This is a genomic window from Amycolatopsis sp. NPDC114484, from assembly GCF_055633755.1.
The window spans coordinates 1-57,671 of sequence record NZ_JBVKDQ010000010.1 but is presented as its reverse complement, the minus strand read 5'-3'; the positions used below and the strand labels follow the sequence as shown (position 1 = coordinate 57,671).

Sequence of the window (57,671 nt, the reverse complement as noted above, 5' to 3'; positions counted from 1 at the left end):
TGGAGGCGGTCGCTTCGGCGTGCGTGGTGTACCGGAAGGCGCTGGAGGAGGGGGATCCGTCGCCGTGGCTGGGCGGGAGGCCGGTGAAGCCGGTGTTTCGCCGGAAGGCTTAGCGGTCCTGGACAGAGTCTGTGAGGGCCCCCCTGGGGGAATCAGAGTCCCTCAGGGTTCCCCTCACAGACCGCCGACCGTCGCCCGCGCTGCTGGCAGCAGCTGCGACGGTTAATGGGCTATCGCAATGGCGACACCTCGCCCAGTTTTGCGAGGTCGTGCGGCTCCAGCAGGATCGACCAACCCAGCATCTGTCCCGAGGTCGCGTCGACGGTGACCGTCAGCACGTTCCCTCTGGGCGCCTTGCTTCCCCGTGGAATCTTCGCGTAATATCCGACAAATTCCCCCGTCATCTGAATCAGATAAACCGGTTCGTTAGCCTTGGGCTGAGTTCCGTCAATGGGCGCGAGCGACCTGCGGTCCGTTTTAACATATTCAATTCCGGCAGGATTGTTCTCATTATTTGCGGCAGCCAGCCTCTTTGCTATCGCCAGCAGTGCGGCGGAAGCAGGAGGTTGTGCATTGCTTTCGGCAGGCATCTACCGGCCCGCGACCCGGTCCACCCAGTACCCCGTGACCGGCACAACCGCCAGCGCCACCGCGAAGCCGCCGATCGTGTCGGTCGGGTAATGCGCCCCCAGCCCGACCTCCGCCCACGCCATCAGGAAACCAGCCACCAACGCAAGCCCCATCATCCAAGCCACCGCGGCAAACCGACTCAACCGTCCAGCCAGCACATAAGCGCCAGTCAAAGCCAAAGCAGTAGCGAAAGCAGTGTGACCGCTGGGAAACGACAGATAACTCCCATGGATAGTCCGCCCGGTCAACGGCTTCAGCACCGAGGTCACCACGACCGTGAGACTGCAGCCGACCACCGCCAACACCGCCGTTCGAGGACGGTGTGCCAGCAGGCAGCCGCCGATTACCAGGAGCAGGATCAGCACCGCGCCCAGTGGTTCGCCGCAGAAGTCGATCGCCGTCGCGAAGTACCACCATGGGTCGGGGATGAGGTCCGGGCCGGGCAGGAGCGGGGCGTCGAACGCGCTCGGCACCGAGTGTCCGGCGAAGCGGACACCCAGCGCGATCAACGTCAGGAGCCCGAGCACGGCAAGGACCAGCGACGGCGTGCGCAGAACGATCGGAAGCGCCCGGGGCGAGGTCTTCAGTCGGTCGCGCACAACTTCCTTCATACCGCGGCGATCGCTTCCTCGTAGCCGTCGAGCAGCCGTTTCAGCCCGACTTCCGGGGTGAAGTCCGCGTCGTACCGTTGCCGCGCGGCCTCGCCCATCTTCCGGTTCAGCTCGGTGTCGGCAACCTCAAGGAGCGAAGAAGCGAGCGCCGCCGCGTCGCCGGGAGGGTGCAGCAAGCCGGTGACACCGTCGGTGATCAGCTCTTCGAACGCCCCGTGCGCGGGCGCGACCGTCGGCACCCCCGCGGCCATCGCCTCCACCACCACGAGCCCGAACGCCTCCAGCCACGTCGAGGGCACCACAACCGCCGTCGCTCGGGCGATCAGTTCCTGGCACGAAGCCCGGTCCTGAAGGCCGACGTACGACACGTTGTCCCGCCCAGCAGCCCACGCCGCGACGTCGTCGGACAGCGGGCCGGTCCCGGCGATCAGCAACGGAAGTTTGCCGGAGTACTGCTCCCACGCCGCTTTGAGCAGCGGAACGCCTTTCTCCTCGGTAAGCCGTCCGAGGAACAGGAGGTGCTCGCCGTCGCCGACGCGCCGCCGCCCCTCGTCCGGGACGAAGTTGTGCTTCACGGTCATCCGCGCGGCCGGCAGTCCCGCGTTCACGAGAAGCCGGCGCTGGGCGTCCGAGATGCAGAAGAACCGGGTCACACCGGTCCGCCAGCGGTGCCGGTTGACCAGCAGATTCACCGCCATTGGGACGGTCGCCGCGGCCGAATCGCGGTAGCAGCCATGCCGGACGGCGGGGACGGGCAGGCCGCCGACGCAGTCGGTGCAGATCCGGCCGTCGCGGTAGAGCGTGCCGGGTGGGCAGACGAGACCGTAGTTGTGCAGCGTCGCGACCACCGGCACGCGCGCGTCAGCGCACGCGGCCAGTACCGACGGCGACAGCAGCGGAAACGTGTTGTGGACGTGCACGACGTCCGGCCGCTCCCGGCGCAGCCGCTCCCGTAACTCCGTCCGCGACGAACGGTTCCACGGCACCTGCAGCGGCACCAGCGCCTTGCGCGCCAACGGCATCGAGGCGATGTCGTCGCTGTGCCGCTCGAACGTCTGGACGTCGATCCCGGCCGAGGTCAGCAGCGCGACCTCGGCGTCGACCACGTTGTTCTCGCCGCTCGGCTGTTCCGACCGATAGCGGTTGTGCACCACCAGAACCTTCACGCCAGCTTCTCCCTCGCTGGAGCCTCGCCCACGGCCAGCAACGACGCGGCCACCGCCAGATGCAGCAGGTACGGCGACGCGTCGCCGAGCCCGGCTTCGGTATAGGACGCGGAAATGACGTAAGCGATCAGGAAAATCGCGCTCGCCCGAGCCACCGACGGCGGCCGCAGCACCGCGATCGCGACCAGCACGAGCAGCATCGCGGCGACGATCCCGATCCCGACGAAGCCCTGCTCGTGATAGATCGCGAGCCAGCTGTTGTCGATCGGCAGGCCGTCGTAGGACTTGTCGGTGAGACCGACGCCGAAGATGTACTCGAATCCGGTCCGCGGCGCGGACAGCAGCGCGTCCCACACCTTCGCGCGGCCGGTCAGGCTGGAGAAATCGTCGGTGCTCTGTCCGCGCAGGAACCACGTCTGCAGCAGGCCGCCCAGCACCACCGCGGCGAACCCGGCCACGAGCACGATCCCGGCGAACACCTTCCGCGCCCGCGCGCTGACCAGCCCCAGCGACAGCAGCGCGACGATCAGCCCGGCGACGAGCCCGAGCGTCGCGGTGCGGGTGTGCGTGAGCAGCAACAACCCGAGCGACGGCACGACGACGATCAACGCGCTCTTGGCGTCCGTCCGTTTGCCGAGCCACATCAGCACCGCGAGCCCGGCGATCACCGCCGCGTACTGGCCGACCTGCGGCGGCGTCAGCGGCCACACCGCGCCGGAAAGCCGGCCGCCGTAGATGTCCGGCATCGCCTTGCCCGGCGAGATCGCCAGGCCGAGCACGACCGACACCAGCACCGCGCCGAACATCCGGATGTGTGCCCGCACGAAGGTGAACGACCCGTCCCACCAGCCGCTGAGCAACCAGAGCGTCGCGACGAACACCGTGAACCGGAAACACCGGAACAGCGAGCCGTAGCCGGATTCCAGGTGCACGCTGGCCACGATGCTCGTGAGCAGCAGGAAGGTCAGGAGCAGCAGGTACGCACTCGGCTTGATCCGGATCCGCAGGTTCAGCACCAAAGCGAGCAGGAACGCGGTCATCAACGCGCCCATGGTGACCAGCTGGATCACCGTGCGCGGCAACGGGATCACCGTCTGCGCGCCGGTCGAGCCGAGCGTGTTGAGGATGAGCAACGCCCAGGCCGCGCCGACCGCTTTCGGCACCGACTTCGTTTCGGCGGGCAGCGCGGCGGTCAGTTCGGCCATGTCAGCTGCCTCCCTTGGGCTGGTAGCTCGAATTCGCGTCCTGGTGATACGGCGCGCTCTGCCATTCGCCGATGCCGACGATGTTGCTCATTTCCTTGGCGACGAACGTCCACGGTCCGGCGTAAGCGTTGTCGTGCCAGGAATTGTCCTGCTGGAACGTGATCGCCTGCTGGATCACCGCGCCCTGGTACGGCGACCAATTCGGGTAACTGCCGAAATTCGACAGCACGCCCATCCGGCCGCACACCTCCTCGCAGCCGAGCGCCTTCGAGTTGAGCGTGAACTGGTTGTGCTGCACCACGACCCTTTGCGTCTTCCACCGGCAGTCGCTGTACAGCGGTTTCTGCGAGATCGCCGGCGCGGAACAGGTCGACACGTTCGGTACGAGCTTCGTGCACGAGCCGCTGGAGGTGTTGGCCGGGCTGTTGCAGAACCGGTCGGCGTTCTCCCACAGGATGACGCCGTTCCAGTTGTCCTGCAGCAGGTTTCCAGAAATTTCGAGATTGCTCGTGCGGGCCTTCAACCGCGGTTCGCCGCCGGATTCGGAAAGGTAGATCGTCGCGGACGGGAACGGGTCGCCGCGGTCGGCGTGCGCACGGCCGTCGAGCAGGTTGTTTCGGCGGAACGTGTTGTTGCGGATCACCGCGTTGTAGCTGGTCTCGTAAATGATCGCGGCGCTGTCGTTGTTCTCGATCAGATTGCCCTCGATCAGGAAATCGTTGTTGTTCGTGTCGGCCCACAGCCCGGTGCCGCGGTTGTCGTGCACCCAGTTTCCGACGACGTCCGCGCCGTCCACCGCCCAGAACTTCATACCGCCGGTGCAGCCGCACTCCGGGACCTTGGACTCCCAGTTTCCGGTGTTGTTGCCGGTGATCTCAGTGCCGCGCAGCACGAGCCCGGTCACTACGGCGTTGCCGGAGTAGGCGTTCATCCCGTATTGGCCGTTGCGCCGCAGGCAGCTGTCGAGGATCTGCTGCTTCGGTCCGGCCATCAGCCCGGCCCCGTCGTTGTCCTGCACGGTCAGGTGCTGGATGACCCAGCCGGGAGCCGAATCGTGGTTGACCACGCCCTCGTCGCGCGGCGCGGTGAAGCCCTGCACGGTGAACGATTCGAGCCGGACGTCCTTGCCCGGACCGGCGAAGGCGTAGCGGTTGTGCTTGCGCCCGTCGAACACCGCGCCGGGCGCGCCGAGGTAGACGTCGCCGTCCTTGGGCTGGACCTGGGCGTATTCGTCGTCGCTGAGCCGGTGCGTGCCGGGCGCGAGCCAGAACGTGGTGCCCGCCGGGGAGTTCTTCGTCTTGGTCGAGAGGTCGTCCACCACGGCCGGATCCACCCGGACGGCCCCGGCGGGCGCGGTCGCCGGACCCGACGGGACGTGGTCGCAGACGGCGGCGACCGGTCCCTGCGGCGAAGTCGATCCGGCGGCCGGAGCGGGCGCGGCTCCGGACGAACTGCACGAAGCCAGCGCGAGCGGGAGCAGCGCTCCCAGCAGCGGCACCAAAATCCTTCGCACGGTGGATCCTCTCGACATCAGGGCAGGCGGAGCGCGGTGGTCAGCGGCCCGGTGACTTGACCGGAGCCGACGAGCGTGGTGGCGGGCGCACGACGCCCGAAGCCGGGCGAGTACCAGCCCAGCGGCGGATTCGTCTCGCCTCGGTGTGCGGTCCAGGCCAGGTGCCGCGGCAGCTCCAGCGTCCCGGTACGGCCGGACCAGGTGAGCTGCGCGGTGTTTCCCTCCAGTTCGACGGCCACCAGCGGGCCGAGGTGGAAGGCGAGTTGGGCGGGACCGCCGCCGGTCACCTCGTCGACCACGGTCAGCGTCCGGCCGGACAGCTCGACGGTGCGGCGATGCAGCGCCGGGGCGTAACCGTCGTGTTCGGCCTGCCATTGGGTTTGCGTCGCGGCAAGGGTGCGCGAGTTAGCGTGCCGCGTCCACAGGAACGGGCCGCCGGAGGTCGATTGGTCGACTCCGCCGAGCTGCAGCGTGTTGTGGCCGAGCGTGGAGCGGAAGTACGCGCGCCACTCGGGTTCGCCGTGGTAGCAGTAAGTTCCCGGATCGGCGAGAATGTCGACACCGTCGTGCCGGACCTCGATGGACAACGCGTCGGCGTGCGCATGCGCGGCGATGGCGAGAAAACCGTGCGGACCGCTGTCGCATCGGCACCAGATCTCCGGGCCGTTGTCGCTGCGCAGGATAGTCATGCCCGCGTCAGAGAAAACCGGGCGCTCGCGGGCGTTGTCGAGTTGCGGCACCCGGGAACGCAGCGCTGCGAACAACGCTGTGCGTACATCGTCGGCGGGCAGCTTCGGCCACCACTCCGCGCGACCGAACAGTACGTCGCCGGTGGCCAGCAGCGAATGCCAGCGGTCCGTGTCCGGCCCGTCCACGATCAGGCCGAAGCCGTCGTCGGCGTCGCCTTGGCGCGGCGGCCGTCCGGCACAGTCCACAATGGCCGCCAGGGCGTCGCACATCGCGCGCAGTTCCAGCCAGGTCGAGCGCGGCAGTCGTGGTCCGGCCTCCAGCGCGGCGGCGAGGCCCAGCTCCAGCACGAGACCGTGGTACTCCGTGGCCAGCTCGCGGTTCAGCCCGGAGGTAAAGGTGTTGGCCCGCAAGTGAAATTCCAAGGAGCGGGCCGCAGCACTTCCCCAATGAGCCGACTCCGGGAACCAGTCGAACGCGCACGACGCCGCCAGCTGTCCGGACGCCTCCGCCAGCACGTGGTTGTTGGCCGACGTGCCCCGGCTCGGGAACGCCGCCAGCCACCGCTGGTGGTGCCAGATCTGCCGCAGCGCCTCGGGATTGTCCTCGAACAACCCCGGCGCGCCGGACCAGCCGTCCAGCAACCGGCGCACCCACACCCACGACAGCAGCCGGATCCCCAGCTCGATCCCGCTCAGCCAGTGCACGCCGCGCATCGGCGGATTGGCCGCCCACCACGACTTCAGGTGGTCGGCCACGCGGTGCGCGTAACGGTCGTCGCCGGTCACCCGGTACGCCGCGGCCAGCACAGTCAGGTGCTGGTGTCGCGAGGGTTCCCAGATCTGCTTGATGTCGCCGATCGCGTTCTCGTCCCGGTACGGGATCTCGAAGGAGTACCGGTCCCCCGGCGCGCGACGGCCGGTCTTCGGATCGAACGCCCAGTCCGGCGCGACCAAATCGTCCCGCGCGACGCCGAAGTACTCGGCGTGCCCGCCCATCAGCCGATCCGCCGCCGCGATCAGCCGGTCCCGGCCGGTCACGGGCACCTCCGGTTCGGCGGGCCAGGCCGGGAACGTCCGGGTCGCCGCCCAGGTCGGCTGCCGCTGGGATTCGCCGCGCCACCGCTGTTTGCGCACGACGTCGCCGACGCGGCCGACGATCTCCGCCGGCCCCATCGCGGACAGCCGGCGCAGGTACCAGGACGGATCCATCACTGCTCCAACCGCACCGGCGCGCCGGTTTCGAGGCTGCGGTGCACGGCCAGCGTCGCCAGGGTCGTGGAGACGAGCGAGTCGAGGCTGATCGGCATCGCGACGCCGGTCTGCAACGCGGTGATGAACGCGTCCAGTTCGGCCTGCTGGCCCTTGTCGCGGGCCTTCGGCAGCCGCGAACTGGTCCAGCGCTTGCGACCGAACACCGAGGCGCGGACGAAATCGTCGAATTTCAGCACCTTGCCGTCGGCGAGCACTTCCAGCGTTTCCTTGGGAAACGCGGTGCTGCCGCTGGTGATGTAGCTGATCGACGCCGTCGAGCCGTCGGCGTAGCGCAGCAGCACCTGCAGGTCGCGGTTGCCGGGGGTTCCGGTGGCGTAGACCGAAACCGGGTCGCTGCCGAGGAACCAGCTGACCGTGTCGATAAAGTGCCCGCCCTCGCCGACGAACCGGCTGCCCTCGGAATCGGCCTGGTTGTACCAGCTGTTCGCGTCCAGCCGGCCCGCGTTGACCAGATACCGCACCGAAGCCGGGCCGACCCGCGGTCCGAACTGGTTCTTCGCCTCGACCAGCAGCGGCGCGAACCGGCGGTTGAACCCGACCTGCAGCCGGTTGTTGCCCGATTCCGCCACCGCGTCCACGACGCCGCGCAACTCCTTCTCCGACAACGCGAGCGGCTTCTCCACGAAGACCGCCTTGCCCGCCAGCAGCGCCCGCCGCGTCAGCTCGGCGTGCGAGCTGTGCCGGGTCACCACGAAGACCGTGCTGACCTGGTCGTCCTCCAGCAACGCGTCCACGTCGGTACTGGCGGAGACGAAACCGAACTTGCGCTTCGCGTTGGCTCCGGAGAGCGCGGACGTGGTGACGACGTCGGTGAGCAGCACGCGTTCGTCCCCGGCCAGGTGCGGCAGGATCATCGACGACGCGTAGTTGCCCGCGCCGATGAACCCGATCCGCAGCCACTGCAACGGGTCCGCCCGTTTGTCGGCGATCGGCACCGCCGGAACCGCGGACACCACGCCTTCGTCCTCGGCGGGCGGCGCGTCGGGGTAGCGGAACAGCACCGCGACCGCTTTCAGCTCGCCCTCGTTGAGCGCCCGGTAGGTCTCGACGGCAGCATCGAAGTCCGCGGTGTGGCTGATCAGCGGCGAAACGTCGAGCTTGCCCCGCGCGGCCAGGTCGAGGAAGCATTCGAGATTGCGCCGTTCCGTCCAGCGCACGTAGCCGATCGGGTAGTCGCGGCCTTCCAGCTCGTACGCCGGGTCGTAGCGGCCGGGTCCGTAAGAGCGGGAGAACCGGACGTCGAGTTCCTTTTCGTAGTAAGCGTTCCACGGCAGGTTCAGCGAGATCTTGCCGATGTCCACCACCCGGCCGCGGTCGCGCGCGAGCCGCGCGGCCAGCTCCACCGGATCGTTCGACGCCCCGCCCGCGGCGAGGTACACCTGGTCGACGCCATGCCCGCCGGACAACTCGGCGACCGCCTGGTCGATCTCGCCGGACGCCGGATGCCCGCAGGCGAGCGCGCCCAGTTCCCGCGCGATCTCGCAGCGCTGCGCGTCCGGGTCCACGCCGACGACGCGAGCGCCGGCCGCCACCAGCAACTGCACGACCAGCTGCCCGATCAGGCCGAGCCCGATCACCAGCGTGAGATCGCCGAGCTGCGGTTCGCCGCGCCGGACGCCCTGCATCGCGATCGCGCCGACCGTCGCGAACGCGGCCTGCCGCGGCGAAAGCCCAGTCGGCACCTTCGCGTACAGATTCTTCGGCACCCAGTTCAGCTCACTGTGCAGCGCGTGCTCGTTCCCGGCGCATGCCACGACGTCGCCGACCACGACGTCATCGATGCCCTCGCCGACCTGCTCGACCACGCCGCACAGCGAATAGCCCAGCGGCGTATAGGAATCGAGTTTCCCGGACACCTTCCGGTACGTCGCGGCGAGCCCGTTCGTCGCGACGCTCTGCATCACCTTCGCGACCTGGTCCGGCCGCGACCGGGCCTTGCCCAGCAGCGACATCCCCGCCTCGGACACCTTCATCATCTCGGTGCCGGTCGAGATCAGCGAGTACTGGCTGCGGACCAGCACGCCGCCCGGTTTGCACGCCGGCACCGGGACGTCGAGCAGGGCCAGTTCGCCGCTCTTGTAGTTCTGCACTACCTGTTTCACTGGACTCCTAGCCGCTCTCCGCGGAGGGCCCCGCGGTACCAGTACTCAAGGGTCAGCACGTGCCAAAGATGTTTCGCGCGGTCCTCGCGCCCGGCGGCGTCCTCGGCCACCAGCTTGCGCAGGGCGTCGCGCTGCAGGAAACCGGACTCGACCAGGACGCCCTCCTCGATGACCTCCCGCACCAGCGGCGCGAGGTCCCGGCTCATCCACGCCCGCAGCGGCGCGCTGAACAGGCCCTTCGGCCGGTACACGATTTCGTCGGGCAGGATCGCCGTTGCCGCCTTCTTCAACGCCACCTTGCCTTGGCGGCCGGCGATCTTCTCCCGTCCGGGCACCCGGAACGCCGCCCGGACCACCTCGATGTCCACAAAGGGCGTTCGCACCTCGGTGGAAGCGGCCATAGTGGACCGGTCGGTGTAGGCGAGGTTCAAGCCGGGCAAGAACATTCGCGCGTCGGCGAGGCACATCCGGTTGACCTGATCGGTCAGCTTCGAGTCGTAGTAGACGTCGGCGTGCTCGGTGAGCACATCGTCCACTTCGGACTGGAGATCCGGCGAGACCAGGCTGAGCAGCTCCGCCCGGTCGTACATGGTGTAGCTGCGCCGGAACGCCGTCTCCTCCGGAAGGTCCGCGAAGGACAGGAACCGCTTCGCGAACCGCACCGAACGGTAACCGCGCGTGGACGACGCGACCGGCAGCCGGTCGACCGCCGCCCCGATCGCCCGGCGGGCCACGCCCGGCACCCGCCGGTACCGCAACGCCAGCAGGTTCGCCAAATGCTTGCGGTACCCGGCGAACAGCTCGTCCGCGCCCATTCCGGACAGCAGCACCTTCACGCCGGCCTCGCGCGCCGCCGAGCAGATCAGGTACGAGTTGATCGCCGCCGGGTCGCCGATCGGTTCGTCCAGGTGGTGCGTCATCCGCGGCAGGAGGTCCTGGACGTCCGGCGCGATCTCGATCTCGTGCAGGTCCACCCCGAACTGGCGGGCGACGATCCGGGCGTAACGCAGGTCGTCCGGCATTGCCTCGAATTTCGCGTCCTCGGGACGGAAACCGATCGTGTAAGCCGAAATCCCCGGCTGCTCGCGCGCGGCCAGCGCGGTGAGGTAGCTGGAATCGAGGCCGCCGGAAAGAAAGGTCGCCACCGGAACATCGGACAGCAGGTGCTTGCGGGTGGACTCCTCGACGACCGCGTGCAAGTCGACCTCGCCGCGATACGCCGCGCCTTCCTCAGCGACCTGGCGAAGCGACCAGTAAGTCCCGGTGTCCGTGCTGCCGTCCGGCCGGAATCGAAGCCAGGTGCCCGGCGGCAGTTTCTCCGCCTCGCGGTAGGCGCACCGGCTGTCCGGCACCCAGTAGTACAGCAGCGAAGCGATCATCGCGGCCTGGTCCACGTTCAAGGTGCCACCGAGTTCGCGAGCCAATGCTTTCAGCTCCGACGCGAACACGACTCCGCCTCCGCGGCGCACGAAGAACAGCGGCTTGATCCCCAACTGGTCCCGCACGAGCACCAGCTCACCAGTGCGTTCGTCGTACACCGCGAAGGCGAACATCCCGCGCAGCCGCGGCAGGCAGTCCGTGCCCCATTCCCGCCAGGCCCGCAGCAGCACCTCGGTGTCGGAGGTGCCGCGGAACCGGACCCCTGCGGCTTCGAGTTCGGCCCGCAGCTCCGGCGCGTTGTACAGCTCGCCGTTGTAGGTCAGGGCAAGGCCCTCGGCCGTCATCGGCTGCGCGCCGGTTTCCGAAAGGTCCACGATGGACAGCCGACGGTGTCCTAAGTGGACGTCCCGGTGGTCGTAGCGGCCGTCGCCGTCCGGACCTCGGTGCGCGAGGCACTGGGTGAGCCGGTCGGTGAGCGGGCCGCCGTCCGGCCAGCTGTACGCGCCCGCGATGCCGCACATGCGCTTCGTCCCCCTAGCTTTCCTGTACGGGTTTGAGCCGTCTCGTCGGTGCGTCCGGATCCACGTCCATCCGCTCGTGCGGCGACGGCGGACGGGTCCGGTCGAGCGGACGGCGCCTGCGTTCGGGCTTCACCGGCCACTCGATCGGCTTGGTTTCGTCGCGCAGTTCCAGCTCGACGACATCGGCCTGTTTCTTCGCGACCACGGCCGCCCGTCCGCGCAACGCCGTGTGCAGCCCGTCCCAGAGCGTGCCGTCGGTGCGGTCCTTCGGATCCGGATCGACCAGCACCACGCCGAGGATCGGCACGCCGCAATCGGCGAGCTGCCGCGCGACGGTGTGCAGCCACTGCGTATTCGCGAACCCAGCCCGCACCACCAGCACGGCTTCCGCGCCGAGCGCCGACAGGTCGGTCCACGCCGTGCCCGGGGAGGCCGTGCCGACCCCGACCCGGCGCACCGCTCGCGCCACCTCGGGGTCGCCCGCCTCGACGACCTGGACGTTCCCTTCCACCGGCAGCCGGGACACTTCCTTGCCCGGCAGGTCGTCCACGAGCACCACCGGCCCGTCCTCGGCCAGCGAACGGCCGAGTTCCACTGCCAATTCCGCCGCGGTCGAAGCCGCGCCGACCTCCAGCAGCGACAGCGAAGCCCGGTCCTCCCGCGCGGCCCGCGCGAGCGTGAGCGCGACCCGGCTGGACTCGGTGACCGCCTTCGACCGCCGCCACAACTTCGCCGGGCCGATCGGCTTCAGGCCGACCTGCGCGATCACCGAAGCCCCGAGGTGCTGCGAAATTTCGCGGCGCAACACCGGCCGGTCCCGGACCAACGCGGACACCGCGGCGAAAGCGAGCCCGAGCGCGAGGCCCAAGGCCAGCCCGACGCCGCCGTCCGTGCCGTAGGTCTTCAGCTTCGACACCGGCTGGACCGCGGGCGCGTCCACGATCTGCGTCCCGGCGATGACCTCCGGCGACCCGATCCCGGCCTGCTGCGCCTGGTTCTGCAAGTCGGCGACCTTCGACACCAGATTCGCGCGCTGCGTGTACAGCTGCTCCAGCGCGCCTGCGTTGGAATTGCGGCCCTTCGCGACCTCGGTCGCGGCCTGGTTGTCGACGTCCGCCAGCTGCGCCTGCGCCTGATCCCGTTGCTGCAGCAACGCTTTCGAGCGGCCGTTCGCGGCGGCTTGGGTGCGCGTCGTGTGGTCGGCGATGAACGCGTCCGCGAGCGCCTTCGCCTTCGCGACCGCGTCGTCCTTGCTCTTGCCTTTGACCGTCACCTGCATGACGTTGTTGGTGAGGCCAAGCCCGGCGTAGTCCTTCAGGAAATCCGACGGCGATTCGGTGTTGTTGATCCGTTTCAGCGCGGCCGCCGCCATGTTCGTCGTCGAAAGCACGGCGACGTCGGTGCGCATCAGCGTGCCGCTGTCGGTCGGCGAGTCGTCCGGGTGGATCACCATGATCTTCGTGACCGCGGTGGGCGGCGCGGGCAGCAGGATCGCCACCGCGCAGCCGAGGACCAGCCCGGCCAGCGCGGTCGTCAGCCAGAACCGCCGCTTGCGCCGCAGCGCGACCACCAGCCGTTGAAGATCGACCAGCGGCTGGACCTGTCCCGCGCTCATCGCGCACCCGCCAGCTCGTCGGCGCGCTGCTTGGCGACCGGCTTTTGTTTCGCCCCGCCGGCGACGTGCACTTCCCGCGCCAGCACGGCACCGAGAATTTCGTGCCCGGAGTCCGCGCAAGCTTCCGCGATCGAAACCAGTTCCCACGCGTTGCGCGTGCCGAGCGAGACCACCACGAGCACCCCTGCCGTTCCGTCCGGCACGATCGGCTGCGCCCCGGGTACCACCTCGATTTCGGTCACCGTCGCCTCGACGCGGATGCGCTCGCCACGAGCCGTGCCAGCGAACTGCTCCGCGACGTTCCGCGCCGAGGCGTCCCCGCGCGGAACAAGGATGAGCAGCCGCAACACCCCGTCGCGATCCGCGCCCAGCCGCGCGAGCACGCGGCGGTACCGCACCACCCGTGCCGCGTCGTCGGACGGCGACGCCACCTCGGGCAGATTCCACGGCCGCTCGTTCCCGACGGCCTTCCGCCACCATTTCGCCGGTGCGTCCGAAGCCGCCGGGGTGTCGATGCTCGCCAGCACCGGAGCACCCAGCGCGGCACCGATTTCGCTTTCGCCGCGCGGCCTCCGGTCGGTCCTCGCACCGAACAGATAAGCCAGGATCCCGACCACGAAGAACAGCACCGCGCCGCCGACGGTCAACTGCGGGAACGTCGGCGCGGACGGCGAAGACGGCCGTTCGGACGGGCCGAGCACGACCATGTTGCCCGCGCCGGTCGCCGCGTCAGCCGCGTTGAGGTTGTTGACCGCCTGCTCCAGCGCGGTCCGCAACCCCTGCAGCGTCGTGCGCGCCTGCACGCCCTCGACGGTGTCGCCGTTCGCCACGGATTTCGACAGGTCGAGGATCCGCTGGTTGGTCTGCACGATCTGCTGCCGCAGCGATTCCTTCTGCTGTTGCGCGAGTTGCGCGGCCTGGTCCGCGGAATTTCCGAGCAATTGCGTCGAATACTTCACGAACTCGCCCGCGACCTGGTCGGCCAGCTGCTGCGAGCGCTCCGGAGTGGAGCCTTTCGCGGTAATCGTCACGACATTGCCCTGCGCGACGGACGCGGCGACCGATTTCTGCAGATCCGTCCCGCGAATCCCGAGCCCCAGCGCCGCCGACGCCCGGTCGAGCACCACCGAACTCGTCGCCACCTGCGCCTCGGTCAGCAGTTCGTCCGGCTGCCTAGGTCCCTGCAGCAACACGCTGGCCTGCGCCTCGTATCCCGGCGACAGCACCACGGAAGCCCCGGCCCCGACACCGGCGCCAACTACCGCGAGCAGCAACAGCGCTCGCCACCGTCGGCGCACCACCTTCCCCACGACAGAGAGGCGTACTGTTTCGTCACTCAAAACGAGGTCTCCCCTCACGGGCCGACGCACGGGTCATTGACCCCGTCGCGGCACCGCACCGGTTGGTTACACCATCCGGCCGAACCTTGTTCGAAACGCGACCCAGCTCAACCCAGCGCACGTTCGTACGCCTTGATCAACGCCGCCTGCGAATTGCCCCAGGCGAGCGGTCCGCGCACGCGTTGCTTGCCGAGCTGTCCCATGCGTTCCCGCTGCTCCGGGTCGCCCAGGAGCACGGCGACGAGCTTCGCGAACTCCGCGATGTCGTTGGCCGGGGCGTAAAGCGCGGCCTCGCCCGCCGACACCCGCGCCTCGCGCAGTTCGAACGACACCATCGGTTTGCCCATGGCCATGTACTCCATGACCTTGTTCATCGTCGACACGTCGTTGAGCGGATTGAGCGGGTCCGGCGAAAGGCACACGTCGGCCGCGGACAAATACCGCAGCAGATCCTCGTCGGACACCCGGCCGGTGAATTCCACCTGCCCGGACAAGCCGAGCTCATGCGACAACGCGACCATCTCGTCGAACGTGTCGCCCGCGCCGACGAACACCGCGTGCCAGTCGTCGCGACCCACCTCGTCGCGCAGCGAGGCGAGCGCGCGCAGGGCGTAGTCCACGCCGTCCTGCGGTCCCATCACACCGAGGTAGCACAGCAGATTCGGCTTGCCGCGCTTGAGTTCCGGCTCCACCGGCACCTCGTGGAAACGTTCCACGACCGGCGCGCTGCGGACCACGAACACGTCCTCGGGCCGCTTGCCGCCGCGGATCCGCGCGACCTGGCGGTAGCTCTCGTTGGTGGACAGCACGACGTCCGCCGCGCGATAGGTGGAGCGTTCCAACGCACAAACGCCGCGGTAAAGGAAATCCTGCCCGCGATCGAAGCGCGACAAATACAGTTCCGGCACCAGGTCGTGCTGATCGAAAATGAACTTCGCGCCACGTCTTCGCAACATCCGCGCGACGAGGAACAGCAGATCCGGCGGGTTGCAGGCGTGCACGACGTCGACCCGGCCGATCTTGCGCGCGAGCCGGAACGTGTGCCACAGCGCGGATCCGTACTCGCGCGCGTACCCGGCGGGCCCGCCGGTCGCCGCCTGAAGCGGATACCGGTGGACGTGCACCCCGTCGAGCACGACTTCGGCCTCGGTGTCCCGTTTCGTGCCCTGCGGGCAGATCACGTGCACCGTCATCCCGGCATCGCGCAGCGTCTGGCATTCCTGCCACACCCGCCGGTCGAACGGCACCGACAGATTCTCGACGAGAATCAGCGCGATCCGGTTCCGCAGGATTTCGTTTTCGGAAAAGCCTTCACCAGGCAAGGCCGACGTACCCCTCTTCCGCCCGGCGCGCGGCGGCGTCCGGGACGCGGACCAGATCGACCAGCACCGGCCCGCTGCCGTGCGGCAAAGCGGCCAGCACCTCCGGGTCCGAGGTGCCGATCAAGCACACCTCGGCGTGGTCGAGCACCTCCTGCACCGACCCGGCCAGCAGCTGCCCGATGTGCGGCAGCCGGCTTTCGATGTACTCGCGGTTGGCCCCCATCAGCCGCGACAGGCTGACGTTGGCGTCGTGGATCTTGAGGTCGTATCCCTTGCCGAGCAACCGTTCCGCGAGTTCCACCAGCGGACTCTCGCGCAGGTCGTCGGTACCCGGTTTGAAGGAGAGCCCGAACAGCCCGATCTTGCGTTTCCCGGTCCGCGCGACCAGTTCGAACGCCCGCTGCAGATGTTCGGTGTTCGACGGCAGCACGTGCGCGAGCAACGGCACCGAGACGTCCGCCTGCCGCGCGGCGTAGACCAGCCCGCGCAGGTCCTTCGGCAGGCACGAGCCGCCGAAGGCGAACCCGGGCCGCAGGTACGCCGGGCTGATGTTGAGCTTGCGGTCGGCCAGGAACACGTCCATCACCTGATGCGAATCGAGCCCGAGCGCACGGCAGATCGCGCCGAGTTCGTTCGCGAAACCGATCTTCACGCCGTGGAAAGCGTTGTCCGCGTACTTCGTCATCTCCGCGACCGGGATCGGCACGCGGAAGACGTCGCCGGGCAGCCCCTCGTAGAGTTTCGCCACGACGTCGCCGCTGGCGGGATCAAACTCACCGACCACCGTTTTCGGCGGCTGGAAGAAGTCGCGGACGCTGGTGCCCTCGCGAAGGAATTCCGGGTTCACCGCGACGCCGAAGTCGACGCCCGCGGTACCGCCGCTGTGCTTTTCCAAGATCGGCACGAGCAGCCCGAGACAGGTGCCCGGCAGCATCGTGCTCCGGAACACGACCGTGTGCCGAACCTCGTTGTTCCCCAAAGCTTTTCGTTCTTTTAACGCGTCGCCGATCTCCTCGGCGACCCGCTGCAGATACTCGGTGGAAAGACTCCCGTTCGGCGCGGACGGTGTACCGACGCACACCAGGGAAACGTCCGTCGCGAGGATCGCCTCGGCCACCTCGGAAGTCGCCCGCAACGCCCCGGAGGCGACCACTTCCGCGGTCAGCTCCCCGATCCGTTCCTCGACCACCGGCGCCTTGCCGGCCGTCACCAGGTCCACCTTCGCCGGATTGACGTCTACTCCGACGACCTCGTGTCCTTGTCCCGCCAGGCAAGCCGCGGACACGCACCCGACGTACCCCAGCCCGAAGACACTGATCTTCACCACGGAACCTCCGCCCGACCGTTCGCTGCTCATTGGTCGGAGCGCGGACGGGCTTCGTTACCGGTTCCGCATAACAAGGCGGGAACCCCTGTCCCCGCAGGGATTCCCGCCTCGCGCCGCCCACCGGACCGCCGGTTACCCCATCCGGCCGTACCGGCAGGGGAATTTGCCCACGGTTGTCCGGAAAGGGCAGTGAATGCCTTCCGAAGCTTCGAAAAATTCAGTTTCCGCCGACAAACGCGGAGGCCAGCTTTTCACCCGTGCTCGTGGCCGCGGCGTGATCCTCGATCGGGTTCACCGCCGAGTTCTTGAAGCACACGTAGGTCACGCCGGAGTCGACGCCGCCGTTCTTCGGGTCCGGATTGATGCCGAGGCCCTTGGCCGTCGCGTAGGACGCCTCGCCGATGATCTTGTTCGGCCCGGTGTCGCCGATGACCGCGTACTCGACCTTGCCGTTGTAGATCACCGCGCAGGAACCGCCGCCGCGGAGGCCGGATTTTTCGTAGTTCCAGATGCTGCTCGAAGACGGGACCACGATATACGGGAGTTTGGCGGCGTTGAGCGGTTTGCCGTCGGATTGCGGGAAGGCGGTGTCGGGCAGGAAGCAGCAGTCGGTGTTCTCGTTGCACTCGGTGGTGCGCTGGCCGTCGCAGTCGATGTCCATGTCGGCTTTCCAGAAGACCGCCTTGCCCGCGTCGCACACCGGGACGGTCGCGCTGCCGGAATCTTCGTCGGTTTTGTATTTGCCGTTGGAGATCTGCTTGCAGGAGGCGACCTTGGCGAGGATCTGGTCGGCGGTCGGGCCCGCTTGCACCGCTTCCGAGGTGGTCGCCGCGGAGGCGAGCGCGGTGGGCAGGACGGCGGCGGCGATCGCCAGAATCGCGAGCAGGACGAGTTTCCGCATCGACGCTCCCTGTTTATTAGGAAACTTTCCTTACGGCGGCGCGCGCCCAGGATGCCGCCGAACGGATGCGTTCACAACCCGCCAAAAGAGGGTGTTTTTTCCCGCCGAACCGAGCAGTCCGCGAAGGGCCCCCGAGAGAAGTCCGTGAAGGATCCCTTGAGGGAATCCAAGTCCGTGAAGAGCCCCTTCACGGACGTCTGCCGCGAGTTACCGCCCGGGGCGAGACGCCCAGCGTGCCGGGAATCGACGCGGTCGGCGGCTCACTGCCTCAACCCAGCGAGGGCTCAGGTCCGACCGGATCTCCGTCCGGGACCGCACCAGCGCCGCCCCGCGCACCCCGCCGACGTTCGCGTACACCCGGGTCGCCCCGGCCTCGCGCAGATGGGTCAGCACCCGCCGGTCGAACCGGCCCTCGGGCAGCGAAAACCGCCGCACCGGGGTTCCGCTCAGCTGCTCCAGCAACCGCGGCGCCTCGTCCAGCTCCCGGCGCACCGCGAACGAACCGTCCAGCCGCCGCCAGTCCAGCCGGTCCCAGCCATGCGATCCGACGTGCATCCCCGCGTCCACCAACCGCCGGAGCCCGTCGCGGTCGATGTATCCGCGCTCGCCGACCCGGCCGGCCAACGGGAAGAACTCGGCGTAAAGCCCGCGCTCGACCAACCGGGGCAGTGCGATCTCGACGTCCGACGAGTTCCCGTCGTCGAAGGTGAGCTGTGCATCGGTCCCCGAGACGACGTCCAGGAGCGCGTCGAACTGCTCCACGGTGATCCACCGCTCGTCCTCTCCCGGATCGAGCGCTCGCTGGGGTTTGCCAATGCCGTGCACCGCAAAGGTGATCATTGCGCCTCCCGTCTGACGTACCGTACCCGATTAATCGGATTCGCAAACGGAGTAGTTACCGGTGCTGATCCCATGGTCAACAGCGCACTTCCGGCGTAGAGAAAACACTTCCGCAGGAAAATCGGAATATGTCCACACTTGTAGACAGCCTTCAGCTTCACACGTTTGGGTGAAGATTCAATGATTACGGTGGTAGTGCCGCCGGGCCTTCTCCCGGTTGCCGCAGGCCGCCATCGAACACCAGCGCGCGCGGTTGGCCCGGCTGCGGTCGAGCAGGAACAGCTGGCACTCGTCATTGGCGCAGGCCCGCAACCGCCCGGGAAGATCCCTTTCGATCGCGTCCCAAGCCAAAACCGCCTCCACGGCCAGCCGGGCATGCGGCGGTGCCTCGACCTCCCAGCGGAGACCGCCCGCGGAAACCTCCGGAATCTGACGCACACCCTCGAGCAGCGGACGCAAGACCACCGGCGAACTGTCCCCGCGCACGACGTCTCGCAGGAGGTCCCGCGCCTGACGCAGCAGCTCCAGCTCCGCGCCGCTCCCGTCGCCACCGTGCTCCCGCGCCCACTGCTCGCCGAGCGCGTCCTGTTCCTCGCCCTTGACCAGCGGCCTGCTGTTGAGCAGGTCGAGCAGCGCGTCCATCGAAACTCCCTAACCAGACTGAACCCTTTGACAGGTTAGCCCGGCCGTGCTTCCATGGCGAGCACCTAACCAGATCAAAATCTCAAAGGGGTTAGCTATGATCCAGCACCGGACGACCACCGTCGACGGCCACGAGCTCTTCTACCGCGAGGCAGGCCCCGCCGACGCGCCCGCGATCGTCCTGCTGCACGGGTATCCGACCAGCTCGTTCATGTTCCGGAACCTCATCCCGCTGCTGGCCGACCGCTACCGCGTAATCGCGCCGGACCACCTCGGCTTCGGCCACTCCGCCGCCCCCGCGGCCGACGAGTTCGACTACACCTTCGATGCCCTCGCCGACCTCACGTCCGGCCTGCTCGACCAGCTCGGCCTGGACCGCTACGCGGTCTACGTCCAGGACTACGGCGCCCCGATCGCCTGGCGGCTCGCGCTCAAGCACCCGGACCGGATCTCCGCGATCGTCACGCAGAACGGCAACGGTTACGAGGAAGGCTTCGTCGACTCGTTCTGGGCCGGCCTCTGGGCCTACGGCGCGAACCCGGGCCCGGACACCGAACCGGCCGTCCGCGCGGCGCTGAGCTACGACGCCATCCGCTGGCAGTACCTGCACGGCGTCCCCGACCCGAGCCTGGTCAGCCCGGACACCTGGGAACACGACCACGCCCGGGTCTCCCGCCCCGGCAACGACGAAATCCAGCTCGCGCTGTTCCGCGACTACCAGCACAACCGCCCGCTTTACCCGCGACTGCACGAATTCCTGCGCACCCACGACGTCCCGGTGCTGGCTGTCTGGGGGCGTAACGACGAGATCTTCGCCCCGGCCGGCGCGGAAGCCTTCGCCCGCGACGCCAAGGACGCCGAGGTGCACCTGATCGACGGCGGCCACTTCCTGCTGGAAAGCCACCTCGACGTCGTCACGGGCTACCTGCGCGGCTTCCTCGGCCGGGTCCTGAAGTAGCCGGGTTCGGTAAAACTGCCGACCCGAAACCGCCGCACAGTCCGGAAAATCGGCCAGTGCCCCGCTTCCCGAAACTGCGTGTGTCTCCCCGGACGCTCGCCGCGGCCATCGTTTTCGTCGTCTTCGGCACCGCCCTCGTAGTCCACCTGACGACCCGCTCGGACGAGGAAACCACGACGAGCAGCCCGGCCGGTGCCACCACGAGCCCCAGCCCCACGAGCTTCAGTCCACCGAGCAGCACCGCCACCTCGGCCCCGCTCGACCCGGCGGGCTGCCAAAAGCTCCTCGCCGACGCCGACGCGCCGATCATCCCTGCCGTCCAAGAGCTCGAAAAGGCGACCACGCCCGCCGAGGTGCGCGACGCGAGCACGAATCTCACCCACGTGCTCAGCACGGCCATCCAGCAGCTCGACGCCGCCGCTGTCCCGGGCGCGATGCGCAGCACCCACCGCTCGCTGATCACCGACCTCAACGTCCTCTACAACAGCTCCGTCCCGAAGATCGTCAGCGACGCTCTGGGAAACAAGCTGTGCGGCGGCGTCTCAGCCACTGCTGAGCTGAGCAACGACCAAGGCATCGCCGGACTGCGCGGCACCCTGGCGAAACTGGCCACCGCCGACCCGGCCCACCCGTATCACCTCGGCCCGCTTTTCCCCGACGCCCGCCCGGAACCGAACCGCGGCGCGGAGAACGGCGCGATCCTCGCCGGTGCGGGCGGCGGCAAGAACAGCGTCAGCGTCAAGAACATCTCCGGCACCGACCAGGCCGTGACGTTCGCCGACGGCTCACACCCGGTGTTCACCGTGTACGTGAAGGCAGGAGCCACCGCCTCCGCGAGCGGCATCGCGGACGGGCACTACACCGTCTACAGCACCGGCGGCACGGACTGGGAAGCCGGGACCGGCCGCTTCACCCGCGACTGCTCGTTCTCGAAGTTCGGGGTACCCGCGGCTATGAAGGACAACGGGTACACCCACACCAACATCGACCTCACGGTGCGCAAGATCGACCCGCGCGCCCTGCCCTCCGGACCGTTCCCGGAGCAGTCCTCGATCGAGCCCTTGGAGTACCCGCACTGACCTACTTGCGGATCTCCAGCGTGCAGCACTTCGGCCCGCCACCGGCCTTCCGCAACTCCGAAATGTCCACATACACCGGCTCGTAGCCGCGCTCGACAAGCCGCGCGCCGAGGTCCGTCGCCTCGACCGGCAGCACGACGTTGCGACCGTCGGACACCCCGTTCAGCCCGAAGCACTCGGCGTCGGCGGCAGTAGCAAGAACGGCGTCCGGGAACATCCGGCGCAGCACGCGCTGCGAGCCCGGCGAGAACGCCTCCGGGTAATAGACGACCTGCGCGGTCGCCGCGTCGGTCGCCTCGGCCAGCACGAACAGCGCGGTGTCCAGGTGGTAGTAGCGCGGGTCGATCAGCTGCAGCGACACCACCGGGACGCCGAGCACTTCCTGCGCTTCGGCGTGCGCGGCCGGGTCGGTGCGGAAACCGGTGCCGGCCAGCAGCAGCTTTCCGGTCCAGGCGAAATCGCCCTCGGCCTCGTTGATCTTCTCCGGCATGGTCAGGTCGCGGTAGCCGTGTTCGAGGAACCAGCGGCGGAAGTGCTCCGCCTCGGCGGTGCGCTGCGGGGCGCGGAACCGCGAGCCGAGCACGCGCCCGTCCACGACGGTGCCCGAGTTGGCCGCGAACACCATGTCCGGAAGGCCGGGTTGCGGGTCGATTTCCTCGACGGTGTGGCCGAGGCGGCGGTAGGTGTCGCGCAGCTCGGTCCACTGCGCGACGGCGACGTCCGCGCTGACCGGCTTCGAGGGGTCCATCCAGGGGTTGATCGCGTAGTCGACGGCGAAATAACGCGGCGGGCACATCAGGTAACGGCGGGGCGTGGGCACCCGCGGCGGCACAGCCTCTCCCTGCATACAACCAGGCTAAGGTGGACCTAATCTCGCAATCAATCGCTGTTCACTGCGCACCTGCGTGCTAAACATTGCGTGTGAACACCATCGACCAGCGAATCGTTTCCTGCCTGGTGGCCAACGCCCGCTCCAGCTACGCGGAGATCGGCAAGGTGGTCGGGCTTTCCGCCCCGGCGGTGAAGCGGCGCGTGGACCGGCTGCTGGAAACGGGCGTGCTGCGCGGGTTCACCGCGGTCGTCGACCCGGAGGCACTCGGCTGGGGCACCGAGGCGTTCGTCGAGGTGCACTGCCAGGGCAACGTCACGCCCGGCCGGATCCGCGCCCGGCTCGAACCGCTGACCGAGGTCGTCGCCGCGTACACGGTGTCCGGCGCGGCGGACGCGATCGTGCACCTGCGCGCCGCCGACATCCACCATTTGGAGACCGCGCTGGAACGGCTGCGCGGGCTGGAAATCATCGACCGGACAGTGTCGACGGTCGTGCTGTCCCGGCTGCTGGAGCGCCCGCCGACGCCTTCCTGAGTGACAGTTCTAACCGGCGGCGGCGCGCACGAGCCTGCGATGCTGAGCGCCATGACCGACCGCATTCACAGCGAGCACGACCAGGGCGTCGCTCTGCTCACCGTCGACGCCCCGAAGAGCCGCAACGCGCTCACCCTCGACCTCTCCGCCGAACTGGCCGCAGCGGTCGCGCGCGCCGAAGCCGACGAGAACGTGCACGCAGTGATCGTTACTGGCGCACCGCCGGCGTTCTGCGCGGGCGCGGACCTCACCGCGCTCGGCAAGGCCGACGCCGAAGGATTGCGCTCGGTGTACGCGGGGTTCCTCGCTGTCGCCGGATGCAGTCTGCCGACGATCGCGGCGGTCGGCGGGGCCGCCGTCGGCGCTGGTCTGAACCTCGCACTGGCCGCGGACGTGCGTCTCGTGGGACCGCACGCCAAGTTCATCCCGCGGTTCCTCGAACTGGGCCTGCACCCCGGCGGCGGCATGACCTGGATGTCGCAACGAATCCTCGGTCCGCAGCAAGCGTCCGCGATGGCGCTGTTCGGCGAAACCCTTACCGCGGAATCCGCAGTACAGGTCGGGTTCGCACTGCGCTTTGTGGATGGTGACCACGACGCATTGGTCCAGGCCGCCCGCGATCTCGCCGCCCCGACGGTCGCCGCGCCGCGCGAGGTCGTGCTGTCCACCAAGCGGACTATGCGGCAGACGAGCGGCCTGACCGAACACGCCGCGGCGGTCGACGCCGAACTCGTCCCGCAGCTGGAATCGCTGGCCGCACCGGCATTCGCGGAGCGTTTGGCGGCGATGAAGGCGCGCATCAGCGGCCGCTGAGCCGGGCCGCGCACAAATTCTCACATTCCGGGAACCCTCAACCTGGAGCAAACTGCTGGTCAGTGCCGCGCGGGCGGCAAGAGACGCGCGTCACTCCGGAGCGCGGGCCGATCCGCCCTACGATCGAGGGCACCCCGGCGGGTATTCGGTCCGCACACCCCACACTTGGACCGGACTCGGGCCGAGGCCAGGGCGCGGCGAGTAACCTCGGAAGCAGGCCTCGGCGGGCTCCCCGGGGAGCCGACCCTGGCCCGCAGCACGCCGGGAGAGAGGGATTCCCTGACCCATGAGCACCAGTGCGAACGGCAGCGCGGCCGGGAACGGCGCGCTGACCGCGTCCCGGTCCACCGAGGTGAACAAGCTGGACCGGGTGGTCATCCGGTTTGCCGGCGACTCGGGCGACGGGATGCAGCTGACCGGTGACCGGTTCACCTCGGAGGCTGCGGCGTTCGGGAACGACCTGTCGACCATGCCGAACTTCCCGGCCGAGATCCGGGCGCCACAGGGCACCATCCCCGGCGTCTCGTCCTTCCAGGTGCACTTCGCCGACTACGACATCCTCACACCGGGCGACCGGCCGGACGTCCTCGTCGCGATGAACCCCGCGGCGCTCAAGGCGAACGTCCGCGACGTCCCGCACGGCGGGACGATCATCCTCAACACCGACGAGTTCTCCAAGCGGAACCTGGTGAAGGTCGGCTACGAGACCGACCCGCTCGACGACGATTCGCTGTCGCCGTTCCAGGTGCACCGGGTCGCCATGTCGACCCTGACCCAGGGCGCGCTCGCCGACACCGGCCTCGGCAAGAAGGACGCCGAACGCTGCAAGAACATGTTCGCGCTCGGCCTGCTGTCGTGGATGTACCACCGGCCGACCGAGGGCACCGAGCGGTTCCTGCGCGAGAAGTTCGCGAAGAAGCCGGACATCGCCGAGGCGAACATCCTTGCCTTCCGGGCAGGCTGGAACTACGGCGAGACCACCGAATCGTTCGCGACCACCTTCGAGGTCGCGCCCGCGAAGCTGGACAAGGGCACCTACCGGCAGATCACCGGGAACACCGCGCTGGCGTACGGGATCGTGGCCGCCGGACAGCAGTCCGGGCTGCAGATCCTGCTTGGCACGTACCCGATCACCCCGGCCTCGGACGTGCTGCACGAGCTGTCCAAGCACAAGAACTACGGCATCATCACCTTCCAGGCCGAGGACGAGATCGCCGGCATCGGAGCCGCGCTCGGCGCCTCCTACGGCGGTGCGCTGGGCATCACGTCCACGTCCGGACCGGGCGTGGCGCTGAAGTCGGAGACCATCGGCCTCGGCGTGATGACCGAACTGCCGCTGGTGATCATCGACGTGCAGCGCGGCGGTCCGTCCACCGGTCTTCCGACCAAGACCGAGCAGGCCGACCTGCTGCAGGCGATGTTCGGCCGCAACGGCGAATCGCCGGTGCCGATCATCGCGCCGCTGTCGCCTGCCGACTGTTTCGACGCGGCGATCGAGGCCACCCGGATCGCGCTGAAGTACCGCACGCCGGTGCTGCTGCTGTCCGACGGCGCGATCGCCAACGGCTCCGAGCCGTGGCTGGTCCCGAACGTCGAGGACCTGCCGGACCTGCGCGTGGAATTCGCGTCGGAACCCAACTCCGACAACGGGTCCGGCGAGTTCTGGCCGTACGTGCGCGATCCGGAGACGCTCGCGCGGGCGTGGGCGATCCCGGGCACTCCCGGGCTGCAGCACCGCATCGGCGGGCTGGAGAAGGCCGACGGCACCGGCCACATCTCCTACGACCCGGACAACCACGACAAGATGGTGCGGCTGCGCCAGGCGAAGATCGACGGCATCGACGTGCCGGACCTCGAGGTCGACGACCCGTCCGGCGAGGCGCGCGTGCTGGCGCTGGGCTGGGGTTCGTCCTACGGCCCGATCGGCGCGGCCTGCCGTCGCGTGCGCAAGCTCGGGATGCCGATCGCGCAGGCGCATCTGCGTCACCTCAACCCGTTGCCGCACAACCTCGGCGAGGTGCTCGCCCGCTACGACCGGGTCGTCGTGCCGGAGATGAACCTCGGCCAGCTCTCGCTGCTGCTGCGGGCGAAGTTCCTGGTGGACGTGCACTCCTACACCAAGGTCGCCGGCCTGCCGTTCAAGGCCGAGGAACTGCAGAACGTGTTCGCCGACATCATCGCCAACCTCGTTCCGGAGGGCGTCAAGTGACCGCCATCGATCTCGGGCTGCCGCAGCTGGGCGGCATCGACCTGGTGCCGACCACCGACGAACCGCAGAAGGCCAAGGACTACAAGTCCGACCAGGAAGTGCGCTGGTGCCCCGGCTGCGGCGACTACGTGGTGCTCAACGCCGTGCAGTCGTTCCTGCCGACGCTCGGGCTCAAGCGCGAGAACATCGTCTTCATCTCGGGCATCGGCTGCTCGTCGCGATTCCCGTACTACCTCAACACCTACGGCATGCACTCGATCCACGGCCGCGCGCCGTCGATCGCCACCGGTCTCGCCACCACGCGCCCGGATCTGTCGGTGTGGGTCGTCACCGGGGACGGCGACGCGCTGTCCATCGGCGGCAACCACCTGATCCACGCGTTGCGGCGCAACGTGAACATCAAGATCCTGCTGTTCAACAACCGGGTCTACGGGCTCACCAAGGGCCAGTACTCGCCGACTTCCGGCCAGGGCATGGTCACGAAGTCGACGCCGATGGGCTCGCTGGACACGCCGTTCAACCCGCTGTCGCTGGCGATCGGCGCGGAGGCGTCGTTCGTCGGCCGCGCGATGGACTCCGACCGCAAGGGCCTCACCGAAGTCCTTGAGGCAGCGGCGAAACACCGCGGTTCGGCGCTGGTGGAGATCTACCAGAACTGCCCGATCTTCAACGACGGCGCGTTCGATGTCTTGAAGGACAAGGACGAAGCCGCTTCCCGGCTGATCCCGCTCCGCGCGGGCGAACCGATCCGCTTCGGCCCGGAAAGCGAGTTCGGCGTCCGCCGCGGCGACTGGGGCGGTTTGGACGTCGGCAAGGTCGCGGAGATCGGCGAGGAAAACCTGGTGGTGCACGACCCGTCGATCGCGGACACCTCCTACGCCTTCGCGCTGTCCCGCCTCGGCGACCAGAACCTGAACCACGTCCCGATGGGCATCCTGCGCCAGGTCGAACGTCCCACGTACGACGACGGCGCACGGGCACAGGTCGAGCAGGCGCGTGAGGCGCGGAAGCCGGACCTGCAGGGATTGTTGCGGGGCAAGGACACCTGGACTGTCGTTTAGTCCACTTACGACAGAGGCCGCCACTCCCGGTTCGGGAAGGGCGGCCTCTGTCTTATGTGGACTCAGTGCAAGGGGCGGAACCCGACCCGCTCGGCATCGGCCGCGCTGCGGAACCACACCTCGGCGACCATTTTCGGGAACTGCGGCGAATCCTCCCCGCAATACCGCAAGGCCGTCACGCTCGCCTTCACCGTGAAACCGTCCGCCGGACGACCGCCGCCCGGACGCGGCATCGCCGAACCCGGACCGAACGGCCCCGGCGGGACCGCGTCGTCAGCGGTCTGTCGCGCGGGCGGCGGTTCCGGCGCGGCCATCGCCGCCTGGTTCGGCTGCACGGACGGCTCGAACAGCGAACCGCTGTGCCCGCCGGCGAGCTCCGGTTCGCGGCGCTCCACCGGGCGCATCGACGGCTGGATCGGCCGCGGCGGCTCGAAACCGCCGCGCGGGGATTCGCGGCGCTGCCGCTTCGGCAAGCCCTGGCCGCCTTCCGCGATGTCCTCAGTGGACTCCGCGGCGGGTTCGACGTTGGGGATCAGATGATCGGTCGTCGAATCCTCTTCGAGGTGACCGACGGCCGACTCGACCGGTTCGGCGGGTTCCTCGAACGGCGACCGCTGCGGCCCGTCGTTCTGGTTGAACCAGGCCGGCTCCGGCTCGGCCGCCCGGCCCGGTCCCGGACGGAACAGCGAGACCGGCTCGGGTTCCGAAACGCCGCTGTCCAACGGAGTCGGGTCGAGCCGTCGCTCCAAAGAGGACAGTCCGTCGGCCGGCTCGGCCAGGTAATGGCTCTGCTCCTGCTCAGCGGGACTGTCCGCGGCCGGGTAGTCCGCCGCCGGAACGTCGGCCGGGTCCGGAATACGGTGGTAGCCGCTGTCGTGCTCGTCGGCAGGTTCCGCGATGCGGTGGTAGCCGCTGTCGTGGTCCTCGGCCGGTTCGGCGATGTGGTGCGATCCGGTGTCGCGGTCGACCGGCTGCAGGTACTCGGTGGCGGCGGCGCGGTAGACCGAGCCGGAGTCCTCCGGAGCGCTCTCGGCCGGCGCGCTGTCGAAAAGACCGTTCGACACTTGGTGTTCGCGGGCCTCGGCCTGAGCGAACGCCTCGTCGACGTCGTCGTCCGCGGGATCCGGAGTGTCCACAGCGGAGGCCTCGGCCGGTTCCGGAGCCGTGCGGTATTCCGCGTCGTACTCGGCTTCCGGCTCGAAAGCGCTCGTCGCCTGGATGACTTCCGTCGGAGCGTGCTCGCGGCGGTCTCTGGTCCAGTCCTCCGCGGGCGGCAGCACGGCGGTGCGCGCGGGCGTGCTGGCCGCGGCGCGCGCGGTGTCGGCGTGCGCGCTCGCCAGTTCCGCTTCCAGTTCGCGCACCCTCTTGCGCGCCGGACGCGCCAGCACCAGCCAGGCGATGACCGCGCCGACGATGAAGGCCAGCAGGCTCCAGAGCCATACCTGCCCGAAAATGGACATTTCTCGCCCCTTTTAGAACGTTCGCGCGACCAGGTAGTCGGCGACCGACTCGCATGCGTCGCGCGCAGGGGAAGCGGGCAGCGAGGCGAGCTCGGCACGTGCTCGGGAAGCGTAGTCGGAAAGGGTTTCCCGCGCGCGTTCGAGGCCGCTGGAACGGCGCAGCAGCTCGAGCGCCTCGGCCACCAGGTCGTCGTCGGTGATCGGACCGGCGAGCAGCTCGACGAGCCGCGGTTCGGTGTCCGGGTCGGCCAGCGCGTACAGCATCGGCAGCGTGCGCACGCCTTCCCGCAGGTCAGTGCCCTGCGCCTTGCCGAGCTCGACCGAGGGCGACGCGATGTCGATGACGTCGTCGGAGATCTGGAAGGCCGCGCCGATGATGTCGCCGAAGCGGCGCAGCGCCTGGATGTGCTCCTCGGCCGCGCCGGACATCATGCCGCCGAAGCGCCCCGACGTCGCGATCAGCGAACCGGTCTTCTGCGCGATCACAGTGAGGTAGTGCTCGACCGGATCGTCGCCGGGCCCAGGGCCCACGGTCTCGCGCATCTGCCCGCTGACCAGCTCGCCGAACGTCTCAGCGATGATCCGCGCGGCGTCCGTACCGAGGTCGGCGACGAGCCGCGAAGCGTGCGCGAAGAGGTAGTCGCCGGTGAGGATCGCGACGGTGTTGTCCCAGCGCGAGTTGACGCTCTCCGCGCCGCGCCGCATGGTCGCCTCGTCCATGACGTCGTCGTGATACAGCGTCGCCAAGTGCACCAGCTCGACCGCCGCGGCCGCGATCAGGACCTGCTCGCCCTGCTTCGGCCCGAACTGCGCGGACAGCAGCGTGAACAGCGGACGAAAACGTTTGCCCCCCGCCTCGACCAGGTGCAAGGCAGCGTCGTGCACGGCCGGCACGTCGCTCTTCACGACGTCCCGCAGCATCGTCTCGACGTCCGCCAGCCCGCCCGCGATGGCGCGCAGCAACGGCTCGTCCTGGATCTGCAGCCCGACGGTCGCGCGCAGGTCCTCGACAGCGCCATCCCGGGCCGCCCCCGGAGGTGGTGAAGACACAGACACGTCGGCTCCGCTCTCTCGTGGCGCTTCTTCGCCAGTCGGTTACCCCCTTCAGGGTAGTGGTTGCCCCGCAGCCTGCGTTTAACCGCTGTCCTGCGGAAACGGTGACGAACGCGACACTGGCGCCCTCGCTGCCCGCCAGGCCACGAACGGGTTGATCCGCACTCCCGGACGGGTGATCGCCGCCCGAGGACGCAACGGGCGATTCGGACCTGCGGATAGTCCTTGGGGGAGCATCAGCAGCTGAGGAGACGACCATGATCATCAAGCGCACCGCACTGGCCGGAGCGGCACTGGCCACCGCCGGTTTGCTCGCCGCCGCCGGGACCGCCAGCGCGGACACCCCCGCCGGAACCGCCGACATCGGCAACGCGAACTTCACGAAGTCCGGAACCACGGTTTCGGTGCCCACCCAGGCCCCGTGCGCCGTGGAGGGCCCGACCAGCGGCTCGGCGACGGCAGTGTCCCAACCCGGAATCCGCTTCGGCGGCGGCACGTCCTCGTGCACCACGGAGGTAACGGACCCGGCGAACGACGTCACCACCACCACGTCGACCGCGACGGGCAACAACTTCGAACTCTCGGCCCTAGTGAGCGCGGGCGGCAAACGCATCCGCATCTCGTCGTACACGGTGACCTGCAAGGCAACCCAGAGCGGAACCAACGCGAACTGGACCCTGAGCGGCCTCACCGGAATCAGCGGCCTGCCCTCACCGATCCCCGCGAACTACACCAAGCCACTGACGAAATCGGACGGCACGGTATTGGCGAACGCGGTCTTCAACATCCAAACGCTGCCAGGCGACGGAAGCATGACCCTGACGATGCTGCGCATCGACTTCGCCCCCGCCTCCGGTGCCTCAGGCTCAGTAACGGTCGGCCACACCGCCTGCGCCCCCACGCCTTAAGTACGTGGGGGAACCCTGGGGGAATCTGATTCCCTCAGGGTTCCCCCTCACGCCCCCACCCTGCCGCAAACGCAAAGCAACCCCCCGCACCCAAGCCACGCCGCACCCACTCCCCACCGCAGCCCGCGCACCCCACTCACCACCTACCCAAGCCACGCGCGCCACCCCCAAATCGCAACCCCGCGCACCCCAACTCACCACCTACCCAAGCCACGCGCACCCACCCCCAAACCGCAGCCCGCGCACCCCACTCACCACCCACCCAAGCCACGCGCGCCCACTCCCCAACCGCAACCCGCGCACCCAACTAACCCAGCGCAGCCACACCCCCCCGCACCCCGATACGAAGCCAAAAACGCGGACGGCGGGTGCTTGTCAAGGCATCTTTCCCGCCTTGACAAGCACCCGCCGCCCGTCATCACAATCAGCTTCGGGGTGCCCTCTCACAAACGAGGTGCAACGTCGCCGCCAGGCGACGAGCAGCCCCCAACAATCAGTTAGTCCCGCGACGACGCAACTTCAGCAGCACCAGCAACGCGCCACCGCCCACGATCAACACCCCGGCAATCCAAAACAGCCACGCGTTGTCGAACCCAGTGTTAGCCAACCCGCCACCAGTCCCGTTCTGATTCCCCGCGGGAACCGCGGCCGGAGCACTGGTCGTAGTCGGAGCGGCAGAAGAAGCACTGGACGGAGCCGAAGTCGGCGCAGCGGTAGGCGCACTGGAAGTAGGCTTGGAAGGCGAAGTAGGCGTCTCGGAAACCGGCGGCTTGGTCGGCGCGGTCTTCACCCCGCAAGCGAACCACCGGTCGATCTTAGGCTGCGACCCGTCGTAGTTATGCGGCGCGACAAGATCCTTCCAAGGCGCCACCTTCGGCAGCTTCTTCGACCCAGGCACATAGACCGAGTGCCCGTCGTCTCCACCCACGACCACGATCGCCTCGACCGTGACCCCCTCAGCGGCCTCCGTGATCGTCAGCGTCTTCTCGCCGACGCCGCCGGTGAACTTCACATCGCCCTGGTCGAGCTTGCTGCCGCTGACCCCCTCGACCTTGCTGCAATCAGTGATCTTCGTACCCGGAACCGGGTGCCCGCGGTCGTCGCCCGTGGTGCAGGCGAGCGCGGACGTCGCGGTGCCCAGAAGGGCGAGCCCGGCGACCGCGGCAACGGCGAATCCGGCGCGAAGTTTGGTGGGGATGGGCATGGAGTTACTCCTCGAAGGAAAATCCGAACGGGGGACAGCACATGCGAAAACCACGACCCTCCGTAGGAACCCCGACCACTGTTCGCGCGAATTACCCGCTAGTGATTAACCCGTCAGAGGGAGACGACGCGGAGAGTATCGCACCCGCAGTTGCCCGATCACCCTGGGTTCGAGTCGCCGCCCGAACCGAAATCCGCGAGTTGCGCGTCCGTGACCGCGCACGCGAAACGGCCCGTCGCCCACTGTGGGCGACGGGCCGTTGAGCAGCCAAAACAGGTCAGTCGGCGACCGGCGGCGCGGGATCGGCCACCGCACCGCCCTGCTCGACGCCCGACTGGCGCTTCCCGAGCAGCGAATGCCGCCGGCTGTAGGCGAAGTAGATGACCACGCCGATCACCATCCAGACGACGAACCGCAGCCAGGTCAGCACGGTCAGGTTCAGCATCAGCCACAGGCAGGCCAGGATCGCCAGCGGCGCGATGACCCACACGGCGGGCACCCGGAACGCGCGCGTCAGGTCCGGGCGCGACTTGCGCAGCACCAGCACGCCCGCGGACACGAGGATGAACGCGAACAGCGTGCCGACGTTGACCATTTCCTCGAGCTTGTCGGCCGGGAAGAACGTCGCGCCCGCCGCGACCAGCGCGCCGACCACGATCGTCGCGCGCTTCGGCGTGCCGCGGTCGCTCGTCTTGGCCAGCGAACGCGGCATGAGGCCATCGCGGGACATCGCGAAGATGATCCGCACCTGGCCGAGCATCAGGACCATGACGACGGTGGTCAGGCCGGCCAGCGCGCCGACGGAGATGATGTTCGCGGCCCAGTCGACGCCGTTCGCGGAGAACGCGGTGGCGAGCGTCTTGTGGCTGCCGTCGCCCGCCGAGGTCGACAGGTCGGTGTAGGGCACCATGCCGACGACCACGAGCGACACCGCGACGTACAGGACGGTCACGATCGCCAGCGAGCCGAAAATGCCGCGCGGCACGGCCTTCTGCGGGTTGCGGGTCTCCTCGGCGGTGGTCGCGACGATGTCGAACCCGATGAACGCGAAGAACACGATCGACGCGCCGGCCAGCAGGCCGAAGATGCCGAACGAGCTGCTGCCGCCGCCCGCGATGAGCGAGAACAGCGACTGGTCGACGCCGCTCGACCCGGACCCGGCGGGCTTGCCCTCGGGGACGAACGGCGTGTAGTTGCTGGACTTGATGTAGAAGATGCCGAGGATGACCACGAACAGCACGACGGCGACCTTGATGCCGGTGATCACCATCGAGAACCGCGACGACAGCTTCGTGCCCAGCACCAGCAGCGTCACCAGCGCCGCGACGACGATGAACGCGCCCCAGTCGATGCCGAAGCCGCCGCCGAGATCGATCGACGTTTTGGTGCCCTTGCCGAAGATGTACTCCAGCACCGTCTGCAGATAGGACGACCAGCCCTTGGCGACCGCGGCGGCGCCGACGGCCAGCTCCAGGATCAGGTCCCAGCCGATGATCCACGCCATGAACTCGCCGAAAGTGGCGTAGGAGAACGTGTACGCGCTGCCCGCGACCGGCACGGTGGAAGCGAATTCGGCGTAGCACAACGCGGCGAGCGCACACGCGATCGCCGCGATCACGAACGCGACGGAGACCGACGGCCCGGCGAAGTCGCCCGCCGTGCGCGCGGTGAGCGTGAAGATGCCGGCGCCGATGACCACCGCGACGCCGAAGACCGTGAGGTCCCAGGCGCTCAGGTTCCTGCGGAGTTTCGTCTCCGGTTCATCGGTGTCCGAAATGGACTGCTCGATTGATTTGGTGCGCCACAACCCAGTGCCGGGCAACTTTGACCTCCTGCGGTGACCTTCGTGGGGACCGGGCGCCACCCTAGCCTGTCAGTTGGGCGCCAGCTGTCCGGACAGTCAGCGCGGTTCGCGGTCGAGGTCGGGTTCCAGGTAGATCAGCGTCGCGACGGGGACCTTCGCGCGCACGCGGGCCTCGGCGTCGTCGATCGCACCGGCGATCGCGGCGGTGTCGAGGCCGGGCACGAGGGCGAGCTTCGCGGCGACGAGCAGTTCGTCCGGGCCGAGGTACTGGGTGCGGATGTGGATGACCCGCTCGACCTTGCCCGCGGCCAGTTCGTCCACGATGGTCGCGAGATCGGTCTCGGTCGCGCCCTCGCCGATCAGCAGGCTCTTCATCTCGATGATCAAGATGACCGCGATGACGCCGAGCAACGCGCCGATGAAGACCGTGCCGATGCCGTCGAAAACGGGGTTGCCGGTCAGCACCGACAGCCCGACGCCGAGCAACGCGAACACGAGGCCGAGCAGCGCGCCGGAGTCCTCCAGCAGCACGACCGGCAACTCGGGTTCCTTGGCCTGGCGGATGAACCGCCACCAGCTCACGTTGCCCTTGATCTTGCGCGATTCGCCCATCGCGGTGAGGAAGCTGTAGCCCTCGAGACAGATCGCGACGACCAGAATGACCACCGCGACGACCGGCGTGTCCAGCGGCTGCGGCTCGATGATCTTGTGAATGCCCTCGTACAGCGCGAACGCCGCGCCGAGCGTGAAGAGCATGAGCGCGACGATGAACGAGTAGAAGTACCGCTCCCGGCCGAAGCCGAACGGATGCTCCCGGGTGGCGCGCCGTTTGGAGGTCTTCTGCCCGAGCAGCAGCAACCCCTGGTTCGACGTGTCGGCCAGCGAGTGCACCGCCTCCGCCAGCATCGACGACGACCCGGTGACCAGGAAGCCGACGAACTTCGCCACCGCGATCCCGGCGTTGGCGGCGAGCGCCGCGATGATCGCCTTGGTTCCCCCGCCAGCTGACACTTCCCGCTCCCTGCTCCGCGCCCGAATTGCCCGGTGGGAGCCTAGAGGAGCCTTGGCGGCGGGAAGCGCCGGGCCTGACATTTGTGTGCGGGGCAGGGGGTCTGAGCAGCAAAGCAGGCACCGCCCGCCGGCGAACCGCAGGTCGTCCTCCGCGGCTGCCCTCGTGAAACCGTTCACGCCGCCGAAGCACGCGACTTCACCGGCAGCTCCGCACTGTCTGACACAGACATTCACTCTCGCCAACGCCTGTGCGCTTTGCCGCTTCTTCGCAGCCCAGACCAGCCAATCGGCTGGTCAGCTCACAGTTCGCAAGCCCCAGCAGTAGCCCGGAACAGCTGCGACCGCACTCCGCCCATCGGCCGCACCCGTACCGCCGGGTCGGCCGCGGGCAGCCACACCGACTGCCCCCGCTGCAGCTCCACCTGCTCCCCGTCCGAGGCGAGCACCAGAAGATCCCCCTCAGTGCACAGCAGGATCTGCGGCCCAGCCGAGTCGACCTCCAGCTCGGCGTCGTCGCCAGCCGCCCATTCCATGCGCGACAGTTCGAACTCCGGGGCGTCCGTGTGGTACACCGCCATTCGCTGTCCGGCGCATTCTCCGTGCTGCACCGGCATTTCCCCGCACGCGAAATCGACCACGCGCAGCAGTTCGGGCACGTCCACGTGCTTCGGGGTGAGCCCGCAGCGCAGGATGTTGTCCGAGTTCGCCAGGATCTCCACCGCGGTGCCGTGCAGGTACAGGTGCAGGTTCCCGGCGGGCAGGTAGATGGCCTCGCCGGCGCGCAGGGTCAGGCGGTTGAGCAGCAGCGCGGCCAGCACTCCAGCGTCGCGCGGGTGTGCCTCGCCCAGTTCCAGGATCGTGCGGCATTCGGTCGCGAACTCGCCGTGGTCCTGGACGTGCCGGACGCAGGCGTCGAGCACCTCCGGCAGCAATTCGTCCAGCGAGGACTGCGGCAGCGTGATCCAGGTGGTGAACAGGGCCCGCAGACCGGCCGGGTCCGGCTGGGCTTCCAGCAGGCCGGTGTACTTGCCCAGCCCGGGCGTCTCGATCGCCTTCAGCAGCTTGACCGTGCGGTGCGGGTCGCGGAATCCGGCCAGTGCGTGGAACTCCGTCAGCGCGCAGACCAGCTCCGGCTTAGCCGTCGGGTCCGGATAGTTGCGGTTCGCGGCGTCGCGCGGGATGCCTAGCTTCTCTTCGCGGGCGTGGCCCTCCGCGGCCTGCGCCGCCGACGGGTGCGCCTGCATCGACAGCGGTTCTTCCGCGGCGAGGATCTTCAGCAGGAACGGCAACCGGTTGCCCCAGCGCCGCGCGCAGTCCTCGCCTAGCTGGCCGACCGGATCGGCGTCGACGAGTTCGAGCAGGCTCAGTTCGGCTCCGTCCGGGCCGAGCACGTGCGACGGGTCCCCCGGGTGCGCTCCCATCCACAGCTCGGCTTCGGGGTGCGGCGCCGGCACCGGACGGCCCTGCAGCTGCGGGATGGCCGTTCGCGATCCCCAGGCGTAGGGCCGTACGGCGTTGCGCAACAGCTCCACTGTCAACTCCCAATCCTTCCCGTCGGCACTGGGCCGACGCACGCGGCGGCGGAACCGCCTGCCCGCGTTCCCCCCTGCTCCCTCAGGCGGAGGCCGGTTCGTATCTTCCGGCCCCGCCGATGCTGCCCGCCGCCAGCCCCAGGTACACCGCGGCCAGCTCGAACCGCAGCGCCAGCACCGCGGCGCGGACGATCTCGTCGGCCTCGATCTCCTCGGCGGGCGCGATCAGGTCCGCGCCCGGCAGGAACTCCTCGGCTTGGTACCGGGCCGCCTCGGTGGCCGGACCGGTCCGCACCGACAGCAGCAGCACCCGCGTCGGGACTCCACCAGGAGAGTCGTCCGGATCGGCGAAAATGTCTCGCTCCACACCGCCTGATTGTGCGACCCGGCGCAAAGCCGGGCGAGCCAGCGCCTGCCGGTAGTCCTCGACGTCGCACACCAGCGCGGCGTGCGCGGCGAACGCGTGCGCCGCGTGCTCGCCGACCGCCACCGCGACCGGGTCGAGCCCCCACAGCAGCGGCACCCGGTCCGCGACCCGCAGCGCGAGCGCCTTCGCCGGATTGGCGAACGACTCGCGCGCCAGGTAGTCCTTCTCCGCTTCGAGGTCGAGCTGGTCAGCGAGCGCCTGCACGTCCGCGACCAGCAGGCCGAGTGCGTTCGCGGTGAGCAGCCCGGCGGCCAGCCCGCGCGGGAACGCCAGCTCCGGCGGCACCGGAACGCGCGGCGCGAGCAGCACGCCCTTGCCCGCCACCGCCGCCGCGACCGGCCCCTCCGCCGGCGCGGACAGCACCACCGACGCGCCGAACCGGGCGGCGCGCTCCAGCGAAGCGGCCAGCTCGCGGTCGCCCGCGTCGTCGGTGTGCGCGAACACCACGTCCAGTGCGCCGATCCAGGCCGGGACCGCTTCGGCCACCACGACCGGCACCGGGCACGACGGGGTGAGCAGCGCGGCCAGCAGCCGGGTGAGCGTGCGGCTCACCCCTGGCCGGTCGATGAGCACGAGCGAACGCGGACGCCCGACGTCCAGCCGTTCGCTCAGCTCCAGTTCGGCCGCCGCCTCGGCGGTGGCCCGCACCTGCGCGCCCGCCATCGCGGCAGCGCGCAGCAACCCCGCGCGGTCGGCATCGGCCAGCCGCGCGGAGTCGTCGAGCAGGGAATCGTCAAGCATGGTCAAGCACTGTCGCCGTGGTCGGCGGCCGAGCCGGGCAGGGTCGCCTCGTCGAGCAGCAGGACCGGGATCCCGTCGCGCACCGGGTACACCCGGCCGCATTCCGTGCAGGTCAGCGCGTCAGCCTCGGCGTCGTCCGGCGTGCCGGGACGCAGCGGCGCGTGATCCGGCGACGGGCACGCGAGGATCTCCAGCAGCTGTGCGTCAAGCGTGATGGCCATAGTTCCTCCATACCACGCGTCGTTGGGGTGTTGAGGGCGCGTTCCGGACACAATCCGGCGCCAGCGGGTCAGGCCCGGACAATGGCGAGCACCTCGGCGGTGAGCGCTTCGACCGCGGCCCGGTCGGCGGCCTCCACGTTGAGCCGCAGCAGCGGTTCGGTGTTGGAGGGGCGCAGGTTGAACCACGCGCCGCCGGGCAGCTGCACGGTGAGCCCGTCCAGCTCGTCGATCTCGACGCCGGACTTGCCCGCGTACGCGTCCTTCACCGCGAGCATCCGCGCGACCTGGTCGCCGACCGTCGAGTTGATCTCGCCGGACGCCGCGTAGCGCGAGAAGTCCTGGGTGAGCGCGGACAGCGTCCCGCTCTGCTCGCCGAGCGCGGCGAGGACGTGCAGCGCGGCCAGCATGCCGGTGTCGGCGCGCCAGAAGTCGCGGAAGTAGTAGTGCGCGGAGTGCTCGCCGCCGAAAATCGCCCCGGTACGGGCCATCTCGGCCTTGATGAAGGAGTGCCCGACCCGCGTGCGCACCGGCTTGCCGCCGTGCTCGGACACGATCTCCGGCACGCCCTTGGACGTGATCAGGTTGTGGATGACCGTGCCGCCCGGCTCCTTCGCCAGCTCGCGCACCGCGACCAGCGCGGTGATCGCGCTCGGCGACACCGGCTCGCCGCGCTCGTCCACGACGAAACAGCGGTCCGCGTCGCCGTCGAACGCCAGCCCGGCGTCCGCGCCGACCTCGCGCACCTTGGCCTGCAGGTCCACGATGTTGGCCGGGTCGAGCGGGTTGGCCTCGTGGTTCGGGAAGGTGCCGTCGAGCTCGAAGTACATCGGCACGACGTCGATCGGCAGCCCGTCGAACACGGTCGGGACGGTGTGCCCGCCCATGCCGTTGCCTGCGTCGACGACGACCTTGAGCGGCCGCGAGCCGGAGAGGTCGACGAGATTGCGCAGGTAAGCGGCGTAGTCGCTGAGGACGTCGCGCTCGGAGACGGTGCCGCGCTGGCCGTCGAAGGCGGGAACGCCCTGCTCGACGGTGTCGCGGATCTCGGCGAGGCCGGTGTCCTGCCCGACCGGGGAGGCTCCGGCGCGGCACATCTTGATGCCGTTGTACTTCGCGGGGTTGTGGCTGGCGGTGAACATCGCGCCGGGCAGGTTGAGCGAACCGGAGGCGAAGTAGAGCTGGTCAGTGCTGGCCAGACCGATCGACACCACGTCGAGACCCTGCGAGGTGACCCCGTCGGCGAACGCCTCGGCCAGGCCGGGCGACGAGTCGCGCATGTCGTGGCCGATCACCACGGCCGGCGCCTCGGGCTTGATGAGCAGCGCGAACGCGGCCCCGAAGTCCCGGACGAGGGCGGCGTCCAGCTGTTCGCCGACCACGCCGCGAATGTCGTAGGCCTTCACGATGCCCGAAAGGTCTGGCACGCCTTCTCCCCGCCGCTAGTTCCGTGGCGACGCCAGTCGCGCCGCGGGCGAAAGCCTACCGGGCGGGAGGACAGCTCAGGCGCGCCCGGGGAGGACGCGCAGATGGCCGCGCCTGCCGGAGGGGCCTTCCGGCTCGGGCTGCGCCGCCGGGACGTCGGAGCGACCGGCCTCGCGCACCGCCTCGGCCAGCGCGGTCAGCTCGTCGGCGGACTGCTCCGGAGCGGCGAAGGCCCCCTCGTGGCGGACGACTTCCCAGCCCTTCGGGACGGTCAGCCGCAGCGCGTGGGCCTCGCACAGGTCGTAGGAATGCGGTTCGGAAGCGGTGGCCAGCGGCCCGACGACCGCGGTCGAGTCCTGGTAGGCATACGTGAGCGTGGCGACAGCGGGTTCGAGGCAACCCGTTCGCGAACATTTCCGTACGCTCCGCACGATCCGAAACGATAGCGCGTCGCCGCAAGCGAAGTACCGGCGACACGCGCGTTGTCCTGGCGACCGCATAGACTTGGACGGTGGCGACGGCTCGTGACTACCGACAACGGCAGCGAATGCGAAGGGACCGGCACGGCCGGGGCCTGCGCGGGACGCTCTATCCAGCGTCCCTGCCCGCGGCGGCGAGCCGCGCGGAGCGCTTCGACGCACTAGTGCTGGACGCCCTGGAGCCAATCGAAGCCCGCTGGCGCCACGAACTGACGAAACTGGACGTAGCGGTAGACGACGTACCCGAAGTCAGGTTGGACGGCCGAGCCCCCGCAGACGGAGTACTGCACGACGGAGCAGTACCGCTATCGCGCCTGGTCCCAGCCGGAGTAGACCGCACAGGACTACCCACCCGCGCCCGAATCGTCCTGTACCGACGCCCACTGGAAGCACGCGCAAAAGACCCCTCAGAACTGGCAGACCTAGTACACGACGTGCTAGTAGAGCAAGTCGCAGGCTACCTAGGCGTAGAACCAGACGTCATCGAAGGCGACTGACTCACCCACGCATCCAGGCGGCCAGCCCCCGCCCTGCACCCCGATACGAAGCCTCCCTGCACAATCGGCTTCGGGGTGCCCCACGCAACAACGAGGCGCAATGTCGCCGCCAGGCGACGAGCCGCCCCCCTCACCCCACCCGCTTCCGAGAAGGAATAGCCGTCAACGCCGTAAACAACACCGCCGCCAACTGAACCAAAAGCAACAACCCCCGCTCAGTCCCCGGAAACGTCACCGACACCTCCGAAGACCGCGCCGGAACCGACACGGCGACCTGATGCCCCCAAGCAGGCACAATCGGCACGGCCTTCCCGTTGACACTCGCCTGCCACCCAGCCTCCTGCTCAGCCGCCAGCACCAGCAACCGCCCAGTGGGCCCCTCCGACGCCCGCACCCGCACCTCCGGCAACCGCGCGGCAACCGGCGAAATCCCCGGATTTGTCCCCGGCGCGCCCCCACCGGTAACGGCCTGCTTAGCCAACTCCGGCGAGATCAACGCCACCACCCCAGCCTTAGGCAGCAACCGCAACGTAGGCCGCCCATCCGACATCGGCGCAGCCACCGCGGCAAGATCACTAGCCGCCGCAGCAAAAGCCCGCGCATCCGTCCCCACCGGCAACACGACGTACTGCACCCCAGACGCCGCGGCAGCCGCGAACACCCGCTTCAGCGCCGCGACATCCCCCTGCCCGAGCCCCCGCCGCCACTCAGCTAGCCGCTCCGGCGTCCCCTTAACCGGCGCAAGCTCATCGTCCCCAAAGAGAGCCAACCGCCCCCCGGTCTGCCGCACCTGCCCGGCGCTGACGTCAAGCACCGACCGCCCCGTCGCAGCGACATCCGCAGCCACCTCAGGCGCAAGCTGCGGCCGCGCCGACGCCGTCAACGGCCCCTCCGAACCAGTAGCGACCGCACCGGCAGCCAACGCGGCCACCACCACAACCCCAGCCACCGCCAGCACCTTCGGCAACCACACCGCGGGCATCACCGCCCCACCGCGCTGCCAGGTAGCCAGCACCGCCCACAACAGCCCAGCCCCGACAACGAGCAACGGCACCCCGGCATACCCCGACGCGGGCGCACCGCCCTGCATCGGCGTCAACTGCACCTGCCGAACCAGGACCACCCCGATCAGCCCCAGCACGGCCAGCGCCAGCCCGCCGACGACCTGCTTCCGCGGCCGAACCACAAGCGCGACAAGCGTCGCCGCGAGCACGACGACCCCGATCGGCCACGCACCCGGCCCGCCCGGAGTGAGACCAGCGAGATCGGTAGCGGACGCCGGAGCGGCCGGACCGCCGAGACCTTGCAGCAGCAGTTCCGGATGCCGCAACAACACCGTCGGCCACGGCAGCAGCAGGACCAGCGGCAACAACACCACGATCCCGACCGACGCCACCCGCCGAGCCAGCCCGGACGGCGCGGGGAGCACCACGAACCCGACCAGCAGACCCACCAGCGCGAGCCCATGCGCGAGCGGCGAGAACGCCCCAAGCAGCGCGACACCGAACGCCGACAACGCCGAGACGTGCAGCCATCGCGTGCCCGGCCGAGTCAGCAACCGGACGATGCCCGCGACCACCAGCGGCAGCACGAGATGCACCACAACCACATCGAGCCGCCCTTGCGCGACCGACGCGGTAGCGGCAGGCAGCAAGGCGTACGTGGCAGCAACAGCGGCGCGAACCCAACGGCGCACAGCGAGTTTGCGAGTGGCGACGTAGGCGCTGAGCGCGGCGAGCGGGATGTCGCCGATGAGCAGGATCGCCACGAGCGCGGCCGGACCGCCGATCGGGGCGAAGATCGCGCCGATCGTCCCCAGCACCGGCAGCGTCGCGGGAGCGGGCGCACCGGTGCCGCCGGCGATCGAGTGCCACGGCGACAGGTACGTCGACCAGATCTCGCCGAGCCCGCCGACCGGCAGCAGCTGCCCGCCCCACAGGTCGAGGCCGAGCCGCCCGCGGTTGAGCACCAAAGCCAGCGCGGTGAGCAGAACGACCAGCACCACCGGCGGAGCGAAGACGGTCGCGGCGAGCACGCGTCGCCGGTTGACCTCCACGAACACCAGATCCGGCTCCGGTGCGGCCGGTTCCGGACGGGGCGAGGGCGACGGGTGGGCCGCTGTCTCCTCGACCGGTTCAGTGTCCTCTTCGGACACCGGCGCTTCGGGCAGCGTGACCGCGACGACCGTGCCCGGCCGACGCAGGCCCCGGCCGCGAGTGCTCAGCCCGCGCAGCGCACCGGCGGGCAACGCGTCCGGTCCGACTGGACGCGCGCCGGACGCGGCGAGCGCCTCCGGCGGAATCCACGCGGATTCCTGCTCGACGCTCTCCGGGACCGTTCCGAGTGCTACATCGCTCTGTACCCCGCGCCGGACGAGTCCAACCACCCCGGCGCTGATTGCGTTGCGCAGCCTCGTGATCCGGCTCGTGAAGAGCCCGCGGACGGTGCCCGGCCGCGGCTGGTCGCGCCGCCGCGCACGGGCCGCGCGGAGATTTCCCTTGCCCCCGCACAGGTATCCGAGCGCGGCCAGTTCCGCGCCCGCTTCGGTGGTGCGCCGCAGCACGAAGAACACGAACGCGCGCAGCACCAGCATGATCGGCAGCCGGACGAGCCCGAACCAGAACGACGGGGTCGAGCAGTTGACCAGAAAGACGCGCAGGCCGTGCGCACGGTTGAGGGCGGCGAGCGAACGACCGGCGGCATCCGGGGCGCGTTGTCCGGTGGACAGCGCGCGGGCGTGCCGGACGCGTGCCGAGGGCACCGAAAGCACGAGCGAGCCGGCCGCGTTGGCGCGCCAGCCGAAGTCGAGATCCTCGCGCAGCAACGAGAAGTCCTCGTCGTAGCCGTCGAGGGCGTCCCAGAGTTCCCGCTGCACCAACGATCCGGCGCTCGGGACGGCGAGGACCTCGGTGGGTTCGCCGTCCGGCGCGGCCATCTGCTGCCGGTGCCCGGAGGCGTCGGTGGACAGCCCGGCCTCGACGATCAGCCGCGGATCGGTCCAGTCGGTGCCGAGCGGGCCGAGCACCTTCGCGGACGGGTTTTCCTCCGCGGCGCGGACGAGCTGGTCGAGGCAGTCGGGTTCGGGAGCGCAGTCGTCGTGCAGCACCCACAGCCAGGTTCCCGGGTCGCCCCACCGTTCCACCGCGTGCGCGACGGCCGCGGCGACCGCTTCCGCGAACCCGGTTTCACTCGGCAGAGTGACAACTCCGGACAGCACGGGTTCCTCGGCGGCCGCGCCCGGCTGCGCTGCGTCGGCGAGCAGTTTCGGGGTACGGTCGGTAGATCCGGTGTCCACGGCGAGCACGTGCCGCGGGCGGACTGTGCTGCGCCGCAACGCGGAAAGCGCCAGCGGCAGCCATTCCTCGCCGTCGTGACAGACCACAATGGCCAGAACGGGCAACGTCCGCACAGCGGGCGGAACGACGGTGCGAGGCAAGAACGGCTCCTGCTCGGACGGGACGATGGGTGCGGTCACCCTACGGCCTGCGCCGACGCGCGGGCACCGGCCCACGCCGCGCGCCCGGCGGATCCCACCGCGTGGACCAGTCGAGGACTAGCGAAGCCGCGAGGACCGAACCGGCGCGCTCAAGCGCGAACCGGCGGCACCCGTTCCCGGCGAGAGAGCCGCGGCACACCGGGGATCTCGTGGGCAGAAGACGAAGATCACAAAGAGAACCACGGCACAGCACGGGTTTTCCGGCCGCCGGGACGGCAGTTTTGCCCTCACGGCGACGATGGATCAGGCCGCGCGAATCCGTCGAATGCGCCCGGCGCCACCCCGGCGAGGACTCCCATCCCGCCGCGCCGCACCGGTCGCACCACCGCGTCGCCGCCATGCCGGCGGCGGGGGCGCACCCCCGGTCCGCATGGACCGGGGGAACCGAAACCCGTTTAGACGGCCCGTTTCTTCAGCTTGCGACGTTCCCGTTCGGACAGTCCGCCCCAGATGCCGAAGCGCTCGTCGTGCGCCAGCGCATACTCGAGACAGTCGTCCTTGACCTCGCAGCCAAGGCAAATCCGCTTGGCCTCGCGGGTCGAGCCGCCCTTCTCGGGGAAGAACGCCTCCGGGTCGGTCTGCGCGCACAGGGCGCGCTCCTGCCAGTCCTGCTCCTCGGGGACGTCGAAAAGGTCGGTCAGATCCCCGAGCTGCTGCTCCGGGTTCTCTCCCCAACCCACGACGTGCCCCCATTCCCTGTTGTCCGCTTCCAACCGCACGTCCGCCTCCTCGCTCCTACGCACTCCCCAGGCTGGCGGTGGTGAAACGACACCCGCTGCCCCCTCCGACAGCGAATGACATCACTGTGATTACACCTGTGTAGGTCGGCCAGGTCAAGCCGAGTAGCGAGTTCGGGGGATCTCTGTGCCCGGGTGCGCAAGGGGACACGCCGAAGACTTCACACCGGGCATACGGAAGACTGGTGGGGTGCAGAGATCAGCAGTGCGTCCGAGCCCGATCTTCCTCGGCATCCTCGCCGTCGCCGTCGCCGGTGGTTTCCTGGCTGCATACGGTGATTCCACGACTCTCCGCGGCGCCCGCGACCCGATGTTCATCGCGGGCGTGGTCCTGCTCGTCGCGGGCGGCTGGATGACGTCGCTGACGCTCCACGAGTTCGGGCACGCCTTCGTCGCCTTCCGCGGCGGTGATCACGAGATCGCTCACAAGGGGTACCTCTCGCTGGACGTCCGGCGCTACGCCGACCCCGTCCTGTCCTTCGTGCTGCCGCTGATCTTCTTGCTGATCGGCGGTATCCCGCTGCCGGGCGGCGCGGTGTGGATCAACCGCGGCGCGCTGCGCAACCGCGCGACGGCCTCGTGGACTTCGCTGGCCGGCCCGCTCAGCAACCTCGCCGTCGGAGCCGCGCTGTGCCTGGCGACGATGCTGATCCCGATGGCGGCGGGCCTCTTCTACGCGATGTCGTACCTCGCGCTGCTGCAGATGATGACGTTCCTGATCAACATTCTGCCGGTTCCGGGACTGGACGGCTGGGGCGCGCTGGAGCCGTATCTCTCCCCGCAGGCCCGTGCGTTCGGCGCGCGGGTGCGGCCGTGGGCGCCGCTGGCGCTGTTCGCGCTGTTCTTCCTTTTCAAGCCGGTGTCGAATCTGCTCTGGACGATCGCCGGGGCCATCTACGAACCGCTCGGCGGCAACTCCACCGCGGCGATCGTCGGGCAGACCGCGTTCCTTTTCTGGCAGTGACCGCTCAGGCCCACTGCCGGTGGGCCATGAGCCACGCGTGCGCGCGCTTCCAGACCTTTTTCAGTCCGGAGCGCTCGCCGAGGTAGTCGCCCGCCGCGCCGACCACCGGCAGCATCCCGAGTGCCCGGTGGATCCATCGGCCGCGCGGGCGCTTCTCGAGCTCGCCGGTGATCCCCCACAGCGACTTGCCGAGGTGCCAGAGCGTGCGGGCGACGGCTTTCGCAGTCACCTTGCCGTGTTTGCGATGGGATTCGTCGAGTTCCTCGGTGAGCCGCGCGGTCTCACTGTCCTCTGCGGACTCCGCGGACTTGTCGCGGCTGGCTCCCGCCGCGAGGTCGGCGTCGATGTCGCGTTCGAACAGCACCGCGGCGATGAGCTGGACGCGGCTGCCGACGTCGGTCACGCCGTACTCCCCCGCGATCGCGCACAGCACCAGCCCCTGCGAAGCGGCGCCGAGGGTGTCCTGCACCGGCAGCCGGTCGGCGAGCGCGCCGCCGAGACCGGGGATCGACGTCAGCAACGAGGTGAGCCTGCCGACGCGGTTGACCCACCAGCTCGCGCGCTGATCGATGTCCATCGAGGCCCACGCGGCGGTGCCCGGCACCTTCACCGCCGTCAGCGCGCGAAGCATTTTCTTCTTGAACCCGGCGTCGGCGAATTCGTCCTCGCCGCGACGGGCGCGCGCTTGCAAGCCGAACGGGTCGGCCTCGCGCAGCGCGTCGATCATCGGCGCGCAGGCGCGGACGAACGGACGCAGAATCGCCACGACCTGACGGTCCGAAATGGCCTCAGACACGGACCCCTCCCTTCGCCGCGGCCCGGCCGAGCCCGCCGCCGAGGACCAGGGCAGCGGGCAGTGCGCTCGCACCGAGCAGCAACAGCGCGCGCCAGTCCTGGACGAGCACGACGTCGCCGCCCGGGCCGAACAGGCCGACCCCGAACACGACGAGTACCCACACCAGCAACGGCACGAACGACAGCCCGGGCCGGACGAGCTTCGCCGCGGTCAGCACGAGCCACGGCGTGGTGACCGCTCCGACCACCGCCATGATCGGCATCGGCACCTCGCCGAGCGGGCCGAGCCGCAGCGGGAGGAAGAACAGTTCGAGCAGCGCCAGCACGACCGCGTCGAACGCCAGCAGCACCAGCATCAGCCGCTGGTCGCGGGTGAGCGGAGCAGACACCGTCACCACCCGCCGAACAGATCGGTCTCGGCGCCGTGCGCGTCGCCGTGGGCGAGCACGAAGTACTCGGCGGACGGGATCGGCTGCGCGATGCTGTTGGTGAGCGCGAAGTGCGCGACCGCGCCGTCGACCACGGTCAGCTGGGTTTCGTGCGCGCGCAGTGCCGCCAGCTTCGCCTGCCGGTGCGCGGAGATGTCGACCACGGTGGTGATCTTGCCGTCCGGAGTGGACGGAAGCTCGCCGTCGGCGGCCACCCGGAACGGTGAGGTTCCGTCGGCGCGCAGTTCGGCGAGCCCGGCAGTGAGCGCCGACTCGGACTGGACCACGTGAAAAACCCGCTCGACCGACGGGGCGTCCGGCGCCGCGGCCATGGTGATCTCGTGCGCGCGGATGTGGTCGGGGTGGCCGTAGCCGCCGAAGGAGTCATAGGTGACGACCACCTGCGGGGCGAAGTCGTCGATGAGTTCGCGCAGCTGACTGGCCTGCTCCACGGCCGAACCGCCGGTGAACGCCCGCGGATGCTCGGCGGCGGGCGTGCCCGCCATGCCCGAATCGCGCCACCGGCCGATGCCGCCGAGGTACTCGTGCCGGGCGAGGCCGAGCGCGGCGGCCGCGGCGGCCATTTCCCCGGACCGGTACCCGCCGAGCTGGTCGGCCTCCGCCGCGACGAGGCGCGCGAGCCGCGGCGGGACGATTTCGCCCTCTTCGCCGAGCGTGCAGGTCACGACGCACACCTCGGCGCCTTCGGCCGCGTACCGCGCGATGACCCCGCCGGTGGCGATGCTTTCGTCGTCCGGGTGCGCGTGGACCAGCAGCAGCTTCCGCTTCACGCCCTCAGGTTAATGACCATCGCGCCCGGTCCCGGGACGCCGACCCCCGGCGCGGCGTTCCGGGACCGGGCAACAGCAGCGTGCACGGGAAAATGCATTGGCATCCCACTAAGTCGGACCAGCGTCCCGGACCGTGGGCGTTCCCTTCCGCGGAACGTTCCGCGGTTCGGAATGCGCGGGCAAGGACGCAAGATGCTCGGAACACCCACCGAGTACCCGCCTCCGGCCGGACAGTCCTGCCCGCGCCCGGCGGCGGGCGCATTGTTTCGCTTCACGAGATCGGACCAATTTCTTGTCACTTCGGGTTCGTCGCGACCGTGTGACTACTCCATTAGCTGGGGTACCGCACACGAAACGGGGCGGTTATTGTCCGCCGGGCCGATCGGCCCACTGGACCGAACTGCCACCCGAACTGGTGCCGAATTTCTATGATCAACTACTAACCGTAGTCGATCAACCGCAGAAACCACGGTGCAACCAGGGGGTGCGAGATATCTGTTCCGCAACGATCTCACTGAGAGTGTCCGGATCGATAGGTTTGCCGTCTGTCCAATGCCTAAGTTTCACGGCTACGGTGAGCAACGCGATACCGATCGGTGCTTGCGCGTCAGGAAGAGCCGCCTCGCAAAACCGCGACGGCGTCGAGCAAGGAGAATGAATGTTAGTGACGACTAGGTCGCGCGCCGCCAAACTCGGCGCGTTCGTCGCGGGCGCGGCCCTTCTGCTCTCCGCATGCGGTGGTGGCGGAGGCGGCAACAGCGCGGTGCAGACCGGGCAGGCATTCGCCGACTGCGACAAGAACCCGAACAGCTGCAACACGGCGCAGGCCGATCAGCTGACCCAGGGCGGCGACGTCACCTACGCCATCGAGAAGAACGTCCCGAACTGGAACGTCATCTCGGCCGAGGGCAACGTCTTCGAAACCGGCGAGGTCACCAAGGGCCTGCTGCCCTACACCTTCTACGCGACGCCCGACCTCAAGCCGGTCCTGAACAAGGACTTCGTCGAGTCGGCCGACGTCACGAGCACCAGCCCGCAGACGGTGGTCTACAAGCTCAACCCGAAGGCGAGCTGGTCGGACGGCACGCCGTTCTCCGCCGACGACTTCATCTACAACTACAAGGTCCAGAACGGCAAGGACTGCGCCGACTGCGCCGCGGCCAGCACCGCGGGCTACGACCAGGTCAAGTCGGTCACCGGTTCCGACGGCGGCAAGACCGTGACGGTCGTGTTCGACAAGCCGTTCACCGACTGGAAGCTGCTCTGGAGCTCCGGCGGCGCGATGTACCCGGCGCACCTGGCCAAGCAGCACGGCGACACCAACACCCCGGCCGGCCTCGCGTCGTCCTTCAAGTGGTTCGGCACGACCGTCCCGACCTGGTCCGGCGGCCCGTGGAAGATCTCGAAGTTCGTCAACAACCAGTCGGTCACCGAGGTCCCGAACGAGAAGTACTGGGGCGCGAAGCCGAAGCTGAACAGCGTCATCTTCCGTGTCATCACCGACGCGACGCAGGAGCCGACCGCACTGCAGAACAACGAGGTGCAGGTCATCTACCCGCAGCCGCAGGTCGACCTGATCAACCAGGTCAAGAACATGCCGAACATCTCCTCGTTCATCGGCCTCGGCCTGACCTGGGAGCACTTCGACTTCAACCTGAAGAACCCGGCGCTGTCCCAGAAGCCGCTGCGCCAGGCGCTGTTCACCGCGATCAACCGCAAGGACATGATCGCCAAGACCGTCGGCCAGTTCACCAACAAGGTCGAGCCGCTCAACAACCACAACTTCGTGCCGCAGCAGACCGGCTACAAGGACACGGTGAGCTCGACCGGCCAGGGTTCCGGTGACATCGAGAAGGCCAAGAAGATCCTGACCGACGCCGGTTACAAGCTGAACAACAACCAGCTGTCGGACCCGAGCGGCAAGGCCATCCCCGAGCTGCGCATCCGCTACACCGTCGGCAACCAGATCCGCCAGAACGAGTGCGAGCTGTTCGCGCAGACCGCGGCCCAGCTGGGCGTCAAGGTGAAGGTCCAGTCCACCGACGACCTCGGCCAGACCACCACCAGCGGCGACTACGACGTCATCGTGTTCGCCTGGGTCGCCTCGCCGTTCCCGTTCGGCGGTGCCATCCAGAACTGGGGCACCGGGCAGGGCAACAACTACGGCAAGTACAGCAGCCCGCAGGTCGACAGCCTGATGGCGCAGGCCAACGCCGAGACCGACCAGACCAAGGCGGCGGACCTGCTCAACCAGGCCGACCAGGTCATGTCGAGCGACGCGTACGTGCTTCCGCTGTACCAGAAGCCGACCTTCATCGCCTCGTCGGACAAGATCGCGAACATCCGCAACAACTCGACCCTCGACGGGCCGGTGTACAACATGGCGGAGTGGGGCATCCGGAAGTGATCAACGACCGGTAGATTCCCGCGGGACACCCGGTGAGGGGCCGGCCGAGATGCCGGCCCCTCACCGTATCCGCGAACGATTGCCCTTTTAGTTCCCGAACACCACGATTGCCCCGTTTCGTCGCCAAGGCCCTGCCACCACGAGCGGCGGGCGCCGGCAGAACACCGTCCAGAGCAGGAAGACCTCCATGCTTGCCTTCGCACTGCGCCGGCTTTTCGTCTCGGTGCCGATCCTCATCGTGTCGACGTTCGTCGTCTTCGTGATGGTGTCGCTTTCGGCCAACCCGTTGACCCCGCTGATCGCGAGAAACCCGCCGCCGCCCCCTCGCACCATCGAGCTCGAACGCATCCGGCTGCATCTCGACCAGCCGATTCTCGAGCGATACTGGCACTGGATCACCGGCGTGCTGCACGGTGATTTCGGCCCCTCGGTCCAGTCGACCATGAACATCGGCAGCGAGGTGTTCGGCCGGTTCGGCGTGACGCTGCGGCTGATCGTGCTCGCCATGGTGGTGGCGCTGATCCTCGCCGTGCTGATCGGCGTGATCAGCGCGTCGCGGCAGTACTCGAAGTTCGACTACACCGCGACCTTCTTCGGCTTCCTCTTCCTGTCGATGCCGTCGTTCTGGTTCGCGCTGGTGCTGAAGCAGATCGGCATCTCGATCAACACGACGGTCGGCGACCAGGTCTTCTACACCATCGGTTCCTCTTCGGTGGTCGCCGCGGGCGGGTTCTGGACCCAGTTCGGCGACGTGCTCGGCCACCTGATCCTGCCGACGATCTCGCTCGCGCTGACCAGTTACGCGGCCTGGAGCCGCTACCAGCGCGCGTCGATGCTCGAGGTGCTCAACAGCGATTACGTCCGTCTCGCGAGGGCCAAGGGCCTGCCGCGCTGGACGGTGACGCGCAAGCACGCGCTGCGCAACGCGCTGATCCCGCTGACCACGGTGACCGCACTCGACATCGGCTCGATCCTCGGCGGTGCCGTGGTGACCGAGACCGTGTTCCAATGGCAGGGCGCGGGCGCTTTCCTGCTGGACGCGATCAAACGAAGCGACGTGTACGCGGTGGAGGCGTGGCTCCTCATCGCGGCCACGTTCATCATCCTGCTCAACCTGATCGCCGACCTGCTCTACGGCCTGCTCGACCCGAGGATCCGCTATGCCTGACGAATCGATTCCCGACATGCCGACCGGCTCGGATTCCCGCCTGCAGGTCGCGACCACCCCGGAAGCCGGGCCGGAACGCGAGTTCACGGTCAAGGAGCGCAGCCAGGCGCAGCTGGTCTTCCGGCGGTTCCTGCAGCACCGGCTCGCGATGATCAGCCTCGTCGTGTTCGTGCTGATCATTCTGTTCGCCTACCTCGGCGCGGCGATCTGGAAGTACGACGCGGGCGCCATCACCGACCAGAACTCGGCCCCGCCCTCGGGCGACCACCCGTTCGGCACCGACGCGGTCGGCCACGACACCCTCGCGCAGGTGATGCGCGGGACGCAGATCTCGCTGCAGATCTCGATCCTCGTCGCGATCTTCGCGACCGTCGTGGGCACCGTATGGGGCGCGATCGCCGGGTACTACCGAGGCTGGCTCGACACCATCCTGATGCGCATCGCCGACCTCGTGCTCACGCTGCCGCTGCTCGCGGTGGCCGCGGTGCTCGGCCACCAGTCCGGCGGCTCGTGGTGGCTGATCGCGGTCGTCATCGGCGGCCTCTACTGGGCGTACGTGTCCCGGGTGGCCCGCGGTGTCGTGCTTTCCTTGCGCGAGAAGGAGTTCGTGGAGGCGTCGAAGGCGCTCGGTGCGAGCGACGCGCGGATCATCTTCCGGCATCTGGTGCCGAACGCGCTGGGCGCGATCATCGTCAACCTGACGATCCTCGTGTCGATCGCCATCCTGCTCGAGACGGCGCTGTCGTTCCTCGGCTTCGGCGTGCAGCCGCCGGACACCTCGCTCGGCCTTCTGGTGAGCAGCGCGCAGACCGCGATCGACACGCGGCCGTGGCTGTTCTACTTCCCGGGCATTTTCATCATCCTGATCGCGCTGACGATCAACTTCATCGGGGACGGCCTGCGGGACGCGTTCGACCCCCAGCAGACGAAGGTGCGCGCATGACCCAGAACGTCTCCGACGGACGCGGCGGCGATCCCGTCCTCGTCGTTGAGGACCTGACCGTGCAGTTCCCGAGCGGCGAGGGCGTGGTCAGCGCCGTGCGCGGCGTGAACTACCAGCTTCGCCGCGGCGAGGTGCTCGGCATCGTCGGCGAATCCGGCTCCGGAAAATCGGTGACCTCGCTCGCGGTGATGGGCCTGCTGCCGAAGACCGCGAAGGTGTCCGGCTCGATCCGGTTCGGCGGGAAAGACCTGCTGAAGTGCAGAGAGAAGGAACTGAACAAGGTCCGCGGCAAGGGCATCGCGATGGTCTTCCAGGACCCGATGACCTCGCTGAACCCGGTGTACACCGTGGGCGACCAGATCGCCGAGGCGATCACCGCGCACCACAACGTGCGCAAGGACGTCGCGAAGAAGCAGGCGATCGAACTGCTCGACCTGGTCCGCATCCCGAACCCGAAGCAGCGCGCGGACGAGTACCCGCACCAGCTGTCCGGCGGCATGCGCCAGCGCGTCGTGATCGCGATCGCGATGGCCAACAACCCGGACGTGATCATCGCGGACGAGCCGACCACCGCGCTCGACGTGACGGTGCAGGCGCAGATCCTCGAGGCGCTGCAGGCCGCGCAGAAGGAAACCGGCGCGGCGATGGTGCTGATCACGCACGACCTCGGCGTGATCGCCGGCCAGGCGGACCGGGTGCACGTGATGTACGCGGGCAAGGTCGTCGAGTCCGGCACGGTCGACGACATCTTCTACCACCCGCGGATGCCCTACACGCTGGGCCTGCTCGGCAGCCTGCCGCGGCTGGACGTGAAGACCGAACGGCTCACGCCGATCACCGGTTCGCCGCCCGCCACGCAGAACATGCCGCCGGGCTGCCCGTTCAGCCCGCGCTGCCCGCTGTCGCAGCCGATCTGCGACGAGGAGGAGCCGATGCTGATCGCCGGACCCAACGGCCAGCACGCGGCCTGCCACTTCACCGAACAGGTCGTCGGGAAGGACCCGGCGGAGCTGTTCAGCACCACCGCGGCCGACACGGCAGCCGTCCCGGTCGCCGTCGACGCGATCGCGACCGACACGGAGACGAACCGATGAGCGAGGCCACGGCGGGAACGACGCCCGTCCTCTCGGCGCAGAACCTGGTCAAGCACTTCCCGATCCGCGGCGGCGGCCTGATCCGCCGCGTGTCGGGCGCGGTGCAGGCGGTGTCGGACGTGTCGTTCGACATTTACCCGAACGAGACGCTGGCGCTCGTCGGCGAATCCGGCTGCGGCAAGTCGACCACCGCGCGGGTGGCCCTGGCGCTGCAGCCGCTCACCAGCGGCAAGGTGACCTACGAGGGCCAGGATCTCGCGAAAATGGGCAAGCGCGAACTGCAGCGGCTGCGGCGCAGCATGCAGATCGTGTTCCAGGACCCGTACGCCTCGGTCGACCCCCGGCTGCCGGTGAACGAGATCATCGCCGAACCGCTGCGCATCCACGGGCTGTACGACAACGGCGGCAAGCAGCAGGTCCGCGACCTGATGAAGGTCGTCGGCCTGCGGCCCGAGCACGGCAACCGCTTCCCGCACGAGTTCTCCGGCGGTCAGCGGCAGCGCATCGGCATCGCCCGTGCGCTCGCGTTGCGGCCGAAGGTGCTGGTGCTGGACGAGCCGGTGTCCGCGCTGGACGTGTCGATCCAGGCCGGTGTGCTCAACCTGCTGAAGGACCTGCAGGCGGAGTTCGGGCTGTCGTACCTGTTCGTGTCGCACGACCTTTCGGTGGTGCGGCACGTGGCGGACCGGATCGCGGTGATGTACCTCGGCAAGATCGTGGAGACCGCGCCGTCGGAGGAGCTGTTCGAGACTCCGGCGCATCCGTACACGCAGGCGTTGATCTCGGCGATCCCGGTGCCGGATCCGCGCAAGGAGCGGACGCGGCAGCGGATCGTGATCACCGGTGACGTGCCCAGCCCGGCCAACCCGCCGTCGGGCTGCCGGTTCCGGACCCGGTGCCCGAAGTTCGCGAACCAGCTGGACGACGCCGGTCGCGAGAAGTGCAAGACGGAGGAGCCCGCTTTGGTGGACCGCGGGCACGCGCACCCGGTGGCATGCCACTTCGCGGAAAGCCTGCAGCTGATCTGACGCCTTAACGAAAAGGTCCGTGAGGGGAACCCTGAGGGAATCAGATTCCGTCAGGGTTCCCCTCACGGACGTCTACCACGGTGGCGGGATCAGGTCGCGCCGCGAGTCCAGTTCACTGCCGAGCCGAACGGGCCTTGCGTGGGCGGGCCGGGCGTCAGGCCGGAGATTCCCTTGCCCACAGCCAAAGTTTCGGCTTCCTGGAACAGCGGGATCACGACGTTCTGGGACCACAGTTGCGGTTCCAGCGTTTTGAGCGAGTCGGTGACGGTCGCCGAGCCGGTGAGGGCCGAGTCGATCGTCGCTTGCAGGCCTTGGTCGCACAGGCCCGCGGAATTGGCTGGCACCACGGGTTTTGTTTTGTCAGCGGGCGTGGGTTCGGGCGCGCAGCCGTAGCTGGACGCCAGGACCGTCGCCGGATCACCGCCGACCGGTTGGCCTACTACCGCGATGTCGACGCCCACGGTGCTGTTCGAGTCCGGGCTCGCCTGCTGTTTCCCGTTCACCACCGGCATCGCCAGCAACGACGAGTACAGGTCGCGCGACTGCGGTTTGATTCGGTTGACCTCGATGCCGCCCGCGACGAGTTCGGAGGAAAGTTCCTTCGCGATCGAGGCGTACGGTTCCTGTTCGCCGGGCGACGCGAGCACGATCGACAGCGTCTTGTTTCCCTTGCGCCACACGCCAGCTTCTTTCTTGTACCCAGCGGCGGTGAAGTACTGCTCAGCCTTGGTCGCGTCCGGGGCCGACGGCGGACCAGCCGGAATGGTTGCCGCGTAACCCTTCGCCGACGGCGGCAGGACCTGTGCGTCCGCCTTCAACGTCGCGGACGGGCCGCCCTTCGCCCCGGCGGAGATCAGCTTTCCGCGGTCCAGCAGCGAGGCAATGCCCGCGCGAACCTGGGGTTCGGACAACGTCGCACTGACCGGGCGCAGCAGTACGGACGCGGTCAGCGGGCGGGGCACCGTGTGCAACTGGACGGCCGAGCCCAGGTCGTTCAGCAGCTGCAGGCCGGTGGAATCGGTGTGGGTCAAGGAGAATTGGTCGTTGCCGCTGCGCAGTGCGGTCGCGATGCCGGACGCGTCGGAGCGGCGCAGGATCAGCGTGTCGACCGCGGCCGGCTTCTCCCAGTACCGGTCGTTGCGCTGGAGGGTCGCTTCGCCGCGGGCGGTGTCGATCGTCTTGATCGCGAACGGTCCGGCCACCGCGGGGAAGCTCGTCGCGAGTGCGTTCGTCCAGCCGCCGGGCGAGTCCTTGAGCAGGTGCTGCGGCAGCAGATTGTCGAACAGCGTCTGCCAGGCCGGATACGGTTTGCTGAAGGTGACCTCGACGCCCTTGCCGCCGTCGCGGGATTCGATGTCCGAGATCAGCCGGTAGCCGGCCGGGTCGATCACGCCGGGGTTCGTCTTCATCGCGTTGGCGAGGTAGATGAAGTCCTCGGTGGCGATCGGGGCCCCGTCGGACCACGAGGCGTCCGGGCGGATCACGTACTTCACCGTGAAGGGCACCTGCGAGACGATCTCGGCCGAGACCATCAGCGTCTTGTCGAGCGTGCGCGTGCCGTCGTCGGACTGCCGGAACACCGACGGCAGCAGCAGTTGCGACAGCGCCGTGGTGATCGTCGACGAGTCCGCGATGCTGTGCGGGTTGTAGCCGCCGACCACGTCGTCCACGCCGACCACGATCTGCGACTGCGCCGCCGCGCTGGTCGTGCTCGACGGCGGGGCCGACGTGACCACCGGGGGCGGCGGGGTGTTCGAGCACGCGGCGAGCAATACTCCCGCCAGCGCGAGCACCGGCGCAAGCCGGCGTCCGAATCGCACGCTCGTCCTCCTGAAAGTTCCCGCCGCGCTCCGTGGTCCGAGCGGACATGCTGCCATGCCAGGGCGGGGTCCGGCATCGAGATTCCCACATCGGCCGCCTCTCCGTGACATCGGAGTGGATACCGCCATAAGAGTGGACGCACGAACCGCTGCCGGGGTTCACGCGAAAGGGCGCCTCCCGGAACGGGAGGCGCCCTTTTTCACCTTCGCGAGGCTCAGCTGTTGTTGTCGCGGCTCTTGGCCCGCGAGCGCTCCTTGGCGCGGGTGTTGATGTCGAGCGTGACCTTGCGGACCCGCACGACCTCCGGCGCGACCTCGACGCATTCGTCGCTCGCGCAGAACTCCAGCGCCTCTTCGAGGCTGAGCTTGCGCGGGCGGGCCAGCGTCTCCATCACGTCGGCAGACGACTGCCGCATGTTGGTCAGCTTCTTCTCCTTGGTGATGTTGATGTCGAGGTCCTCGAACCGCGGGTTCTCGCCCACGACCATGCCCTCGTACACCTCCGCGCCGGGCTCGACGAAGAACGTGCCGCGGTCGGCGAGCTGGATCATCGCGTACGCGGTGATCGGGCCGGACCGGTCGGCGACCAAGGAACCGCTGTGCCGGGTGCGGATCTCGCCCGCCCACGGGAAGTAGCCCTCGAACACGTGGTTCGCGATGCCGGTGCCGCGGGTTTCGGTGAGGAAGTCGGTGCGGAAGCCGATCAGGCCGCGCGAGGGCAGCACGTAGACCAGCTTGATCCGGCCGGTGCCGTTGCCGCTCATGTCCTCCATGCGGCCCTTGCGGGACGCGAGCAGCTGCGTGATCGCGCCGAGGTGCTCCTCGGGCGAGTCGATGTACAGCCGCTCGAACGGCTCGTGCAGCTTGCCGTCGATCGTGCGCAGCACCACCTGCGGCTTGCCGACGGTCAGCTCGAAGCCCTCGCGGCGCATCTGCTCGACCAGGATGGCCAGCGCCAGCTCGCCTCGGCCCTGCACCTCCCAGGTGTCCGGGCGCTCGGTCGGCAGGACGCGGATCGAGACGTTGCCGATCAGCTCCTGGTCGAGGCGGGCCTTGACCAGCCGCGCGGTGACCTTGTCGCCGCCGTTGCGCCCGGCCAGCGGCGAGGTGTTGACGCCGATGGTCATCGAGATGGCGGGCTCGTCCACGGTGATCCGCGGCAGCGCGACCGGGTTCTCCGCGTCGGCCAGGGTGTCGCCGATGGTGATGTCCGGGATGCCCGCGATCGCGACCAGTTCGCCGGCGCTGGCCTCGGACGCCGGGACGCGGGTGAGCGCCTCTGTGACGAGCAGCTCCGAGATCCGGACGTTCTGCACGGTGCCGTCCTCGCGCATCCAGGCCACGGTCTGGCCCTTGCGCAGCTTGCCGGCGTGGATGCGGATCAGCGCGATGCGGCCGAGGAAGTTCGACGCGTCGAGGTTGGTGACCAGCGCCTGCAGCGGGGCGTCCAGGTCCGCGGCCGGGGCCGGGACGTGCTGGAGCAGGGTCTCGAACAGCGGGTCGAGGTTTTCGCTGTCGGGAAGGCCGCCGTCCTCGGGCTGCTCCAGCGACGCCTTGCCGGCGCGCGCGGAGGCGTAGACGACGGGCAGGTCGAGGATCGCGTCGAGGTCGGCGTCCTCGATGTCGCCCGCCAGGTCGAGCAGCAGGTCGTGGGTCTCCTCGACGACCTCGGAGATCCGCGCGTCCGGCCGGTCGACCTTGTTGACCAGCAGGATCACCGGCAGCTTCGCCTCGAGCGTCTTGCGCAGCACGAAGCGGGTCTGCGGCAGCGGGCCCTCGCTCGCGTCGACCAGCAGCACGACGCCGTCGACCATGGAGAGGCCGCGCTCGACCTCGCCGCCGAAGTCGGCGTGGCCCGGGGTGTCGATCACGTTGATCGTGACCGAGCCGTCGGCGGTCTGGCGGTGGATCGAGGTGTTCTTCGCGAGAATGGTGATGCCCTTTTCCCGCTCGAGCTCGCCGGAGTCCATCACGCGGTCGACCAGCTCGGCGCGTTCGGCGAAGGCGCCGGACTGGCGGAGCATGGCGTCGACCAGGGTCGTCTTGCCGTGGTCGACGTGGGCGACGATCGCGACGTTGCGCAGGTCGGGCCGGGTCTTGCCGGACGCGCGGCCGGTTTCGACCGCGGTGGCGCTGGCTGCGGGCACGCGAAGACTCCTGAACTCGAAAGAAAGCGGGTGGCGCCGCGCGGCGAAGAAGAGATCACGGGCTCCGGGCACTGAGACCGGCTCTCGCTGACCGGCTTTGGCCACACGCGGACTTCAATCAGGATACCTGTTGGGTTGGCGTGAGGAGCGCCACGCCCTATGATCGGTTAGGCTCACCTAACCTTGTGGGTGTTCTTGACGCCGGTTTGAGGAGTGCGCGGTGGGGAAGAAGCACGCGGATGATCCTCGGGCTGTGGTGCGGAAGTGGATGAAGGCCGGGAAGGTCAAGAAGAAGTGCTGCCGGTCTGCGGATCGGTGCAAGAAGTGTCCGGTTTTGGCGTTGAAGAAGGCTAAGAAGCAGGTGGCTAAGGCTGCTTGAGGTTGCTTGAGGTCCCTGGGGGGTCGGCTCGTCGCCTGGCGGCGACGTTGCGCCTGGGGGTTGCGTGGGGCACCCCGAAGCTGATTGTGATGACGGTCTTGGGGTGCTTGTCAAGGCGGGAAAGATGCCTTGACAAGCACCCCAAGACCGCATT

The 57,671-nt window shown here is 68.8% G+C and carries 49 protein-coding genes (1 of these 49 running past the window's edge); 16 read left to right on the top strand and 33 right to left on the bottom strand.

The genetic code is table 11. The annotated features are described in order from the left end of the window. Positions 1-113, top strand: the final stretch of a protein-coding gene (locus ACZ7SW_RS24105) for a glutamate-1-semialdehyde 2,1-aminomutase (RefSeq protein WP_470232656.1). Its footprint begins 1,198 nt before the window's first position; 113 of the gene's 1,311 nt are visible here — the last part of the coding sequence; the start codon falls outside the window, past its left edge; the stop codon is at positions 111-113. Positions 114-230: 117 nt separating this feature from the next. Here ACZ7SW_RS24105 and ACZ7SW_RS24100 read toward each other — a convergent pair whose 3' ends face one another. The 15 genes from ACZ7SW_RS24100 to ACZ7SW_RS24030 all read right to left on the bottom strand — a co-directional run bounded on the left by ACZ7SW_RS24100 (position 231) and on the right by ACZ7SW_RS24030 (position 19,076). Further along, positions 231-590, bottom strand: a complete 360-nt coding sequence (locus ACZ7SW_RS24100; RefSeq protein WP_470232655.1) for a hypothetical protein — start codon at positions 588-590, stop codon at positions 231-233. Further along, complete coding sequence (locus ACZ7SW_RS24095) at positions 591-1,229, bottom strand: phosphatase PAP2 family protein (RefSeq protein ID WP_470232654.1); 639 nt, start codon at positions 1,227-1,229, stop codon at positions 591-593. Positions 1,230-1,237: 8 nt separating this feature from the next. Next, positions 1,238-2,407, bottom strand: a complete 1,170-nt coding sequence (locus ACZ7SW_RS24090) for a glycosyltransferase family 4 protein (protein WP_470232653.1) — start codon at positions 2,405-2,407, stop codon at positions 1,238-1,240. Then, positions 2,404-3,612: an O-antigen ligase family protein gene (locus ACZ7SW_RS24085; RefSeq protein WP_470232652.1), complete on the bottom strand. Its 1,209-nt coding sequence runs from the start codon at positions 3,610-3,612 to the stop codon at positions 2,404-2,406. Before ACZ7SW_RS24085 ends, ACZ7SW_RS24090 begins: the two co-directional genes overlap by 4 nt. Position 3,613: 1 nt before the next feature. Beyond that, positions 3,614-5,146, bottom strand: a complete 1,533-nt coding sequence (locus ACZ7SW_RS24080; RefSeq protein ID WP_470232857.1) for a right-handed parallel beta-helix repeat-containing protein — start codon at positions 5,144-5,146, stop codon at positions 3,614-3,616. Then, on the bottom strand, positions 5,143-7,023 hold the full coding sequence (locus ACZ7SW_RS24075) for an alginate lyase family protein (protein WP_470232651.1): 1,881 nt from the start codon (positions 7,021-7,023) through the stop codon (positions 5,143-5,145). Before ACZ7SW_RS24075 ends, ACZ7SW_RS24080 begins: the two co-directional genes overlap by 4 nt. Beyond that, positions 7,023-9,188 (bottom strand): bi-domain-containing oxidoreductase, encoded by a 2,166-nt coding sequence (locus ACZ7SW_RS24070; protein ID WP_470232650.1) that lies wholly within the window; start codon positions 9,186-9,188, stop codon positions 7,023-7,025. Before ACZ7SW_RS24070 ends, ACZ7SW_RS24075 begins: the two co-directional genes overlap by 1 nt. Continuing rightward, a complete protein-coding gene (gene asnB, locus ACZ7SW_RS24065) occupies positions 9,185-11,089 on the bottom strand; it encodes an asparagine synthase (glutamine-hydrolyzing) (protein WP_470232649.1) in 1,905 nt (634 codons plus the stop codon). Before asnB ends, ACZ7SW_RS24070 begins: the two co-directional genes overlap by 4 nt. Positions 11,090-11,102: 13 nt before the next feature. Further along, positions 11,103-12,704 carry a Wzz/FepE/Etk N-terminal domain-containing protein gene (locus ACZ7SW_RS24060; RefSeq protein ID WP_470232648.1) on the bottom strand — a complete coding sequence of 534 codons (1,602 nt, stop codon included), beginning with the start codon at positions 12,702-12,704 and terminating at the stop codon, positions 11,103-11,105. Further along, positions 12,701-14,044, bottom strand: coding sequence for a YveK family protein (locus ACZ7SW_RS24055; RefSeq protein WP_470232647.1), 1,344 nt, complete (start codon positions 14,042-14,044; stop codon positions 12,701-12,703). The genes ACZ7SW_RS24060 and ACZ7SW_RS24055 overlap by 4 nt, the downstream gene beginning before the upstream one ends. A gap of 107 nt (positions 14,045-14,151) precedes the next feature. After that, entirely contained in the window at positions 14,152-15,273 is a 1,122-nt protein-coding gene (locus ACZ7SW_RS24050) for a glycosyltransferase family 4 protein (RefSeq protein ID WP_470232856.1), read from the bottom strand. A gap of 82 nt (positions 15,274-15,355) precedes the next feature. Continuing rightward, positions 15,356-16,690 carry a nucleotide sugar dehydrogenase gene (locus tag ACZ7SW_RS24045; protein WP_470232646.1) on the bottom strand — a complete coding sequence of 445 codons (1,335 nt, stop codon included), beginning with the start codon at positions 16,688-16,690 and terminating at the stop codon, positions 15,356-15,358. A 220-nt stretch (positions 16,691-16,910) separates the two neighbouring features. Beyond that, a complete protein-coding gene (locus ACZ7SW_RS24040) occupies positions 16,911-17,594 on the bottom strand; it encodes a glycoside hydrolase family 75 protein (RefSeq protein WP_470232645.1) in 684 nt (227 codons plus the stop codon). Between the two features lie 207 nt (positions 17,595-17,801). Next, positions 17,802-18,434 carry a polysaccharide deacetylase family protein gene (locus ACZ7SW_RS24035; RefSeq protein ID WP_470232644.1) on the bottom strand — a complete coding sequence of 211 codons (633 nt, stop codon included), beginning with the start codon at positions 18,432-18,434 and terminating at the stop codon, positions 17,802-17,804. A gap of 177 nt (positions 18,435-18,611) precedes the next feature. Continuing rightward, positions 18,612-19,076, bottom strand: a complete 465-nt coding sequence (locus ACZ7SW_RS24030; protein ID WP_470232643.1) for a CGNR zinc finger domain-containing protein — start codon at positions 19,074-19,076, stop codon at positions 18,612-18,614. 97 nt (positions 19,077-19,173) lie between these two features. Here ACZ7SW_RS24030 and ACZ7SW_RS24025 point away from each other — a divergent pair, with 97 nt between their 5' ends. Together ACZ7SW_RS24025 and ACZ7SW_RS24020 are read left to right on the top strand one after the other, a co-directional pair. Then, positions 19,174-20,034, top strand: coding sequence for an alpha/beta fold hydrolase (locus ACZ7SW_RS24025; RefSeq protein ID WP_470232642.1), 861 nt, complete (start codon positions 19,174-19,176; stop codon positions 20,032-20,034). Positions 20,035-20,090: 56 nt separating this feature from the next. Continuing rightward, on the top strand, positions 20,091-21,113 hold the full coding sequence (locus ACZ7SW_RS24020) for a hypothetical protein (RefSeq protein WP_470232641.1): 1,023 nt from the start codon (positions 20,091-20,093) through the stop codon (positions 21,111-21,113). A gap of 1 nt (position 21,114) precedes the next feature. On the opposite strand, the gene ddaH is transcribed toward ACZ7SW_RS24020, so the two are convergent. Continuing rightward, positions 21,115-21,960 carry a dimethylargininase gene (ddaH, locus tag ACZ7SW_RS24015; RefSeq protein WP_470232640.1) on the bottom strand — a complete coding sequence of 282 codons (846 nt, stop codon included), beginning with the start codon at positions 21,958-21,960 and terminating at the stop codon, positions 21,115-21,117. A 74-nt stretch (positions 21,961-22,034) separates the two neighbouring features. Between ddaH and ACZ7SW_RS24010 the strand changes: the two genes are divergently transcribed. The 4 genes from ACZ7SW_RS24010 to ACZ7SW_RS23995 all read left to right on the top strand — a co-directional run bounded on the left by ACZ7SW_RS24010 (position 22,035) and on the right by ACZ7SW_RS23995 (position 26,561). Then, the gene (locus tag ACZ7SW_RS24010) at positions 22,035-22,478 is read left to right on the top strand and encodes an Lrp/AsnC family transcriptional regulator (protein WP_037712217.1); all 444 of its coding nucleotides are present in this window, start codon (positions 22,035-22,037) and stop codon (positions 22,476-22,478) included. Positions 22,479-22,529: 51 nt separating this feature from the next. Then, entirely contained in the window at positions 22,530-23,291 is a 762-nt protein-coding gene (locus ACZ7SW_RS24005) for an enoyl-CoA hydratase (protein ID WP_470232639.1), read from the top strand. A 286-nt stretch (positions 23,292-23,577) separates the two neighbouring features. Continuing rightward, positions 23,578-25,500 carry a 2-oxoacid:acceptor oxidoreductase subunit alpha gene (locus tag ACZ7SW_RS24000; protein WP_470232638.1) on the top strand — a complete coding sequence of 641 codons (1,923 nt, stop codon included), beginning with the start codon at positions 23,578-23,580 and terminating at the stop codon, positions 25,498-25,500. After that, positions 25,497-26,561, top strand: a complete 1,065-nt coding sequence (locus ACZ7SW_RS23995) for a 2-oxoacid:ferredoxin oxidoreductase subunit beta (RefSeq protein WP_470232637.1) — start codon at positions 25,497-25,499, stop codon at positions 26,559-26,561. Before ACZ7SW_RS24000 ends, ACZ7SW_RS23995 begins: the two co-directional genes overlap by 4 nt. Positions 26,562-26,623: 62 nt before the next feature. Here ACZ7SW_RS23995 and ACZ7SW_RS23990 read toward each other — a convergent pair whose 3' ends face one another. Further along, positions 26,624-28,021, bottom strand: a complete 1,398-nt coding sequence (locus tag ACZ7SW_RS23990; RefSeq protein WP_470232636.1) for a sunset domain-containing protein — start codon at positions 28,019-28,021, stop codon at positions 26,624-26,626. Between the two features lie 12 nt (positions 28,022-28,033). Next, positions 28,034-29,071: a polyprenyl synthetase family protein gene (locus ACZ7SW_RS23985; protein ID WP_470232635.1), complete on the bottom strand. Its 1,038-nt coding sequence runs from the start codon at positions 29,069-29,071 to the stop codon at positions 28,034-28,036. A 260-nt stretch (positions 29,072-29,331) separates the two neighbouring features. Between ACZ7SW_RS23985 and ACZ7SW_RS23980 the strand changes: the two genes are divergently transcribed. Beyond that, a complete protein-coding gene (locus tag ACZ7SW_RS23980) occupies positions 29,332-29,982 on the top strand; it encodes a hypothetical protein (RefSeq protein WP_470232634.1) in 651 nt (216 codons plus the stop codon). Positions 29,983-30,475: 493 nt separating this feature from the next. Here the strand turns inward: ACZ7SW_RS23980 and ACZ7SW_RS23975 are convergent, their stop codons facing one another. The 8 genes from ACZ7SW_RS23975 to ACZ7SW_RS23940 form a co-directional block, all read right to left on the bottom strand. Next, entirely contained in the window at positions 30,476-31,186 is a 711-nt protein-coding gene (locus tag ACZ7SW_RS23975) for an LPXTG cell wall anchor domain-containing protein (RefSeq protein WP_470232633.1), read from the bottom strand. 277 nt (positions 31,187-31,463) lie between these two features. Further along, positions 31,464-33,008: an amino acid permease gene (locus ACZ7SW_RS23970; protein ID WP_470232632.1), complete on the bottom strand. Its 1,545-nt coding sequence runs from the start codon at positions 33,006-33,008 to the stop codon at positions 31,464-31,466. 78 nt (positions 33,009-33,086) lie between these two features. Then, positions 33,087-34,001, bottom strand: coding sequence for a cation diffusion facilitator family transporter (locus ACZ7SW_RS23965; protein WP_470232631.1), 915 nt, complete (start codon positions 33,999-34,001; stop codon positions 33,087-33,089). A gap of 299 nt (positions 34,002-34,300) precedes the next feature. After that, positions 34,301-35,533, bottom strand: a complete 1,233-nt coding sequence (gene manA, locus ACZ7SW_RS23960; RefSeq protein WP_470232855.1) for a mannose-6-phosphate isomerase, class I — start codon at positions 35,531-35,533, stop codon at positions 34,301-34,303. 82 nt (positions 35,534-35,615) lie between these two features. After that, entirely contained in the window at positions 35,616-36,701 is a 1,086-nt protein-coding gene (locus ACZ7SW_RS23955) for a hypothetical protein (RefSeq protein ID WP_470232630.1), read from the bottom strand. Between the two features lie 2 nt (positions 36,702-36,703). Continuing rightward, positions 36,704-36,922, bottom strand: coding sequence for a Trm112 family protein (locus ACZ7SW_RS23950; protein ID WP_037816616.1), 219 nt, complete (start codon positions 36,920-36,922; stop codon positions 36,704-36,706). A gap of 68 nt (positions 36,923-36,990) precedes the next feature. Then, a complete protein-coding gene (locus ACZ7SW_RS23945) occupies positions 36,991-38,346 on the bottom strand; it encodes a phosphomannomutase/phosphoglucomutase (RefSeq protein WP_470232629.1) in 1,356 nt (451 codons plus the stop codon). A 75-nt stretch (positions 38,347-38,421) separates the two neighbouring features. Continuing rightward, on the bottom strand, positions 38,422-38,775 hold the full coding sequence (locus ACZ7SW_RS23940; RefSeq protein ID WP_116206536.1) for a DUF3499 domain-containing protein: 354 nt from the start codon (positions 38,773-38,775) through the stop codon (positions 38,422-38,424). Between the two features lie 116 nt (positions 38,776-38,891). Here ACZ7SW_RS23940 and ACZ7SW_RS23935 point away from each other — a divergent pair, with 116 nt between their 5' ends. Then, complete coding sequence (locus ACZ7SW_RS23935) at positions 38,892-39,320, top strand: metallopeptidase family protein (protein ID WP_116206535.1); 429 nt, start codon at positions 38,892-38,894, stop codon at positions 39,318-39,320. 130 nt (positions 39,321-39,450) lie between these two features. On the opposite strand, the gene ACZ7SW_RS23930 is transcribed toward ACZ7SW_RS23935, so the two are convergent. Next, a complete protein-coding gene (locus ACZ7SW_RS23930) occupies positions 39,451-42,756 on the bottom strand; it encodes a glycosyltransferase (RefSeq protein WP_470232854.1) in 3,306 nt (1,101 codons plus the stop codon). Positions 42,757-43,211: 455 nt separating this feature from the next. Beyond that, positions 43,212-43,535, bottom strand: a complete 324-nt coding sequence (locus ACZ7SW_RS23925) for a WhiB family transcriptional regulator (protein WP_037355639.1) — start codon at positions 43,533-43,535, stop codon at positions 43,212-43,214. A gap of 223 nt (positions 43,536-43,758) precedes the next feature. Here ACZ7SW_RS23925 and ACZ7SW_RS23920 point away from each other — a divergent pair, with 223 nt between their 5' ends. Beyond that, positions 43,759-44,517: a site-2 protease family protein gene (locus ACZ7SW_RS23920; RefSeq protein ID WP_470232853.1), complete on the top strand. Its 759-nt coding sequence runs from the start codon at positions 43,759-43,761 to the stop codon at positions 44,515-44,517. Positions 44,518-44,521: 4 nt separating this feature from the next. Here ACZ7SW_RS23920 and ACZ7SW_RS23915 read toward each other — a convergent pair whose 3' ends face one another. The 3 genes from ACZ7SW_RS23915 to mshB are packed head-to-tail and all read right to left on the bottom strand — an operon-like array spanning position 44,522 to position 46,531. Next, positions 44,522-45,313 (bottom strand): hypothetical protein, encoded by a 792-nt coding sequence (locus tag ACZ7SW_RS23915; RefSeq protein ID WP_470232628.1) that lies wholly within the window; start codon positions 45,311-45,313, stop codon positions 44,522-44,524. Further along, complete coding sequence (locus ACZ7SW_RS23910; protein WP_470232852.1) at positions 45,306-45,707, bottom strand: hypothetical protein; 402 nt, start codon at positions 45,705-45,707, stop codon at positions 45,306-45,308. Before ACZ7SW_RS23910 ends, ACZ7SW_RS23915 begins: the two co-directional genes overlap by 8 nt. Further along, positions 45,704-46,531: an N-acetyl-1-D-myo-inositol-2-amino-2-deoxy-alpha-D-glucopyranoside deacetylase gene (mshB, locus tag ACZ7SW_RS23905; protein ID WP_470232627.1), complete on the bottom strand. Its 828-nt coding sequence runs from the start codon at positions 46,529-46,531 to the stop codon at positions 45,704-45,706. The genes ACZ7SW_RS23910 and mshB overlap by 4 nt, the downstream gene beginning before the upstream one ends. 658 nt (positions 46,532-47,189) lie before the next feature. Here mshB and ACZ7SW_RS23900 point away from each other — a divergent pair. From ACZ7SW_RS23900 to ACZ7SW_RS23880, 5 genes are all read left to right on the top strand, one after another. Continuing rightward, complete coding sequence (locus tag ACZ7SW_RS23900; protein ID WP_470232626.1) at positions 47,190-48,938, top strand: ABC transporter family substrate-binding protein; 1,749 nt, start codon at positions 47,190-47,192, stop codon at positions 48,936-48,938. Positions 48,939-49,125: 187 nt separating this feature from the next. Continuing rightward, on the top strand, positions 49,126-50,106 hold the full coding sequence (locus ACZ7SW_RS23895; RefSeq protein WP_101437801.1) for an ABC transporter permease: 981 nt from the start codon (positions 49,126-49,128) through the stop codon (positions 50,104-50,106). Positions 50,107-50,122: 16 nt separating this feature from the next. Further along, positions 50,123-51,049 (top strand): ABC transporter permease, encoded by a 927-nt coding sequence (locus ACZ7SW_RS23890; RefSeq protein ID WP_470232851.1) that lies wholly within the window; start codon positions 50,123-50,125, stop codon positions 51,047-51,049. Beyond that, positions 51,046-52,143 (top strand): ABC transporter ATP-binding protein, encoded by a 1,098-nt coding sequence (locus ACZ7SW_RS23885; RefSeq protein WP_470232625.1) that lies wholly within the window; start codon positions 51,046-51,048, stop codon positions 52,141-52,143. The genes ACZ7SW_RS23890 and ACZ7SW_RS23885 overlap by 4 nt, the downstream gene beginning before the upstream one ends. Continuing rightward, a complete protein-coding gene (locus ACZ7SW_RS23880) occupies positions 52,140-53,171 on the top strand; it encodes an ABC transporter ATP-binding protein (RefSeq protein WP_470232624.1) in 1,032 nt (343 codons plus the stop codon). The genes ACZ7SW_RS23885 and ACZ7SW_RS23880 overlap by 4 nt, the downstream gene beginning before the upstream one ends. 89 nt (positions 53,172-53,260) lie before the next feature. On the opposite strand, the gene ACZ7SW_RS23875 is transcribed toward ACZ7SW_RS23880, so the two are convergent. Continuing rightward, on the bottom strand, positions 53,261-54,964 hold the full coding sequence (locus ACZ7SW_RS23875; RefSeq protein ID WP_470232850.1) for an ABC transporter family substrate-binding protein: 1,704 nt from the start codon (positions 54,962-54,964) through the stop codon (positions 53,261-53,263). 242 nt (positions 54,965-55,206) lie between these two features. Then, entirely contained in the window at positions 55,207-57,138 is a 1,932-nt protein-coding gene (typA, locus tag ACZ7SW_RS23870; RefSeq protein ID WP_470232623.1) for a translational GTPase TypA, read from the bottom strand. Between the two features lie 220 nt (positions 57,139-57,358). Here typA and ACZ7SW_RS23865 point away from each other — a divergent pair, with 220 nt between their 5' ends. Beyond that, complete coding sequence (locus tag ACZ7SW_RS23865; RefSeq protein ID WP_470232622.1) at positions 57,359-57,517, top strand: hypothetical protein; 159 nt, start codon at positions 57,359-57,361, stop codon at positions 57,515-57,517. The last annotated feature ends 154 nt before the right edge of the window (positions 57,518-57,671 follow it).

Bases quoted from the DNA above. Each gene is read 5' to 3' on its own strand.
- ACZ7SW_RS23900 (WP_470232626.1), top strand. From the start codon at position 47,190: ATGTTAGTGACGACTAGGTCGCGCGCCGCCAAACTCGGCGCGTTCGTC.
- ACZ7SW_RS24030 (WP_470232643.1), bottom strand. From the start codon at position 19,076: ATGGACGCGCTGCTCGACCTGCTCAACAGCAGGCCGCTGGTCAAGGGC.
- ddaH (WP_470232640.1), bottom strand. From the start codon at position 21,960: ATGCAGGGAGAGGCTGTGCCGCCGCGGGTGCCCACGCCCCGCCGTTAC.
- ACZ7SW_RS24005 (WP_470232639.1), top strand. From the start codon at position 22,530: ATGACCGACCGCATTCACAGCGAGCACGACCAGGGCGTCGCTCTGCTC.
- ACZ7SW_RS23975 (WP_470232633.1), bottom strand. From the start codon at position 31,186: ATGCCCATCCCCACCAAACTTCGCGCCGGATTCGCCGTTGCCGCGGTC.
- ACZ7SW_RS23950 (WP_037816616.1), bottom strand. From the start codon at position 36,922: ATGGCCATCACGCTTGACGCACAGCTGCTGGAGATCCTCGCGTGCCCG.
- ACZ7SW_RS23895 (WP_101437801.1), top strand. From the start codon at position 49,126: ATGCTTGCCTTCGCACTGCGCCGGCTTTTCGTCTCGGTGCCGATCCTC.
- ACZ7SW_RS23885 (WP_470232625.1), top strand. From the start codon at position 51,046: ATGACCCAGAACGTCTCCGACGGACGCGGCGGCGATCCCGTCCTCGTC.
- ACZ7SW_RS24060 (WP_470232648.1), bottom strand. From the start codon at position 12,704: ATGAGCGCGGGACAGGTCCAGCCGCTGGTCGATCTTCAACGGCTGGTG.
- ACZ7SW_RS24035 (WP_470232644.1), bottom strand. From the start codon at position 18,434: ATGATCACCTTTGCGGTGCACGGCATTGGCAAACCCCAGCGAGCGCTC.
- ACZ7SW_RS24040 (WP_470232645.1), bottom strand. From the start codon at position 17,594: ATGCGGAAACTCGTCCTGCTCGCGATTCTGGCGATCGCCGCCGCCGTC.
- ACZ7SW_RS23980 (WP_470232634.1), top strand. From the start codon at position 29,332: ATGATCATCAAGCGCACCGCACTGGCCGGAGCGGCACTGGCCACCGCC.
- ACZ7SW_RS24075 (WP_470232651.1), bottom strand. From the start codon at position 7,023: ATGGATCCGTCCTGGTACCTGCGCCGGCTGTCCGCGATGGGGCCGGCG.
- ACZ7SW_RS24025 (WP_470232642.1), top strand. From the start codon at position 19,174: ATGATCCAGCACCGGACGACCACCGTCGACGGCCACGAGCTCTTCTAC.
- ACZ7SW_RS23890 (WP_470232851.1), top strand. From the start codon at position 50,123: ATGCCGACCGGCTCGGATTCCCGCCTGCAGGTCGCGACCACCCCGGAA.
- ACZ7SW_RS23880 (WP_470232624.1), top strand. From the start codon at position 52,140: ATGAGCGAGGCCACGGCGGGAACGACGCCCGTCCTCTCGGCGCAGAAC.
- ACZ7SW_RS23990 (WP_470232636.1), bottom strand. From the start codon at position 28,021: ATGTCCATTTTCGGGCAGGTATGGCTCTGGAGCCTGCTGGCCTTCATC.
- asnB (WP_470232649.1), bottom strand. From the start codon at position 11,089: ATGTGCGGCATCGCGGGCGCGTACAGCTGGCCGGACGGCGGCCCGCTC.
- ACZ7SW_RS24100 (WP_470232655.1), bottom strand. From the start codon at position 590: ATGCCTGCCGAAAGCAATGCACAACCTCCTGCTTCCGCCGCACTGCTG.
- ACZ7SW_RS24085 (WP_470232652.1), bottom strand. From the start codon at position 3,612: ATGGCCGAACTGACCGCCGCGCTGCCCGCCGAAACGAAGTCGGTGCCG.
- ACZ7SW_RS24000 (WP_470232638.1), top strand. From the start codon at position 23,578: ATGAGCACCAGTGCGAACGGCAGCGCGGCCGGGAACGGCGCGCTGACC.
- ACZ7SW_RS23935 (WP_116206535.1), top strand. From the start codon at position 38,892: ATGCGAAGGGACCGGCACGGCCGGGGCCTGCGCGGGACGCTCTATCCA.
- ACZ7SW_RS23955 (WP_470232630.1), bottom strand. From the start codon at position 36,701: ATGCTTGACGATTCCCTGCTCGACGACTCCGCGCGGCTGGCCGATGCC.